The organism is Blastococcus sp. CT_GayMR19 (assembly GCF_004570385.1).
GTDB lineage: Bacteria > Actinomycetota > Actinomycetes > Mycobacteriales > Geodermatophilaceae > Blastococcus_B.
The window spans coordinates 1-57,671 of sequence record NZ_SPQL01000017.1 but is presented as its reverse complement, the minus strand read 5'-3'; the positions used below and the strand labels follow the sequence as shown (position 1 = coordinate 57,671).

Genomic DNA, 57,671 nt, shown 5'->3' with positions numbered 1-57,671 from the left:
TGTGCAACGACGTGGACGTCGCCGGCAACCTCTTCCTCGGCCGGGAGATCTACCGCCCGCTCAGCCGGCGCCTGGACCACAAGCGGATGCACGAAGAAGCCGCGAAGGACCTCGCCACCCTCCACATCCGCATCAGCGACACCCGTCAGCTGGTGGCCAACATGTCCGGCGGCCAGCGCCAGGCCATCGCCATCGCCCGCGCCGTCACCTTCGAGCCGAAGGTGCTGGTGCTCGACGAGCCGACCGCTGCCCTCGCGGCGCGCGAGGTCGAGATGACCCTTCAGCTGATCCGCGACGTCTCCGCCCGGGGGGTCAGCGTCGTGCTGATCACCCACCGCCTCCAGGACCTCTTCGAGGTGGCCGACCGGTTCGTCGTCCTGTACGAGGGCGTCAACCACAGCGAGCTGGTGCCCTCCGAGACCGACCTCGGCGGTCTCGTGACCGCGATGATGGGGAAGTGACAGCGTGAGCACCCAGACAGTCGCGCCCACCACCGGTGGCGCCGACCGGCGCGGCGCGCGCCAGGACTTCGTGCACCGCAACTTCGGGGTGCTGTCGATCTCCGCCGTGCTCGCCGTGCTGTTCGTCTTCTTCAGCCTGCAGACCGACGCCTTCCTGACGTCGGGCAACCTGGTCAACGTCGCCCGGCAGGTCGCCCCGACGATCGTCGTCGCCGTCGCGATGACCTTCGTGATCACCACCGGCAACATCGATCTCTCCGTCGGGTCCATCCTCGGGCTCACCGCGGCGTCGCTGGCCATCCTCGCCGAGAGCGGCAGCCCTCTGGTGGCGCTCGCGCTCGCGCTCGTGCTCGGACTCGGCATCGGGATGGTCAACGGCGCGCTGACGGCGTTCGGCAAGCTCCAGTCCTTCATCGTCACCCTTGCCGCGCTCACTGCGGTGCGAGGTCTCGCCCTGCTCATCACCGACGGCTACAGCACGCCGATCACATCCGACTTCCTGCTGCCGATCGGCAACGGCAGGCTCGCCGGTCTGTACACGCCCACGTGGATCGCGCTGGTGGTCGTGGCGGTGGGTTGGTACGTCTTCAACCACACGCGATTCGGGCGGTACGTCGTCGCGGTCGGCTCGAACGCGGAGTCCCTGCGTCGCGCCGGTGTCGACGTCCGACGCATCGTGCTCGCCGTGCTGGCGCTGACCGGGCTCGCGGCGGCTCTGGCGGGAGTGATGACCGCCACCCGCCTGGCCAGCGGCTCGTCCAACTCCGGCACGCTCTTCGAGCTCGAGGTCATCACCGCCGTCGTGCTCGGCGGCACCGCCCTGATGGGCGGCAAGGGATCGATCATCGGCTCGGCGATCGGCGCGATCACGCTCGGCGTGATCAGCAACGGGCTGGTCCTGCTGCGGGTGGACGTCTACTGGGTGCCGATCACCCAGGGTCTGATCCTCATCGTCGCGATCCTGCTCAACGCGAAGCTCTTCAGCCGCATCTCGGGGCAGCGGACGTGAGCCGGTGACCACCGTCCAGACCGTCCGCGGGCCCGTCGCCGCGGACGACCTCGGTATCACCCTGACCCACGAGCACCTGCTCAACGACGTCTCGTCCTGGTGGCAGCGCAGCGGGTCCCACGGCCTCGACCCGGACGAGTTCGCGGACGCCCCGGTCAGCGAGGCGCTGCTCTGGGACCTGCGCCAGGACCCCTTCGGCAACCGCGCGAACCTGGCGCTCGACGACATCGACGTGGCCTGTGCCGAGCTGGGCCGCTTCGCCGCGCTCGGCGGGCGCACCGTCGTCGAGGCCACGGGCTGGGGGATCGGCCGCGACCTCGCCGGGCTGAGGCGGATCTCGGAGCGCACCGGCGTGCACGTCGTGGCCGGCACGGGGTTCTACCTCGAGGCCTCCCACCCGGTCGACGTCGTGGCGCTCGGACCCGACGGGGTGACCGACCGCATCCTGGCCGACGTCCGCGACGGCGAGGACGGCGTGCGGCCCGGCATCATCGGCGAGATCGGGGTCAGCGCCGAGTTCAGCGCGGCCGAGCAGGTCAGCCTGCGGGGTGCTCTGGCGGCCCAGGTGGAATGCGGGCTGCCGATCCAGATCCACCTGCCCGGCTGGTTCCGCCTCGCGGGCACCGTCCTCGACCTCGCCGAGAGCGTCGGTGCCGACCTCTCCAAGTTGGTGCTGTGCCACATGGGCCCGTCGGGGGAGGACCGGGACTATCAGCGTGCGGCCATGGACCGGGGTGCCTGGGTCCAGTACGACATGCTCGGGATGGAGGTCTACTACGCCGACCAGGGCGTGCAGTGCCCCTCCGACGAGCAGAACGCCGCCCACCTCGCCCACCTGGTCGAGCGCGGCTACGGCGGCCGGCTGCTCCTTAGCCAGGACGTGTTCGTCAAGTCGCTCCTGCGTCGCCACGGCGGCCCGGGCTACGCGCACATCCTCCAATACTTCGCCCCTCGTCTGCGCCGGCACGGCGTGCACGAGGAGCAGGTCCTGTCGCTGATGACCGACAACCCGCGCCGCCTCTTCGGCGGCCAGGGACAACCGACCGAGGGGACACCGTGACCCGCATCCTGCTGGCCGGCGAGAGCTGGATCTCGACCGCTACCCATGTGAAGGGCTTCGACGAGTTCTCGAGCACCACCTTCCACACCGGCGCGGACGCGTTCATCGCAGCTGCCGCGAGCGAGGGCGTGGAGATCGAGCAGATGTACGCCCACGACGTGCCGGGCTCCTTCCCCCGCACCGTCGAGGCGCTGTCCGCGTACGACGCCGTCATCCTTTCCGACATCGGCGCCAACAGCTTCGTCCTCCCTCCGGAGGTGTTCCTCGAGGGACGCCGGGTGGACAACCCGCTGCTCGCCCTGGCCGAGTGGACCCGCGGCGGTGGCGGTCTGATGATGGCCGGCGGCTACCTCAGCTTCACCGGCTTCCAGGCCCGGGCCAACTTCGCCAGGACCGCCGTCGCCGACGTGCTGCCGGTGACGATGCTCGACGCGGACGACCGGGTGGAAGCGCCCCAGGGCGCTCCGATCGCCCTCGACGTGCCCGCCCACCCCGTGGCCGCGGGCTGGGCGGAGCTGATCGGCTCCGCGCCGACGCTGCTCGGCTACAACCTGGTCCGGCCTCGGGAGGACGCCACGGTCGTCGCCACCGTCGGAGGCGACGTGCTCATCGCCACCCGGGAGGTGGGACAGGGGCGATCCCTCGTGTGGACCTCCGACATCGGCCCCCACTGGTGCCCGGAGGACTTCCTGGCCTGGGACGGCTTCGCCCCGCTCGTCGGCGGCATGCTGCGCTGGCTGGTCGCACGATGAGCGACGTCGTCCCCACGCCCGTCGTGCTGGACTGCGACCCGGGGCACGACGACGCCGTCGCCATCCTGCTCGCGCTGGGATCGCCGGGCGTGCGCCTGCTCGGCATCACCACCTGCTTCGGCAACTGTGCGGTCGAGGACGCCACGCGCAACGCCCAGAGGGTGCTCGCGCTGGCCGGCCGCGAGGACGTCCCCGTGGCGGCCGGCGCCGCGGGGCCGATGCGCGGTCAGGTCGCACTGGGCAACTACGTCCACGGGGTCAGTGGACTCGACGGCCCTGAGCTCCCCGAGCCGACGGTCGCACCGGCTGACGAGACGGCCACCGAGATGCTGCGGCGCCTGCTGGTGAACTCGCCCGACCCGGTCACGGTCGTGGTCACCGGTCCGATGACGAACCTCGGAATCCTCCTGTCGGAGGAGCCGGGACTCGGCCGGTACATCCGCGAGATCGTCTTCATGGGTGGCTCCACCGAGCGGGGCAACCACACCCCGACTGCGGAGTTCAACACCTTCGCCGACCCCGAAGCGCTCGACGTCGTCCTCCGTGCCGGCGTGCCGGTGCGGATGGTCGGACTGAACCTGACCCACCAGGCCCTGGCCACCCCTGCGGTCGTCGAGCGCATGTCGGCGATGCCCCACGACGTGGGTCGCACCTGCGCGGCATGGATGGGGTTCTTCGGCGATTCCTACGAGCGCATCTGGGAGTTCGCGGCCCCACCGGTGCACGACCCGTGCACGATCGCGCCGCTGCTGGACCCCGACGTCATCCGCTGGCGCGACTGCTTCGTGGCCGTGGAGCTCGACGGGACCTGGACCCGCGGCACCACGGTCGTCGACCTGTTCGACCGGCTGCCCGACCACGCGCCCAACGCCTCGGTCGCCATGGAGCTCGACGCCGAGCGCTACTGGGACCTGGTCCTGGCCGCGCTCGACCGCCTGGGATCGGCATGACCGGTCTCGTCTGCGTCGTGGGGTCGCTCAACGACGACACCACCCTGACGGTCCCCGTCCTGCCCTCGCCGGGCGAGACCACCCTGACTCGCGGTGTGCGCCTCACCTCGCCCGGAGGAAAGGGAGCCAACCAGGCCGTGGCCGCCGCGGTCCTCGGCGCGGAGGTAGCCATGGTCGGGGCGGTCGGCGACGACGAACCGGGGGAGCGATCGCTCGCCGCGCTCCGCGACGTCGGCGTCGACCTGACCGCGGTCGCAGTGCGCGAGGACGTCGGGACCGGCATCGCCGTCATCACCGTCGACGACAACGGCGAGAACACCATCGTCGTCGACCCGGGTGCCAACGGTTCGCTCACCGCGCAGGAGGTGACCGACGCGGTGACCGCAGCAGGGCCCACGGTGCTGCTCCTGCAGCTCGAAGTGCCCCAGGACGCCGTAACCGCGGCGGTCGAGGCGGCCACAGGTGCCGTGGTGGTGCTGAACCCAGCACCGATGCCGGCAGACCCCGAGGGCGTCCGGAGGATGTTGCCGCTCGTCGACGTGCTCGTGCCCAACCGCAGCGAACTCGGGCGTCTGGCCGGACGTCCTGAGCCGACGGATGCGTCAGAGGTCGCGGAGTGCGTCGCAGCACTCGGTCACACCGGCAGCGTCGTGGTCACGCTGGGGGCTGACGGCGCGCTCTGCTTCGAGCAGGGGGCGGCGCCGGTCCTGGTGCCCGGGATACCCACGTCGACCCGCGACGCCAGCGGTGCCGGTGACGTGTTCTGCGGTTGCCTCGCGCAGGAACTGGCGCGCGGCACCGGACTGCTCGAGGCGGTGCGCTCCGCCAACACCCTGGCCGCCGCCAGCACCGTCCACCCGGGCGCGAGGATCCGCGCGGATCTCGTGCACCACCTCGGCTCCACGGGCCGAACGTCTCCGCTCGCCCCCTGAGGGTTGACGGACTCCTGCCGGCGGTCGAGCCGTCGGGAGGCCGTCCGCGGCCAGGAGGTGCAGTGCCGTGACGGTCCCAGCAGGTCATGGGGTGGCGTGCGGTGGAGCGGGTGACCGGGATCGAACCCGGCATGGCCAGCTTGGAAGGCTTGGTTTCCAAGCGTCTCCTTCTGCTGGTCACGGCCTTGTTCTCTCTCCAGTGTGCCTTCGGCGTGCCTCTGCCGACGGCGGGCTATGCCCGGCCGGAGCTGGACATGTACACCGGCCCTAGGCGGCTCTGAGGCGCAGATTCTCACGCGCGAGTGACGCACACGGTCGAGGGAACGAGGGCGGCTGGTGGGGGAGGACCCGCCGATCGTCGCGTCCAGTCGGCAACTGGAGAAGAACTGAAGGGACGGCCTCCGCCCGTCCCGCGCTGACGCGCGCCTCCAACACCCTTGTCCACGCGTCTGTGCTTCTTGATCCTGCGGGCTAGCTGTCGACGACGCGCCAACCTTCTTCACTCATCCCTGCGCATGAAGGAGGTGCTGCGGGCGACGCTGGATCATTCCGCGGAAGACGGCCGAGAAGCACTGGGAGCCGATGCTGCGTAAGACCGGAACGAGCTCCCGGACCGCTGCGGTGGTCCGCGCACTGGAACAGGGTGGATCGCCGAGGCGCTGGTCACCCGGGCGTGAGGACTGGGGAGTTCTCCCCATGGGGTCGGCGGTCGGCCGAGGGTTGACTGTCGTACGAGCCCGGCCGGTGCGGCCGGGGCCGCCGCCCCGAGGGAGAGCCTCTGTGCCTGTCGGGTCCTTGGAGGAGCACTCGACCGTGCGTTCGCCAATCGGTGCGGCGTGCCCGCGATCAACATCGTCAACGATCTGACAGTGAAACGGTCCTGGCCGCAGCGGTAGAGGAACGCTCGCCGGTCGTCATCCAGACGTCGTCCAAACGGTGAGGATGCACCGGCGAAACGAGCTCTTTCCGACCAGCCGTGACCGTACGGAGGAGACGGCATGACCCACACCCTGGACGCGCCCGCGCACAGCCACATGCAGCGGGTGGAGAGGTGGTTCGCCGAATTCGAGGAAGCGCTGCGCGAGCGCGACGTCGCCCGGGCTGCCGGCATGTTTTGCGCGACCAGCTTCTGGCGGGACCTGCTCTCGTTCAGCTGGAACATCATCACGGTCGAAGACCCTGTCGGCGTCGCCGAGCTGCTCACCGGCACCCTCGACCGCACGGACCCGACGTCCTTCGCCGTCGACGAACCGCCGGACGAGGCCGACGGCGTCACCACCGTGTGGTTCACCTTCCAGACCGCCGTCGGGCGGGGGCGCGGCATGGCGCGCTTGGTCGAGGAGGCCGGTCAGACCAAGGCCTGGACATTCTTGACCACTCTGCAGGAGCTCACGGGGTACGAGGAGTCGCGCGGTGCCCGCCGGCCGATCGGTGCCGAGCACGGCGTCAAGAAGAAGCGGCTGACCTGGCTGGAGCGGCGGCAGAGGGAGGAGGCCGAGCTCGGCACCTCCGTGCAGCCCTACGTGCTCGTCGTCGGCGGCGGCCAAGGGGGCATCGCGTTGGGTGCGCGGCTGCGCCAGCTGGGCGTGCCGAGCCTTGTCGTGGACAAGCATCCGCGGCCCGGTGACCAGTGGCGCGGCCGGTACAAGTCGCTCTGCCTGCACGACCCGGTGTGGTACGACCACCTGCCCTACCTGAAGTTTCCGGACACCTGGCCGGTGTTCTCTCCCAAGGACAAGATGGGTGACTGGCTCGAGTCCTACGTCGAGGCGATGGAGGTCCCGTACTGGTCCAGCACCGTGGCCACGAAAGCGTCGTACCGGGCGGACCAGGGCGAGTGGACGGTCGAGGTCGAGCGTGACGGCGATCCACTGACGCTGCGGCCCAAGCACCTGGTTATGGCCACCGGGATGTCAGGCAAGCCGAACATTCCGGTCATCCCCGGGCAGGAGGTGTTCCGCGGCGACCAGCAGCACTCCTCGGCCCACCCCGGCCCGGACGCCTACGCCGGCAAGCGGTGCGTTGTCATCGGCAGCAACAATTCGGCGTTCGACATCTCCGGCTCGCTGTGGGAGCACGACGCCGACGTCACGATGGTGCAGCGCTCCTCGACGCACATCGTGAAGAGCGAGACCTTCACGCAACTGGCGCTCGGTCCGCTCTACTCGGAGCAGGCGCTGGCCGCGGGCATCACCACGGAGAAGGCCGACCTGATCTTCGCCTCGGTGCCGTACCGGATCATGCACGAGTTCCAGAGACCGGTGTACGAGGAGATCAAGGAGCGCGACGCCGAGTTCTACGAGCGGCTGGAGAAGGCGGGCTTCCGGCACGACTGGGGCGACGACGGCTCCGGACTCGCCATGAAGTACATGCGCCGCGGATCCGGCTACTACATCGACGTGGGCGCCGCCGACCTGGTGGCGAACGGCGACGTCAAGCTCGCGCTGGGACAGGTCGTCCGGCTCACCGAGGACGCCGTCGTCCTCGACGACGGCACGGAGCTGCCTGCCGACCTGGTGGTCTACGCCACCGGGTACGGGTCGATGAACGGGTGGGTGGCCGACCTGATCAGCCAGGAGGTCGCGGACACGGTGGGGAAGGTCTGGGGCTTGGGCTCGGACACCACCAAGGACCCCGGTCCGTGGGAGGGCGAGCAGCGCAACATGTGGAAGCCCACTCAGCAGGAGGCGCTGTGGTTCCACGGGGGCAACCTGCACCAGTCCCGGCACTACTCCTCGTTCCTGGCGCTGCAACTCAAAGCTCGGTACGAGGGGATTCCGACCCCCGTCCACGGGCTCCAGCCGGTGCACCACCTCTGCTGACCGCTGGCGCGTCCGGGCCGTCGGGGTCCGGACGCCGGCCACGTTCGACGGTGCGGCCACGAGCCGCCACCGGCGAGACCGCACGGAAGGAGCGTTGCCCGATCGCCTTGTCGCCACTGCGGGGCTCGCGTCGGAGCTACTGATGTGTCTGTTGTTCGACGGCGCCACGCAGATCGCACAGTTCGTGGACCTGCGGCGAGCCGCGACGCGCCTGTCGAGCATTTTCACGACCCGCCGACGACGAGGCATCTCCGCGGAACCGCACGTCGCTGATCGACCGGCAGCCGTGCACCGCTGACCACCAGGAGACCGCATGTTCGACTCGATCGGCTGGGGTGAGATCGCCGTCCTCGCGCTGGCCGCGCTCTTCATCTTCGGACCGGACCGGCTGCCGACCCTGGCCCAGGAAGCGGCCTCAGGACTCCGCCGGATTCGTGCGACCGTCGTCGACCTGCGAGGACAGGTCGACGACGGTCTCGGTCAGGAGTTTGCGGGACTGCGCGATCTCAACCTGTCCCACTACCGCCCCAAGAACCTGATCCGGGACCACCTGCTCGGCAACGACGACGTCCTGCCCACGAACAGGAAGCGCTAGCCTTCGCCCTCGACGTCACGACCGTGTTCCGAGCCCGCCTCGTGGGAACGGCTGCGGCGGTTCACCGGGTCCGCGTCGCCCGCAGCATGACTGAGCGGTGCCGATGCAGGTCCAGTCGACACTCGTGAAGCTTCGTGCCGTTGGCCCGCTCAGTGCGTGGTCAACGCCGTCGCCTCGTCGAGGACGGCCTCGAGGCCGACGGGGTCGTGCGACGCCCGACCGAGGAAGAGCCCGTCGGCTGCTCCGCTGATTTCTGTGAGCAGCCCAGGTCCTGCACTGCCGCCATACATCACCCGGCTGCCGCGGAGGGCTTCGTCGGCCTGCAGCGCGGACTTCAGTGCGGCGCAGACGGTGCGGATGTATCCAGGGTCTGCGGCAGCCGCGGCCCCGATGGCCCAGTGCGGCTCGTAGGCCACCAGCGCCGAACTCAGACGACCGGCTCGCCGGCTCTGTCGGAAGGCGTTGTCGAGTTGCCGGACGCACTCCTCCGCTGCGTCGTCGGGCGCCCGGGGGCTGCTCTCTCCGACACAGATGATCGGGGTCAGACGGTTCCGGAAGGCAGCTGCGGTCTTGGCCGAGACGGTGTCATCGGTCTCGCCGAAGTACGTGCGCCGTTCGAGATGCCCGACCTCGACGAAGCTGCAGCCGAGTTCGGCGAGCTCTGCTCCGCTCACCTCGCCGGTGTACGGGCCGGCGTCCTCCCAGAACAGGTCCTGGGCACCGACCCCGACACCGAGCCTGGAGAGCGTGCGCACCGCGTGGACGAGCGTCGGAAAGGAGGGAAGCACGAACAGCTCCACCGATCCGCGGCGGAGACCGGGATGTCCCTCGGCCACCCGGGCGACCTCCCCGAGCCAGTCCAGCGTCTCCCAGTGACCGAGGTACATCTTCAGCCCGGCTCCGACGATCACAGGGGGGCGCCTCCTCCTGGCAACATCGGCACCCGTCTCCCGGTCGACCGGCTCACTTCCTCGTCCGGTCGAGCCAATCGATGATGAGCCGGTTGATCTCCTCGGGCCGCTGGACGAGCATGAAATGACCGACTCCATCGATGAGTTCGGCCTCCGAGCCCGGTCCGGCATAGCCCGGAACCCGCTGGATCTGCTCCTCGCTGACACCGTGGCAGCCATCCAGGGTCCCGTGCAGGTACAGGGTCGGTTGCGGTACGGAGCCGCCCCAGGCGGCTTCCTGCTCCGCGGCCCACTCCGGCGATCCGAACCGGGCCGGCTCGAACTGTCCCCAGTAGTAGCCCAGGGCCGCGTGCAGGTGCGCGGGGTCGGCGAGCGCTTCCCGGATGTAGACCATGTCCTCGCTGGCGTCGTACCCGGGGGACCAGTCCCCCCAGATGTCCTGGATGAACTGGAAGTTGTCCTGGCGGATGCGGTCCTCGATCACCGCGAGCATCTGGAAGTACCAGAAGTAGAAGCTGCGCTTGATCTGGGAATAGGTGGAGAGGTTCTCGCCGAACAGCTCGAACGGCGGGATGTTGAGGATCACGGCCCGCCCCCACAGGTGCGGTGCCCGACTGAGGGCGCCCCAGGCGCCGACCGCACCCCAGTCGTGGGCCACGAGCAGCGCGTCCTGGCCGCCGCCGAGAGCTTCGGTCAGGGCGATCTGGTCGGCCACCATCACGCTCGTGTGCACATGGTGGCGCAGCGGTGGGAGCTCGGTCGGCGCGAAGCCGCGTACGAAGGGAGCGACCGCCCGGAAGCCGGCGTCGGCGAGAGCCGGCAGCAGGTGCCGGTAGGTGAAGGGAGTGTCCGGGAAGCCGTGCATGCAGAGCGCCAGCGGTCCCTCTCCGGCCTCGAGGTACTCGAACTCGATGCCGTTGGCCCGGATCCTGCCTCGCTGGATGTCGCTCATCTCGTCCCCTCTCGGAGGGCCGGATCGGCCCTGACTCGGGTGCGCGACCACCTGACGCCCGTCGTCAGCGGCGCGCGGATCAGTGAACGCCCGGCCGTGACCTCCCGACATGGGGGACTTCCCCCGGTTGTCGCCGGTCCGCCGATGGGCAGAATCGCCGCTGTGTCGAGGGACGGTGTACCGCTGAGCACCGCCGGCGCAGGCAGCGTCGACATCCCCGACTTCGCGTACGGGCTGCGCTTCCTGGGCCACACCGACCAGGGCGGGCGCGGGGACGGCGTGCAGGTGATGGTGCACGACGGTCACGCCTACGTCGGTCACATGTTCTCCGGTGGGGTCACGATCCTGGACGTCCGGCATCCCCGGCACCCCCACGCCGTCGGCTTCCTCCCCGCTGCGCCCGGTACGTGGAACCTGCACCTGCAGGTCGCCGACGGCCTGCTGCTGGTGATCGACGCCGTGGACCTGTTCGCGGCACCGGCCTTCGCCGACGAGGCGTCCTACTACGGACGGCCCGTCGGCGAGGTCCTCGGGGAGAACCCACCGGCCGAGTACTCCGCCGGGATGCGCGTCTACGACCTCGCGGATCCGGCGGCCCCACGGCAGGTCGGCTCGCTGTCCGTCGACGGGTTCGGCCTGCACCGCATCTGGTACGTCGGCGGCCGGTGGGCCTATGCGTCCGCGCTGCTGCACGGGTTCTCCGACTACGTGCTGGTCACGATCGACATGGCCGACCCGGCGCGGCCCCGTCTGGCCGGCAGTTCGTGGTTGCCGGGCATGGACCTGGCCCGCGGCGAACGACCGACGTGGCCTCGGGAGCACCGGTACGGGCTGCACCACGCGATCGTGGCCGGCGACGTCGCCTACGGCTGCTGGCGGGACGGGGGGCTGACCGTTCACGACGTCTCGGACCCGACCCGGCCAGAGCTGCTGGTGCATCGCAACTGGTGCCCCCCGTTCGGCGGCGGGACGCACACCGCCCTGCCGTTGCCGGGGCGAGACCTCCTGGTCGTCGCCGACGAGGGGATCGCCGACGACTGCGCCGACCAGGTGAAGTACACCTGGGTCTTCGACGTGCGGGTACCGGCCAACCCGGTCAGCATCTCCACCTTTCCCACGCCCGCCGAGATCGACTACTGCGCCAAGGACGCGCACTTCGGACCGCACAACCTGCACGAGAACCGGCCGGGCAGCTTCGTCAGCGAGCGGCTCGTGTTCGCCACGTACCAGAACGCCGGCGTCCGCGTGTTCGACCTCGACGACCCCTTCCGCCCGCGGGAGGTCGCTGCCTTCGTCCCGCCGCCTCCTCGGCGGATGTTCGATACGCGTCCCGGCCGGCCCCGGGTCATCCAGAGCTGTGACGTGTTCGTCGACGCGGACGGCGTCCTGTACGTCACCGACTACAACGCGGGCCTCTACGTCCTCCAGTACGAGGGCTCGTGATGACCGCTGAAACGCCCGGCCATGCCGGTCGCCCCCGATCACCGGAGAGGACATCGCCATGCCCGCAGGACCGCTTGACGGACACATCGCCCTGGTCACCGGAGCCTCGACGGGGATCGGACGCCGACTCGCGCACGCCCTCGCCGCTCGTGGCGCCGCGGTCGCCGGCCTGGCCCGCGGCGCCGAGCGCCTGGACGCCGCGATGGCCGAGATCGGGGACGCCACCGGGAGCCCCGCGATCGCGGTGGCTGCGGACGTCGCCGATCCCGCGGCCGTCGACGCGGCCGTGGCCCGAGTCGTCGACGAGCTCGGTCCCGTGGACCTCCTCGTCAACAACGCCGGGCTCATCGACGCCGCCGAGGTCCCGGTCTGGGCAGCCGACCGCGACCAGTGGTGGGCCGTCGTCGAGAGCCACATCCGAGGCCCGCAGCTCCTCATCTCCGCCGTGGTGCCCGCGATGGTCGAGCGCGGCCGCGGCAGGGTCGTCGACCTGGCCAGCGGTATGGGCACCCGGGCGGTTCCGGAGTACTCCGCCTACTCCGTGGGCAAGGCGGGCCAGATCCGGCTGACCGAGGCGCTGGCCGCCTCCCTGGCCGGCACCGGCGTGTACGCGTTCAACATCGCCCCGGGGCTGGTGCAGACCGAGATGACCGGCGCCATGCCCAAGTGGCGGGACCACACCGAGTGGACCGCTCCCGAGCACGTCGTCGACCTGGTCTGCGCCGCGGCCGAGGGACGGCTCGACGGGTGGTCCGGCCGGTTCCTGCGGGCCGGCGTCGACTTCGCGGGCGCCCTTCCCGAGCTGCCCGTCGACAGCGCCGCGCGACAGCTGCGGCTGCGGTCCTGGGGACCGGACGACCCGGTCGCCTGAGCCCGCGAGGAACGTATGGGGGGTTCTCCCCATAGGCCGGTCGGGAGCGCGAAATTACGGTCCTCCGCAGCGAGTGACTGAGGTCACGGTCCCTTCCGGGGCCGGAATCCCCCCCTCGCAGCCACTGAGATCAGCGAGACGCGGAGGTCGGACGATGCCAATGCCGGGCATGTGCGGGATGGAGCACATCGGTTTCACGGTGCCGGACATCAATGAGGCGTGTGACTTCTTCGAGCGCATCCTCGGCGCCGAGACCCTGTATACGGCGGCAACCGACTTCAAGGCCGACGACGACTGGATGGCCGAGCACCTGCGGGTCCACCCGCGGTCGGTCATCAAGGAGTTCCGCTACCTGCGCCTGGGCAACGGCACCAACCTCGAGGTCTTCGAGTACGAGTCGCCCGACCAGAACCGCACGCCCCCCAAGAACAGCGACATCGGCGGCCACCACCTGGCCTTCTACGTCGAGGACATTGACGCCGCGATCTCCTTCCTGCGGGAGAACGGAGTCGAGGTCCTCGGTGAGCCGACCGCGTACACGGAGGGCCCGAACCTGGGCCTCACCTGGTGCTACTTCATGGCCCCCTGGGGTCAGCAGCTCGAGGTGGTCTCCGCGCCGAACGGCACCACCTACGACAACGAGGCGAAGCAGAGCGGGAAGACCCGGCTCTTCAACCCGCTGCACGCTGCCGAGACGTTGATCGGCGGCGGTTCGCCGCAGGCCGCGCCGGTTCCCTGACCCCTCCGGCCCTCGGGGACCGGACTCCTCCCCTTGATCCCCGGCGACCGTCCACGGTCGGCCGTTGTGTCGCTGCGCCACCCCTGTGCCCCCGTGGGTCCACGTCGAGAAGGAGACTCCATGTCCGAGCTGTACCTCCCCCCGTTCGCCTCCAGGGGCTTCTCCCGTCGCAGCTTCCTCGGCGGCGCCGCCGGGGCGGCGCTGTTGCTCGCGGGGTGCAGCAGTGAGACGGGCAGCGGCAACGCGAACCGCACCTTCGCCAACGACGCGGAGAAGTGGAAGCAGTACGACGGGAAGAAGCTGACCTTCATCACGGAGAACACCCCGCCGTCGAGCGGCATCAAGGCGATCGTCGACCGCGGTGACTTCAAGAAGCTCACCGGGATCGACGTCGAGATCCTGCAGAACGATCTTCCGGTCATGCTGCAGAAGGCGGAGCTGGACCTGCGGTCCGGTGGCACGGCCTACGACCTCGTCTACACGCAGGACAAGCCGGTCACGTCCGTCATCGCCGACTTCTTCGAGGACCTCCGTCCCTATCTCGAGGACGACTCGCTCCCGCAGATCGAGGGTGGCTACGGCGAGGAGGCGTGGTACCCCAACTACCTCGACGTGGCCAGCTTCGCCTACAGCGACCGGCTCATCGGCCTGCCCTACGACGCCGCTGACTCGGTGTTCTGCTACCGGCGCGACCTGTTCGAGCAGTACTCCGGGCAGTTCGAGGACGAGTTCGGCTACCCCATGGAGTACGGGCCCGACACGACCTGGAAGAACGTGCTGGAGTTCGCCACCTTCTTCAACCAGTTGCACGCGAAGGACGCGGGCGTCCCGTTCGGGGTCGGGCTGCACCTGGGCCAGTTCGCCTGGACCACCCAGCTGGACATCCAGCGGATCCTGTACTCGCACGGGCAGTGGCGGGAATTCGACATCGACGACGTCCAGGGCTCCAAGGAGCCCGGACCCACGCGATGGGGCGACGAGCAGTCGGTGCGCGGCCTGGAGCTCTACAAAGCCCTCTTCGACCAGTCCACGCCCGACGCGCTGTCGCTCGGCACCGTGGAGGTGGCCGACGCCTACAACGCCGGCAAGATCGCCATGGTCCCGCAGTTCCACGAGTTCGCCGCGTCCTTCGAGGACCCGGCCAACGCGGGAGGCGGCGGCAAGACCGCCTACGACATCTGCCCCAAGGGTGACAAGGAGTACCTGGTCGGGAAGGGCGACCTCGTCAACGGGACCAACTGCGGCATCGGCGGCATTTCCATCAACGCGGCGGCCTCCGAGGACCAGAAGCGAGCCGCCTACCTGTTCATCATCTGGGCGACGAGCCTGGACGTGCAGACGGAGAACCTCAAGGTCGCCGGTGGTGCTCCCACGCGCGCTGCCGTCGGCGAGGTGCCGGACATCGAGGCGGCGCAGGGCACGCCCTACGGCACCGGGGACACCGGTCGCGTCGGCCCCTCGGACTACCCGAACGCGCTGACCTTCCCCGCGGTCAACGTCGGCATGGCGGACCCCAACGCGGTGCTCGGTCCGAAGATCCCGAAGTTCAACCAGTACGTGACCATCGTGGCCAACGAGATCCAGAAGATGTGCGCCGGCGACAACAACCCGGAGAAGACCGCCAAGGCGATCCAGACCCAGGTCGACGAGCTGCACGGCGTCTAGGCCGCCCGACACCCCAGTCCGCCGGACGAGGAGAAGAGCTCAGCATGGCTGTGAACACCGCGGCCCGCGGCACGAGCGCGGGCGTGGATCCATCCGGCCCCAACAAGCCGACGCCACGCCGCTACCTGGCACCGCTACTGCTGCCCGCCGTGATCCTCCTGGCGCTGCTCAGCATCTACCCGTTCGTGTGGCTGATCTACATGTCGTTCAACGCGGTCGGCCTCGCGCCGGGCGCACCGAACGAGTTCGTCGGCTTCGACAACTGGTCGCGGATGTTCAGCGACTCCCAGTACTGGGAGAGCTGGGGCATCCTCGCCAAGTATTCAGTCGTATCGATGGTCCTGGAGGTGGGGCTCGGCACGCTGCTGGCGATCCTGCTCAACCGGTCCAAGCACGAGAAGCTGCTCATCACCATCCTGCTGATGCCGATGATGATGGCGCCGGTCGTGGCGGGGCTGCTCTGGCAGTACCTCTACAACGGCACCTTCGGCTGGTACTTCTGGATCCTGCGCAGCCTGGGCCTGCTCGACGAGGGGACCATCCTCGGCAGCTCGGACATCGCCTTGTGGGCCATCGTCGCCGTGGACGTGTGGGAGTGGACCCCGCTGGTCGCCCTCATCGTGCTGTCCGGCCTCAAGCTCGTGCCCCAGGACCAGATGGAAGCCAGTTGGATGGACGGAGCGGGCCCGGTCCGCAGTTTCTTCCAGGTCGCGCTGCCGGCCATCAAGGGCTCGCTGATGATCGCGATCCTGCTCCGGTTCATGGACAACATCCGGATCATCGACCACTTCATCGCGCTCACCGGTGGAGGGCCGGCGAACAGCACCAAGATCCTCCCGCTCTACCTCTACGAACAGTCGTTCAGCTTCTTCGAACTCGGCTACGGGGCGTCGATCGCGCTGACGCTGCTCCTCGTGACGATCTTGTTCGGCAAGCTCGTGGTCAACAGGTTCGAGGAGCGCGAGGAGAACCCGGCCAAGAAGGACGAGGAACTGGTCTGATGACGAACCCGCGCACGGCCACCGAGGCCGGCTCCACCGAGATCCAGGACGACCGGGCCGCCGTGAAGGACGACGACCTGGTGCCGGGCCCCGCCGTCGACGCCCGGGACCAGGTGGTCCGCGGTCGCGGCAGCCGCATCGTCGGCATCGCGATCTCGACGTTCCTGACGCTCTACGTCATCTGGACGCTGGCGCCCTTCTACATCATGATCACTTCGTCCTTCAAGGCCAAGGGGGATGCGTTCTCGCTGCCGGCCGAGGGGGACTGGGGGGGCGCGGCCGAGAAGCTGATCGCCTTCACCCCGACCACGCAGCACTACACCGACCTCTTCGCGCAGGGCGAGTTCGAGCGCTACTTCATGAACAGCCTGATCGCCGCCCTTTCCTCCGCGATCATCTCCGTCGTCTTCGGGACCACGGCGGCGTACGCCATCTCCCGGGGCCGCTTCCGGGGCAAGAAGGATCTCTACTTCTGGATCATCTCGACCCGCATGGCACCGGTCGTCGCAGTGACGGTGCCGCTCTACGCGATCTTCAAGAACTTCCAGCTCCTGAACACGCTGCCGGCGCTGATCCTGGCCTACACGGTCTTCAACCTGCCGTTCGCCATCTGGATCCTGAAGGGCTTCTTCGACGCGGTCTCCTACGAGATCGAGGAGGCCTACATGGTCGACGGCCACTCCCGCTGGCAGGCCCTCTGGAAGATCATCCCGCTGGTCGCGCCCGGCCTCGCCGCCGTCGTCGTCCTCTGCGTGCTGCTGGCCTGGAACGACTTCATCTTCGCGGCCGTCATGGGCGGCGAGGCGGCCAAGACGCTCCCGGTGGCCACCCAGGGCCTGAAGTCGGCCTCCGGCATCGAGTGGGGCCAGATCATGGCGGCCGGGATGGTCACGGTCGCTCCGATGCTCCTGCTCGGGATCGTCATCCGGAAGTACATGGTCCAAGGCCTGACCATGGGCGCGGTGAAGCAGTGAGTCCCGCCCGACCGCCCCGCACGCACCCCGGCGGCCCGCCGCCGTTCACCAGCAGTCATCCCCTCTCCACCCCTCACCAGCCGGTCAAGGAGTCGTCGTGGCAGCGCTGACGTTCAACAACGTCTGGAAGCGGTACGACCAGGTCGAAGCGGTCAAGAACCTGAACCTGGACATCCGGGACGGGGAATTCCTCTGCCTGCTCGGCCCGTCCGGGTGCGGGAAGTCCTCGTCCCTCCGGATGATCGCCGGCCTGGAGTTCATCTCGGAGGGCGAGATCTCCCTCGGTGGGCAGCGGATCAACGAGCTGGAGCCGCGCCACCGGGACATCGCCATGGTCTTCGAGTCCTACGCGCTGTACCCGCAGAAGACCGTCTACGACAACATGGCCAACCCGCTGCGCCTGCGGAAGATGTCGAAGGACGAGATCGACCGCCGGGTGAAGGAGACCGCGGCCATCCTGGAGATCGAGCGCCTGCTCGGCCGGCGGCCCTCGCAGCTCTCGGGCGGGCAGAAGCAGCGCGTCGCGATCGGGCGCTGCCTGGTCCGCGAGCCCAAGGCGTTCCTCTTCGACGAGCCGATCGCGCACCTCGACGCCAAGCTGCGGGCCCGCATGCGCGGGGAGCTCAAGCACATCCAGAAGACCCTGGGCACCACGACGGTCTACGTCACCCACGACCAGCTCGAGGGCATGTCGATGGCCGACCGCATCGCGATCATGCGGGATGGCGTCCTGCAGCAGGTCGCCACACCGCACGAGATCTTCAACCGGCCGGCCAACGTCTGGGTGGCCACGTTCATCGGTGACCCGCCCATGAACGTCCTCAACGCCGAGGTGCAGACGGCCGACGGCGGCCTGGTGGCCCGCGCGCCGGAGTACACCATCGCCATCCCGGACCGGCAGGCGGCGGCACTGTCCAACGCCCGTCTCACCGACGGCAAGGTCCAGATCGGCATCCGCCCGGAGGCGCTGCGGCTCTCGCAGACACCCGACGCGGCCCACCCCATTGCCGGCCGGATCTACGCCGTCCAGCCGCTGGGGGATGTGGAGATCGTCGACGTCCGCGTGGGCGACGAACGAATCCTGGTCAAGACCGAGCTCGGGACCATCCAGAACGAGGACATCGACGTCCCGGTCTTCATGGGCTACAAGCCCGAGAAGCTCTACTTCTTCGACGCCGTCACCGGTGAGGCGGTCTACGAATGAGCCCCCGCCGGGCCGGGAGCACGACGCGGCCCCGGTCCGGCGCGGCGCCCCCTGAGCGGGGGGCCGCACCCGCCACCTCCCGGCAGAAGTCGTCGACCGTCGACAGATCAGGACATCGCATGCCCAAGGTCATCCCGCTCGCTCCGGCCACCGACTGGGTGGAGCTCTCGTCGACCGACGAGGACTGGGACCAGGCGTCCCCGGAGCTGCTCACGACGATGCTCGTGCAGCTCTACCTCGTCCGCGCCTTCGAGGAGGAGGTGCTCGACCTCGCCGGCCAGGGGCTCATCCACGGCCCCGCCCACTCCAGCATCGGCCAGGAGGGGGGAGCGGTCGGCTCCTGCTTCTCGCTGCGCTCCGACGACCAGGTCACCGGCTCCCACCGCGGGCACCACCAGTTCCTGGCCAAGGCCTTCGGCCACGTGGCACCGGACGGGCTCGACCCCCGGGCCGAGTTCTCAGCCTCGGTTCGTGAGGTGCTCGAGCGCTCGATGGCCGAGATCTGCGGCCTGGCCTCCGGCTACTGCCGCGGTCGCGGCGGCTCCATGCACCTCCAGTGGGAAGAGGCCGGGGCGATGGGCACGAACGCCATCGTCGGCGGGGCCGTCCCGCAGGCGGCCGGCTTCGCCTGGTCGGACAAGCACGCGGGCACCGACGCCGTCTCGGTCACCTACTTCGGTGACGGCGCGATCAACATCGGCTCGGTACTCGAGACCTTCAACCTGGCCGGTGCCTGGAAGGTCCCGGTCTGCTTCGTCGTCGAGAACAACCACTACGCGGTCTCCACGACCCCCGAGGAGGCGACCGGCGAGCCGCGGCTCTCGGCGCGCGGCCTCGGGTTCGCGATCCCGAGCTGGCGGGTCGACGGCATGGACCCCCTCGCCGTCCACCTCGCGATGCAGGAGGCGGTCGCGCACATGCGGTCGGGCGGCGGGCCGACGCTGATCGAGCTCGACGTCTACCGCTACTTCCACCAGAACGGCCCGTTCCCGGGCAGCGCCTTCGGCTACCGGACGAAGGACGAGGAGAAGGACTGGCGCGAACGCGACCCGCTCATCCGCGTCGCCGCGCACCTGGTCCGCCGCGGGGTCCTCGTCGAGGACGACGTGGCCGCCCTCTGGTCGCGCTCGAAGAAGGTCATGCGGGACATCTCGTCGACGTTCCTGGAGCCCGACCCGGACGGGAAGCCGGGCTCGCAGCGGTACCGCAAGGAGCTCCTGCCCGATCCGGCCTTCGCCGACGTCGGCGTCCGCGGGGACCTCTCCGAGCTCGACTCCGTCCGCTACATGGAGCGCGACGAGTACACCGGCGAGCTGGCGACGAAGAAGTTCATCGACGTCATCGCCGACGTCATGCACCGGCGCATGGAGACCGACGACCGCATCGTGGTCATGGGGGAGGACGTCCACAAGCTCAAGGGCGGGCCGCGTGGTGCCACCCGCGGCCTGAAGGCGGCGTTCCCCGACCGCGTCCTCGGGACGCCCATCGCGGAGAACGCCTTCGTCGGGCTGGCCGGCGGCATCGCCCTCGACGGCCGGTACCGACCCGTCGCCGAGCTGATGTACGCCGACTTCATCTGGGTCTCGGCCGACCAGCTGTTCAACCAGGTCGCCAAGATGCGCCACATGTTCGGCGGCGACAGCCCGGTGCCCTACGTCCTGCGGATCAAGATCGGCACGGGGACCGGCTACGGGTCGCAGCACTCGATGGACCCCGCGGGGATCCTGGCCTCGGCACCGGGGTTCCGGATCATCGCGCCGTCCACCCCGTACGACTACGTCGGGCTCATCAACACCGCGCTGGCGTGCGACGACCCGGTGGCCGTGCTCGAGCACGACGCGGACCTCTACGCCTCGATGGGCGAGGTTCCGGCGGAGGACCTCGACTACTGCCTGCCGGTGGGTCGGTCGGCCCTCCGGAGGGAGGGCAGCGAGGTCACCGTCATCTCCTACCTGTCGATGGTGCCGCGCTGTCTCGACGCCGTCGCGCAGGCCGAGGTCGACGCCGACGTCATCGACCTGCGGTGGCTCGACCGCGGCAGCCTCGACTGGCCGGCGATCGAGGCCAGCATCCAGAAGACGAACAACGTGCTCCTCGTCGAGCAGGGCGCCATCGGCACGTCGTACGGCACCTGGCTGGCGGACGAGATCCAGCGCCGCTGCTTCGACTGGCTGGACCAGCCGGTCCAGCGGGTGCACGGCGGCGAGGCCTCGCCGAGCGTCAGCAAGGTCCTCGAGCGCGCCGCACTCGGCCAGACGGAGGACATCGTGGCCGCACTGCGGTCGATGACGGCATGACCGCGCCCGTGGGCGGCCGCAGGGTCGCCGACCGGTCGGTCGCACCGTCGGAAGGGAGCGTCTCGTGGCAAGCGTCCTGAGGATGCCCGGTGTCTCGGCCGATGCGACCGAGGCCGCGCTCGTCGAGTGGGCGGTCGAGCCCGGCGCGGCGGTCAGGCGCGGCGACGTGCTCGTCAGCATCGAGACCGACAAGGCCGTCGTGGAGCTGGAGGCCGAGGAGGACGCCGTCCTGTTCCGGACCCTGGCCGCGGCCGGCGAGATGGTCCCCATCGGTGGGCCGATCGCAGTCTTCGTGCAGCCCGGGGAGGAGGCGCAGGGCGAGGAGGCGATCCTCGGTGGGCTGGGGCTGGGTCCGCAGGCGTCGGGTCCGCTGGTCGGTGCCGACGAGGAGCGGTCGCAGGACGCGCTGGTGCCGGGCGCCCAGCAGGCCGAGATCGAGCACACCGCGGACGTCGTCGTCGCGGGGAACGGCGCGGCCCGCACCCGCGTGTTCGCCAGCCCGCTGGCCCGGCGGCTCGCCGTCGCGGCCGGCCTAGAGCTGGAGGACCTCGAGGGCACCGGGCCCGGCGGTCGGATCCGGCGCCGGGACATCGAGGCAGCGGTCAGCGCCCGCGGCACCGCGCCGGCCGCGGCTGCCCCCGAGCCGCAGGCGCCGGTGGCGCCGCAGCACTCGGCCGGCCCGGCGCAGCCGCCGGCCGCAGTCCCCGCCGGTGCCGGATACACCGACATCCCGCACTCCCGGTTCCGCCGTGCCGTGGCGGGGGCGCTCGCAGCCAGCAAGCAGCAGGTGCCGCACTTCTACCTCAAGGCGAGCTGCCGGGTGGACCGGCTGATGGAGCTGCGCCGCCAGGTCAATGCCGAGGGCGGCCTCCGCATCACGATCAACGACCTCGTCGTGAAGGCCGCGGCCCGGGCCATGGTCGAGGTCCCCGACATGAACGTGGTGTGGACCGCCGACGCGGTCCGGCGCTTCGACTCGGTGGACATCGCAGTGGCGGTCGACAGCGAGCGCGGTCTGATGACCCCGGTGGTCCGCGGGGCGCAGAGCCGCTCGCTGTCCGACCTCTCGGCGACGATCAAGGACCTCGCCGCGCGCGCGGGTGCCGGCACGCTCAAGCAGCAGGAGCTCGAGGGCGGCTCGCTGGCGATCTCCAACCTCGGCATGTTCGGCATCGAGGAGTTCGCGGCGATCATCAACCCGCCGCAGGCCGGGATCCTCGCCGTCGGGGCGGTCACCAGCCGCCCGGTCCAGCAGGACGACGGCTCCGTCGGGTTCGGCATGTTCCTCACCGTCGTCCTCTCGGCCGACCACCGCCCGGTCGACGGCGCCCTGGCCGCTCGGTGGCTGTCGGCGTTCCGCGAGCTCGTGGAGAACCCGATGCGGCTGCTCGTCTGACCCCTGCGCACACCCTTCTCGTCACGTCCCGGCAACCCTGGAAGGCAGTTCGATGACGTACCTCTGGAACGACCCCAGCGACTTTCCGAAGGAACTCGCCGACGGCTTCCTCGCGGCGAACAAGCGCTACCTGCGCAAGGTGTTCGGTGGCGCCGTCCGCGCCACCGAGAGCCGCCCGGGCAAGGTCTCCATGATCGTCGGCGGCGGGACGGGCCACCACCCCGCCTTCGGTGGCTGGGTGGGGCAGGGCATGGCCGACGGCGTCGTCTTCGGCAACATCTTCTCCTCGCCCTCGGCGGCCCAGGCCGCGAGCGTCGGCCGGGCCGCGCACCACGGCGGCGGCGTCCTCATCGCGTTCGGCAACTACGCCGGCGACGTACTCCACTTCGGTGAGGCGACCGAGATGCTCAAGTCCGAGGGCATCGACGCCCGGATCGCCGTGGTGACCGACGACATCGCCTCCGCGCCACCCGAGGAGATGCACAAGCGCCGCGGCATCTGCGGCTGGGTCACCGTCTTCAAGGTGACCGGCGCCGCCTGCGAGGAGGGCCTGACCCTCGACGAGGTCGTGGCGGTCTTCGACAACGTCAACCACCGCACCCGCACGCTCGGTGTGGCGTTCTCGGGGTGCACGCTGCCCGGCGCCGACGCCCCGCTGTTCACCGTGCCCCACGGCAAGATGGGGGTCGGGCTCGGCGTGCACGGCGAGCCCGGCATCTACGACGCCGATCTGGGCACGGCCGACGAGGTCGCCCAGGTGTTGGTCGACGGACTCCTCAAAGACAAGCCCGAGGACAGCGGGTCGCGGGTCATCGCCCTGCTCAACGGCCTGGGCTCCACCACCTACGAGGAGCTGTTCGTCACCTACGGGGCCGTGGAGCGGCTGCTCCGCGAGTCCGGCGTCGAGGTCGTCGACTGCGAGGTGGGCGAGCTGACCACGTCGCTGGACATGGGCGGCGTCTCGCTGTCGCTGACCTGGGTAGACGACGAGATCGAGCGGCTCTGGAACGCGCCCGCGGACACCCCGTCGATCCGTCGCGGCAACACGGAGGCGGCCCGCTTCATCGACGACTCGCAGCTGAGCACCGAGGCGCCCAAGGTCACGGTCAAGGAGCCGGGCAGCCCGGAGTCGCAGGCCGCGGCCGGGCACATCGTCGCCGGCCTGGAGGCGGTCCTCGCCACCCTCCGGCAGCGCCAGCAGGAACTGGGAGACCTCGACGCCTTCGCCGGCGACGGTGATCACGGTGTCGGCATGGTGCGTGGGGCCGAGAACGGCCTGGCCGCTGCGCGGGAGCTGGCCGCCCAGGGCGCCGGGGCCCAGACGACGCTGACTGGCGCGGGGGAGGAATGGTCCGCCCAGGCCGGTGGCACCTCGGGTGCCCTGTGGGGGGCGATCCTCACCGCGGTCGGACGCGTCCTCGGCGACGGTGCACCGGTCGACGCCGGCGCTCAGGCACGGGCGGCACGCGAGGCCCTGGAGACGCTGCAGCGGGTCGGCAAGGCCGAGCCTGGGGACAAGACCATGCTGGACGCGATCCTCCCGTTCGTGGAGACGCTGGAGTCCGAGGTCGCCCGTGGGGCCTCCGTCGGCGAGGCGTGGCGGGCAGCGGCGGAGGCGGCGGAGCAGGCGGCCCAGGCCACCGCACCGATGCGCCCGCGCATCGGCCGGGCCCGGCCGCTCGCCGAGCGCAGCATCGGGCACGCGGATGCCGGGGCGGTCTCCTTCTCCTACATCGTGCGCACCATCGCCGACCGGGCGGGGGCTTGACCTTCCGGTCCACGGGTGCGGCCGACGACGGCCCCGTCGTCCTCGGTCGCACCCGCGAACGGCGGGTCCGACCCTTGCGCGACGGAAGCGCGCGACCGCTGACCGACCGCTACGACAGCGCGCTGCTCGACCTCGACGGAGTGCTCTACATCGGGGGCGACGCGGTGCCGGGTGCACCGGAGGCGGTGGCGGCGGCCCGGGCGGCCGGGATGCGGGTCGCGTTCGTGACCAACAACGCCTCGCGCACTCCGGACACCGTCGCCGACCACCTGACCTCGCTGGGAGTCCCCGCGACCCCTGCGGACGTGGTCACGTCGGCCCAGGCCGCGGCCACGCTGGTCGCGGAGGTCGTCCCGCCCGGTGCGGCCGTCCTGGTCGTGGGCGGGGAAGGGCTGGACGTCGCGCTCGCCGAACGGGGGCTGCGACCAGTCCGCCGGGCCGCCGACAACCCACAGGCCGTCGTCCAGGGCTTCGCGCCCGACGTCGGCTGGCGGCTGCTGGCCGAGGGGGCGTACGCCGTCCGGGCCGGGTTGCCCTGGATAGCGAGCAACCTGGACGTGACCGTCCCGACTGCCGACGGTTTCGCGCCGGGCAACGGGGCGCTCGTGGAGGTCATCGCCGCGGCGACGGGTCGCCGACCGGTGTCCGCCGGCAAGCCGGAGATCCCCCTGCACCGGGAAGCGGTCCGGCGCACCGGCGCCCTACGGCCGCTCGTGGTGGGTGACCGGCTGGACACCGACGTCGAGGGCGCCAATCGGGCGGGGGTCGCCAGCCTGCTGGTGCTCACCGGTGTGACCACCGCTGTCGACCTGGTGCTGGCCGAACCGGCGCACCGCCCCACCTACGTCAGCGCCGATCTGTGGTCGGGCCTGGTGGGCGAGCACCCGCCGGTCCGCCGGCACCCGGACGGCGGCTGGACGTGCGGCGGCTGGGTCTGCACTGTCGTGCCGAGCGGGATCGCGCTGGTCGGCACGGGCGAGCCGCTGGACGGGCTGCGCGCGGCCTGCGTCGCGTGCTGGCAGCCCGATGACGTGGATCGCCCGGACGACGGCGTCGTCCGCGAGGTCGTCGCGGGGCTGGGGCTGTGACGGGCGCGCCACGCGCTCGAAGATTACGGCCCGGTTGCGGATCCGTTGCCGACAATCCTGCGGTTACCTACCGTGTGCGCCATGCCTGAGACCGCGGGCAGCTACCGGGCCGAGGATCTGTCGACGACCCTGTCGACCCACGCGCGCGACCTCTACGAGGACGCGCGCCTCGTCCCGCTGCTCCGCCGACTCATGACCGCCAGCTGCAGCCTGACCGGCTCGGTGGGCAGCAGCATCTCGATAATCGACCTCGCGGCGGGGCGCTACACCAAGGTCGCCGAGCGCGGGACCGCCTGCCGCCTGGGCCAGAGCTTCCCCCTCGACGAGGGGGTCACAGGGCGGGTCATGGCCAGTCGGCGGCCCATCGTGCTCGCAAGCTACCGCGATGTGGCGACCGGTCACCTCCCGCCGGGTAGCCGGGCCCGGGACGGCGCGGTGGCCGCGATCCCGATCTGGTGGCGGGGCGACGTCATCGGGGCGAACGTCGTCTTCGCCGGCTGCCCAAAGGCCTTCACGGCCGACCAGATCGACCAGCTCGAGGTGGTGACCCAGCTGGTCGCACCGGGCATCGTCACGGCGGCCGGGCGCGACCTGGGGATGACCGAGCTCTTCCGGCGGGGCGGCCCGGAGGACGACAGGCCCAGGCACACGATCGGCAGCGGGGACCCGCGGTCGGCCTCCGTCGCCGAGATCGCGCTCGGCCTTTCCTCCCTCGTGGCGCGGGCCTCCGCGCCGGAGAACGGGCCGGCGACCCCGGTCCAGGTGCGGGTCGTGCGGGGCGCGGGCTCCGTGCGCCTGCAGGTGCAGGACGTCGGCGACCCGGGCCGCGGCTGGCAGGAACTGGTCGACGGGGCCGACGGCGCGGTGCAGGTGGTCCTGGCCGACGGGCAGGACGCCGGTCCCGCAGGCGCCGCGCAGTCACCCTTCACGACGCGCGAGCAGCAGGTCGTCGCGCTGCTGAGGCGGGGGATGAGCGACCGGGCGATTGCCGAGGCGTTGCTCATCTCGCCGAAGACCGCCGAGAAGCACGTCGGCGCGGTGCTGCGCAAGACCGGCTCGACCTCGCGCACCGCTGCCGTGGTGCACTCGCTGGAGCAGGGCTGGCTCGCGGAGTCGTCGGCCCGGCGGGCCTGACGACTGGGGGGTTTTCCCCATGGGAGCGGCGGTCCCCGCCGGGTTGACTGTCGACGAGTCCGGCAGCTGGGCCGGGACGCCGCCGACCGAGGGAGACCGTCAGTGCCTGTCGTCTCGCTGAAGGAGACACTCGACCGCGCGTTCGCCGAGCGGTACGGCGTCCCCGCGATCAACATCGTCAACGACCTGAGCATCCAGGCGGTGCTGCAGGCCGCGGCCGAGCAGCGGTCGCCACTGATCATCCAGACGTCGGTCAAGACGGTGAAGATGTACGGCCGGGACCAGCTCCACGCCATCTTCTCGGCGTTCGCCCGCGACGCCGACGTCCCGGTGAGCCTGCACCTGGACCACTGCCCCGACCGCGCGGTGATCAGCTCGTGCCTCGAGGGGGGCTGGAACTCCGTCCTGTTCGACGCGCACGAGCTCGACGTGGCGGAGAACCTGCGGCAGACGACGGAGGTCGTCGCGGAGGCCCGCCGCTCCGGCGCCAGCGTCGAGGGCGAGATCGAGGGCATCCAGGGGGTCGAGGACGACCTCGGCTCCGACGAGGCCTCGGTGCAGCAGACCCTCGAGGTGGCCGTCGACTTCATCACCCGCACCGGCGTCGACTGCTTCGCGCCGGCGATCGGCAACGCGCACGGGCAGTACAGCTCGGCGCCGGTGCTGGACCACCAGCGAGTCACCGACCTCGTCGAGGCGACCGGGATCCCCATGGCTCTGCACGGGGGCACAGGGTTGTCCAAGGAACAGTTCCAGGACCTGATCGCACGGGGATGCGCGAAGGTGAACATCTCCACGGCGCTCAAAGAGGCGTACATGAAGTCGAGCCTCGAATTCCTTCGGGGCGCCGAGGAGAAGGGCAAGTGGGACCCGCCGTCCCTCTTCAAGCACCAGAGCGCGGCGGTGGTCGAGATGGCCCGCGAGCACATGAGGCTCTTCGGCAGCTCGGGTCGTGCCTGATGCCCACCCTGATCTTCGACTGCGACGGCGTGCTCGCCGACACCGAGCGGTACGGGCACCTGCCGGCCTTCAACGCCACCTTCCAGGAGTTCGGCCTCCCCGCGCGGTGGGACGAGGACGAGTACGGGCGGCGCCTGAAGATCGGCGGGGGCAAGGAAAGGATGGCGAGCCTCTTCCGGGATCCCGGATTCGTCGAGGCGGCCGGCGTCCCCGAGGACGAGAAGGAGCGAGCTGACCTCCTGCTCAGGTGGCACAAGACCAAGACAGCCCACTTCAAGCGGCTCGTGACCGAGGGACAACTGCCGCCGCGGCCGGGCATCTCCCGGGTGATCCCACAGGCCCTCGACGACGGGTGGACCGTGGCGGTCGCCTCCACGTCGGCGGAGGAGTCGGTGCGCGCCGTCCTCGTCAACGCCGTCGGCCACGAGGTCGCCGAGCGGGTGCCGGTCTTCGCCGGTGACGTCGTCCCGGCGAAGAAACCCGACCCCGCCATCTACACCCTGGCCCTGGAGGTCCTCGGCGCCGACCCGGCCGACACCCTGGTCGTGGAGGACTCCAGGAACGGACTGGTGTCGGCGGTGGGAGCCGGTCTCCCGTGTCTGGTCACCGTCAGCAGCTACACCCGGGAGGAGAACTTCGACGAGGCCGTTCTCGTGGTCTCCGAGCTGGGCGACCCGGGACGGCCGCCGATCGAGGTGCTCGCGAATCAGGGCGGCGTCGAGGTGGGGGACCACGTGACGCTCGAGGTGCTCCGCGCCTGCATCAAGGCCGGTGCCCAGGGTCGTGCGCGCACCGGCTGAGGCTCCGCGAGCGACGCCGTGACCGCCGAGCCCCGTCAGGAGGGGGGAGAGGGGAGCGAACCCGCCGTGGCGGCCGCGGATCTGGTCGTGCGGACGCTCGGACCGTGCCGGATCGACTCGCCGCTGGCGTCCCGGCTGGTCGCCCGGGAGACGACGCAGCACTCGGTGGTCGAGGACGACCGGATCCTGTTCGACGACACGCTGGCCACCGCGGGGGCACGGGGCGTTCCGGTGGACCAGCTGCCCAGCCTGGAGCCGGGCGGCCCCCGGACGAAGATCTACTTCGACCCGGCCAAGACGCGGGTCGGGATCGTGACCTGCGGCGGCCTCTGCCCGGGACTCAACGACGTCATCCGAGGGCTGGTCCTCGAGCTGTACCGGCACTACGGAGTTCGGCGCATCGTGGGGTTCCAGAAGGGCTTCCGTGGCTTCATCCCGCGCCACGGCCACGACGTGCTCGACCTCACGCCCGACCTGGTCCAGAACATCGACGACGAGGGCGGCACGATCCTCGGGACGTCCCGGGGCGAGGAGGACGCGGAGGAGATCGTCGACGCCCTCGAGCGTCTCAACATCAACATCCTCTTCGTCGTCGGCGGCGACGGGACCATGCGCGGGGCCATCGAGGTGGTCCGGGTGGTCGACGAGCGTGGGCTCAAGGTGGCGGTCGTCGGAATCCCCAAGACGATCGACAACGACATCCCCTACATCGACCAGAGCTTCGGGTTCCAGACCGCGATGGCGGAGGCGACCAAGTCCATCCAGGCCGCCAGCGTCGAGGCGCGATCCGCCCCCAACGGCATCGGGCTGGTCAAGCTCATGGGTCGACACTCCGGATTCATCGCCTGCTACGCGACTCTGGCGAAGGACGACGCGGACTACGTACTCATTCCCGAGGTGCCCTTCGCCCTGCACGGGCCAGGGGGACTCCTGGAGCACGTGCGCCGCCGCGTCGTCGACCGCGGCCACGCGGTGGTCGTCGTCGCCGAGGGGGCGGGCCAGGAGCACATCCACGGCGAGGCCCCGGGTACGGACGCGTCGGGCAATGTGCGCTTCGGCGACGTCGGCCGCATGCTCCGCCGGCTGATCGTCGAGCATCTCGATGCCCATGGCATGGAGAGCAACGTGCGGTACTTCGACCCTAGCTACGCGATCCGGAGCGTTCCTGCCAACCCGTTCGACAGCGCCTACTGCCTGCGTCTCGCCCATGCGGCGGTGCATGCGGCCATGGCCGGACGAACGGAGATCATCGTTGGCCGGCGTCGCCGTCGGTTCGTGCACATCCCGATGCCCCTGGCGATCAGCCGGCGCAACCACGTCGACCCGCTCGGCGACCTCTGGCTGTCGGTGCTGGAGGCCACGGGGCAGCCGGTGCGGTTCGAATGAGAAGGGCTGGGGAGCCGAGCGGCAGGGCGTCAGGCCCAGGACAGGCGACTGCGCTCGGCCCAGTACTCGGCCGGCGCCTGCGGCGCCACCAGGGTGTCGAGCCCGGGCTCGCCGGCGAGATCTCCGGCCGCTGCGTTGGAGGTCAGCTGCGGGACGGTGACCGCACCACTGAGGACGACGTCCGCCCAGGGCTGGGTGAGGGCGGCCGCGATGGCCAGAGCGTCCAGCCCGACCTCGTGGTCGCGGGCGGCCTGCTCCAGGCCGACGGTGGCGGGCCCGGGGAGGGCAAGCCGGCCGTTGGCCAGCGCCTCCTTGACCACGACCCGGACGCCGTGGGCGGCGGCCTCCTCCAGCGCCGGAGCCACCGAGCGCTCCAGCAGGTTCCAGGTCGACTGCACGCTCGTGAAGAGGGGGCGTCCCTGCACCGTGAGTTCGAGACCGCGCCGGACGGCATCCGCCTGAGCGGGTCCCGAGGTCGAGAAGCCGATCTCGCAGCCCTGGTCCCGGAGGTGGGCGAGCGCATCCAGCAGCGCGTGGTCCTCCCACAGCGGGCTGTCCGAGGTCAGCGAGTGGACCTGGTAGAGGCGCAGCCACCGACCCAGGAGCCGGTCCGTCTCCGCCCACTGCTGCACGAACAGGGCGAGGCTGTGGTCCTTGACCTCGTGCTGGTCCGCGTCCCGCCGCCACCCGGCCGTGTAGCGGTAGCCCCACTTGCTCGCGACGAAGGGGTGGGCGTCGGCTTCCTCCAGCCAGGACCGCAGGAACTGCTCCGCCAGCCCGTAGGACCGCGCCACGTCGACGTAGTCGATACCCAGCTCCCGAGCGGCGTCGAGCACTTCGTGCGCGCGCGCCTCGAGCACGGCCTCGGAGCGATGCGCCGGCAGGTCGGCGTCCCGCCCCAGCGTGATGTACGCCGGCCGGCCGACGGCGGCCAGGCCGAGACCCAGCCGGGCGTTGGCCCGGGTCCGTACTGGCCTGGATGTCGCCATCGTGCGATGTCCTCGATGTCCTCGATGTCCTCGAAGCCGGCGACGTCTGACGCCGGTAGGCAACCCACACCGACGCGAGGGGGCAGCACTGTCCTCCGCGCCCATCCCCGAAGGAGAACTCCCGTGACCGGTGGCCCGATGGAAATCGGCCTGATCATCTTCGCGATCCTTGTGCTGTTCGGCTACAAGAAGCTGCCCGACGCATCCCGCTCCCTCGGCCGTTCACTCCGCATCTTCAAGGGCGAGATGAGGGGTCTGAAGGAGGACGACCGTCCCACGGGGGCGACCCAGACCCATGAGGGGGACGTTCTCCCCCCGCGCGGAGAGATCGGCCCTCCGCACGCCGGCGCAGGGACTGCGGAGTCCCAGACCGATGCTCGAACGACAGGGCTGCGCCCTGCCCTTGCGGAGGGGCCGGTCGGCCGCAGTCGCCCGACGGAGACCCCTGAGCCTGCGGGGTCGGGTGGGTGAGCGGGGATCGTTCCCGGCGGGAAGCGCCGGAGGCGCTGTCCTTTCCGACCGGTGAGCACCCCCTGGCCGATCGGTCGCCGGCCGACCGCTGTGGCCCCCGAGTCGTCGGGACGGGCGTCTCGACATCTGTCGCCCGCCCGATCGTCCCCGTCGATCGACCGGTCGTGGAGTCCCTGGCGTCCGGTCCCACCCCGTCGACCCGTTGCAACCCGACTTGCAGCCCACCCCTCGCTAGGAGACCGACCAATGACGTTGACCGATCACGGGATCCCCACGCCCACCCACGCCCGGAGCATCGACGATCTCGCCGTGACGACTATCCGGACGCTCAGCATGGATGCGGTGCAGGCCGCCAACTCCGGGCATCCGGGCACTCCCATGGGCATGGCACCGGTGGCCTACACCCTGTGGCAGCAGTTCCTGCGGTTCGACCCGGCCGATCCCATCTGGCCCAACCGGGACCGATTCGTCCTTTCCGCGGGACACGCCTCGACGTTGCTGTACGCGCTGTTGCACCTCAGCCGGGTCACCGCGGTCAACCCCGCCTACGAGGTCGTCGGTGAGCCGGCGGTCCCGCTGGACGATCTCAGGCGCTTCCGCCAGCTGGACTCCAAGTGCCCGGGGCACCCCGAGTACCGCTGGACCTCCGGTGTCGAAGCCACCACCGGTCCACTCGGCACGGGGGTCGCGACCTCGGTCGGCATGGCCATCGCTGCGCGCTGGCAGGGCTCCTACTTCAACCGTCCCAGCTACGAACTGTTCGGCTACGACGTCTACAGCCTCTGCGGTGACGGCGACCTGATGGAAGGCGTCGCCGCCGAGGCGGCCTCCCTTGCCGGTCACCTGCGCCTGTCCAACCTGTGCTGGATTTACGACAACAACCACATCACCATCGAGGGCGACACGGCGCTCACGTTCACCGAGGACGTCGCCACCCGGTTCATAGGACTTGGGTGGAACGTCACCCGTGTCGGCGACGCCAACGACCTCGCCATGCTGGCACGCGCATTTGAGACGTTCCGCGCAGAGCAGCGACGGCCGACGCTCATCATTGTGGACAGCCACATCGGTTATGGCTCCAGCAAGCAGGGCACCGCGGCGGTTCACGGGGAGCCGCTGGGCGAGGACGAGGTTCGCGCGACGAAGCGGTTCTACGGGTCACCGGAGGATGCTCACTTCCATGTTCCGGCGGAGGTCTACGACCACTTCGCCGCCGGACTCGGCGCTCGCGGCCGTCGCGCCCGGGACGAGTGGATGGCGACGTTCGAGCGTTACCGCGCCGAGTACCCGGACCTCGCCGAGCAGCTGTACCAGATGCAGCACCGGCGTCTGCCGGACGGCTGGGACGCCGACCTGACGGAGTTCGCGCCCGACGCCACGGGTCTGGCGACCCGGGACTCCTCGGGCAAGGTGCTCAATGCCATCGCGCCGCGCGTGCCGTGGCTGGTGGGTGGCTCGGCGGACCTGGCGCCTTCGACGAAGACCCGGCTCGGCTTCGACGGAGCCGGAGACTTCGGCCCGGACCAGCCTCATGGTCGGAATCTGCACTACGGGGTGCGGGAGTTCGCTGCCGCGGCCATCGCGAACGGGCTCTCCCTGTCGAAGCTGCGGCCGCTCTGGTCGACGTTCCTGATCTTCTCCGACTTCGCGCGGGGCGCGATCCGGCTCTCCGCGCTCATGGAGATCCCGGTCGTCCACGTCTTCACCCACGACTCGATCGGCGTCGGCGAGGACGGGCCGACCCACCAGCCCGTCGAGCAGGTGGCGTCCCTGCGGGCCATCCCGGGACTCCCCGTGATCCGGCCGTGCGACGCCAACGAGGTAGTGGAGGCATGGCGGCTGATCATGGGCCTGCGACACGAGCCCGCCGCACTGGTGCTGACCCGGCAGCCGCTGCCCACCCTGGACCGGTCCGTCTACGCACCGGCGAGTGGCCTCGCACGTGGTGGTTACGTGCTCGCCGACGCCGACGCCGACGGCGGCGGGAAAGCGCAGCTCATCCTTATAGCGACCGGGAGCGAGGTGCACCTGACGCTGCGAGCCTACGACCAGCTCACCGCCGACGGCGTCCGTGTCCGGGTGGTGAGCCTGCCCTGCTGGGAGCTCTTCGACCGACAGCCCCAGGAGTACCGCGACAGCGTGTTGCCACCGGACATCGAGGCGCGCGTGGCCGTCGAACAGGCATCGACGATGGGGTGGGACCGCTATGTCGGCACCCGGGGCACCGTCATCGGCATGCGCACGTTCGGTACCTCCGCTCCGCTGAAGGAACTCCTGACCAAGTTCGGCTTCACGCCGGAGGCGGTGACCCGGGCGGCTCGGGAGTGCATGGACCGGCAGCGGGAGCAGATCAGCTAGCTGCGTCAGTGCAATCAGCCGACGTGCCGGTGATGGTGCCCTTCCACGTGCGGTGGGAGGCATCGCCCTCCGAGCCGGACGGCGTCGATCGGGACGTCGGTGACCGATCGACAGCTGAGCGTCGGCGACGCAGAGCTCCCCGCCTCGATCGACTGGGCCGGCCACCGGTCCGGCACCCCCCAACTCCGACAGGAGCATCTGTGTCCGCATCTCACGTCACCCGAGGTGAAGCGCATGAACATCGACGACGTGCGCGGCCGACACGCCGCGCCGGCGACCCTCGTCCGCGGGAAGTTCCCCGGCCTGACCGCCATGCCGGTCTCCCCGGCCGACGGCGCCTACTGAGCCGCGCGTACCGGGCAGGACGATGGTGAGAGACCCGGGTCGGAGTCCCCGGCTGCGGTGGCGCCGGACCCGACGCGACCCGCAGGCGAGCATGACGCTTGTCGGCCACCTGACGGAGCTGCGCAACCGGCTGCTCAAGGCCCTGCTGGCTCTGCTGGTCGCGACCGCGTTCGCCTTCTGGTGGTACGAGCACGGGCTCGGTGAGTTCATCCGTGCCCCCTACTGCGGTCTGGCCCCAGAGCTCCGCTACGGGGGGAACGACGGCGGCTGCGGGCTGCTTATCACCGACGTTTTCGGCGGGGTGTTCATCCGCCTCAAGGTCAGCTTCTTGGCCGGTGCGGTGCTGTCGTCGCCGTTCTGGCTCTACCAGCTCTGGCTGTTCATCACGCCAGGGCTGAAGCGACAGGAGAAGCGCTACGGCGTGGCCTTCGTCGCCGTCTCGACGCTGCTGTTCGTCCTGGGCGCGGTGCTGGCCTACGTCTCGCTGGCTGCCGGGCTGGAGCTGCTGCTCTCCCTCGCCGGCGACGGGGTGGTCATCGCGCTGACCGCACAGGACTACATCGGGTTCGTGCTGTCCCTGCTCGTGGCATTCGGGGTGAGTTTCGAGGTGCCGCTGGTCGCGGTGGCGCTCAATCTCGTCGGAGTCCTGAGCTACGAGGTGCTCAGCCGGAGCCGGCGCTGGATCTTCTTCCTCACCATCGTCTTCGCCGCGTTCGTCACCCCGACGCAGGACCCGTTCACGATGCTGCTGATGGCTGGGCCGATGATCGTGCTGTTCGAGCTGGCGATCCAGATCGCGCGGATCGTCGACCGGCGGCGGGTTCGGCGAGAGGCGCTCCGGTCCTTCCACGACGTCGCCGACGACGATGCCTCCCCGCTGGACGTGAGGCCGTCCCGCCTGGAGGAGGCGCTCGACTCCGCGGCCACGACTGAGCGCCATGTGACCGGCCCTCGCCAAGGGTCGCGCGAATAGGCGGGTCGACTCGCCAGTGCGCTCAGGCGGTCCGGGTATAGCTGACTGCTCGAGAATCTCGTAGCCCGTGATGACGCCTATGCGCTGGGCGGGCTCGACGGCGAGCTGCGCTATGGGGAGCGGCTGCCGTAGCAACCCCGCCAGGGACGTCCTCCCTGCGCGGGCTTTGGGTTCGGTGCGGCCCGCATACCGCCGAAAGGAAACGGTGCCGCGGGACACCTGCGAACGTGTCCCGCGACACCGCGGTGGAGCGGGTGACGGGAATCGAACCCGCACAGTCAGCTTGGAAGGCTTGGAGCGCTATGCGCAATCTTGGCTGGTCAGCGCCAAGTCAGGCGGATGCCGTGCCTTCCGCGTGCCTCAGCGCCACGAAGGGCGGCCGGAAGAGCGGCACCTCGCTGTGGCTCGGCCCGCTGCCAGTCGAGGGCTCCGCTTCGCGGATGCAACTGCGGCCGCGCCGGGGCGGGCGGACGCGGCCGGAGTACCGCAAGCCGTGACCCTGCTGCGCCGCAACGTGCTTGCCCGATGAGCAAGCTGCTCTACACCGGGCGCTGGGGCCGCCATGGTCACGGCGCCATGGCCGCCCCGCGCTGGCCGGAGAAATGAGCCCCGGTTGTTCTGCGCGTCCGGGACGGCACACCGGGCCGGTCCGTCGAGACGGTCATGCGCCCAGTCTTGGCCCGGCGCAGACCTGCGAGTTCACCCACCGAGAATCAAGACTCGGCCGCCGCCGACGGACGCCGTCCGGACAACGCCTACTCGCGATTCGCCGTTCGATCGGTCGTTCGGCGTGGGGATGGGTCCTGTGATCTGCCTGCACCGCTCGGCGGGGCTTTCCGGATGGACAGTGACCAGATCCATCCGGAGGAGCAACGTCCGGAGCGCGGTCGAGTCCGATCTGTCAGTTCGCCTGCAGGGCGATGCCATCGTTCTGTCTCGCAGATCACGCCGCCTGCGTGCCCGGGTCCCCCCCGTCCGGCGGAGGTGCCGCGCTCGCCGCGCGCTTGCTCCTGGGCCCTCACCTTGGCCACCCCATGGGTCTGGGAGCTCCGCCGAGTCCCCGTCGTTTCACCGTGCTCGGTCTCGAGCTCCACGGAGCACACCGACCGCCGCATGACCTGCGTGCAGATCCGGCCGATGCGTGCGGTGTCAGCGACGGTCGAAAGTTGGCCCTCTAGCGACGGGTGGGTTCTACGGCGTGCCGACGGCGCCTGAAAACTGACCCCCTCCCGAGATCCCGGTTCCTACTGTGGTGGTCCTCGTCATCGGGATCAGCCTGACCCCGCCACCGCTCGAAGAACTGGTCACGGACGAGCCCGGGGGCGCCGCCGAGCCAAGGGGTGGCGACGGGCGCCGCTGGGGGGAGCGGGAACCCAGGCGCGTCGTCTTGTACGAGGACTCCCACGGGACGATGTGGTCGTTGATCGCGCTGACCACGTAGGTCGGTGACTTGATGGCGCTCAGGTCGATGGTCGTGCCGGCGATCTCGAGCGTTCCGGCGGCGAGCTTGTTGTCGACGTAGAAATTGCGCAGGTAGAAGGCGTGCATCGCCGCAGGCATCCGCGTGCTGTCGGCGTTCCACGCCAGGATGTCGAAGGCCGGTGGCTCCTGGCCCATCAACCAGTTCGACACCACGTAGTTGAAGATCAGGTTGTTCGCCCGCAGCATGTCGAAGGTCCCCGCCATCGAGGAGCCCTCGAGCACGCCCTCCCGCTGCATCGTCCGCTCGAGCTTCTCCACCGTGCGCCGGTCGGTGAAGATGCCGAGCTGCCCCGGGTCGCTGTAGTGGAGCATCGTGTTCAGCAGGGTGAGCGTGCCGATCCGGTCGTCGCCGGCCTGCCGCAGGTAGGCGTCTGTGATCGCGGTGAGGGCTCCCCCCAGGCACAACCCGACGATGTCGATGGTGGAGGCACCTGTGATCTCCTGGATCACATCCAGCGGGGCCACCGGGCCCTGGACGAGGTAGTCGCCCATGGTGACGTGGGACATCTCCTTCGTCGCGTTCCGGTAGCTCATCGCGAAGACGGTCCGGCCGTGTTGCACCGCCCACTCGATGAAGCTGCGGCCCGGTGCGAGATCCATGACGTAGTACTTGTTGACCCACGGCGGGCTGCACAGCAACGGGTTCGCGTGGACGTCGGGGGTCTGCGGCTCGTACTGGAGCAGTTCCATCAGGTCGTTGCGATAGACGACCCTGGCGGGGGTCGCCGCCAGATTGCGGCCGACCTCGAAGGAGCGCGTGTCGACCTGCCGCGGACGGCACTGGTTGTGCCGCACGTCGTCGACGAAGTTCCGCGCGCCCTTCGCCAAGCTCACCCCGGACGTGTCGAACGCGCGCTTCAAGGCAGCCGGATTGGTGGCCAGGAAGTTGGTCGGGGCGACGGCATCGAGCAACAGTTCCGTGGCCACAGCCGCCTTTCCGGCTGTCCCGGCGTCCACGTCCGCGGAGCCGACGACGTCCCGGACGAAGCGGCAACCGGCCAGGTAGCTGAGCCGGACGGCGTGGAACAGCGGGTTCGCCTCCCACGCCGGGTCGGCGAACCGCAGGTCCTTGGGGTCGAGCGGTACCGGACCCTCGACGTCCCCGCCCACCCAGTGCGCGGTCGTGGCGAGCGGGACACGTGTGAGCGCGTCCGCGAACCGCACCGCGGCCCGAGCGGTCGCCCCGCGGTGGAGCGGAGCACATGGGTCAGCGCCGCGCCGAACCCGGCGGCGTCGTGGTCACCGAACAGGTCCGCCTCTGGTCCCAACTCGGTCGCGGCGCGCTCGGCGAGCGCTCGCGTCGCCTCGGACCTCGGACCCCAGTCCCACTGGTCGGACGATCCGGTGCGGGGATCGGCCGCGGTCAGGGGTAGTACCGGAAGACGAGGTCGGCCACGCAGCAGGGCTTCGGCTGACCTTCGACCTCATAGGTGAGCCGGTAGACCGCCTCCGCTCCCGGTCCGCCAGGAGTCTCCAGAGCCGTGACCTCGGCAACCTCCACGTGCACGCGGATGCGGCTGCCGACGCGCAGTGGCGACGGGAAGCGCACCTTGTTGAGGCCGTAGTTGAGGACGACGCCGAAGCCCTCCACCGTGCAGACCTCCCAGAGCAGTCCGGTGGCCAGGCCCAACGTGAGGAAGCCGTGCTGCACAGTCGTGCCGAACGGACCGGTCCGGGCCCGCTCCCCGTCGACGTGGATCCACTGCTGGTCACCGGTCAACGTCGCGAACGTCTGGATGTCCTCCTGGAGGACCGTTCGCCAGCCGCTGACGCCGATCTCGGTGCCCACCTGCTCCTGGAGGCCGCCCGGCCCGACAACACGACCGGCGGAACGCCGGCGATCTCGGCCATGATGGTGGTGCTCATCGTCGCTCCTCAGTCGTTGCTACCGCGGTCGGATCTCCGTACCTGTCAGTCGGGCGGGATGCCCCTCATGCCGGATGGAGTGCAAGGACCCCGCGATCGGCGAGCCGCTGTCGCAGGTCGGTCTGGATCACGCCGACCGGCCGGTCGGCGTCGACCTCGATCAGGACGCCACGATCCCGGTAGTAGGCAAACCACCGGTGCGGTGTCCTCGGCGAAGACGGCGAGCCGGCTGGATCACGTCCGGCCGGTCGTCGGCTCGGCCTTCGCGGACCGCGCGGTCCAGGAGGCGCTCGACCAGCACGGCATCCGGCGCCCTCAGATAGACCACCGCGTCGGTGACGAGACCCCGCTCGACGCCGATCTCTGCCAGCCGACGAGCCTGGGCGAGCGTTCTGGGGAATCCGTCGAGCAGGTAGCCCCCCGTCTCGCGTTCGGCACCGACCACCACGCGCATGAGCAGCGCGAACACCAGGTCGTCCGGGACGAGGTCGCCGCGTACCGTGTATTCGGCCAGTCGCCGGCCGCGGGCCGTCGCCGCCCCGATCTCGGCTCGTATCACGTCGCCGGACGAGACGTGGGCGGCACCCCGTCTCCTGGGTCAGCCAACTGCAGTGCGTGCCCTTCCCGGCCCCGGGCGGGGCCAGCATGATCAGGTTCATCGTGACCAGCTCCCGTCCGGAATCCGTCTCAGGATCTGAAGAGGGGAGGGTTGGGCAGAACCGGCCGGCCGAACGTCGACGCGGCCACCCCGGCCAGGCACAGGTACCAGGCGATGGCCGAGGCGACGATGCCCAGGATTCCGCCCAAGGTGACCAGGCGAGGAATGGCGCCCAGGTTGCCGATACCCAGCAGGAACAGCGTGACCGTCACGACCGCGAAGAGCCCGGCCAGCACTGCCGTCGTCCGGAGCGAAGCGGCGAGCATGAGCGTCGTGAAGATCGCCCAGGCGATGAGGAACCAGCCGGCTGCCGTGCCATGCTCCTCGGGCGGCACGGTCGCTGCGAAGAAGGTCACGTAGGCCCAGAACGACAGCCAGAAGGCACCGTAGGACGTGAAGACCGTCGCACCGAAGACGTTTCCCTTCCGGAACTCCCACATGCCGGCCAGCATCTGCGCGATGCCGCCATAGGCCAGTGCGACGCCGAACACGATCGGCTCGGCTGACGCCGGCATGAAGCCCGCGTTCGCCATGCTCAGCAGGAACGTGGTCAGTGCGAAGGCAGCGAGCCCGAGGGGGGCCGGGTCGGCGATCAGCCGAACCTGTTCGGAGGCGAGTTCCCGGGAGATCGCGACTCTGCCCGCCGTGGGGTCGTTGGTGTCCGGGAGGATGACCAGGTCGGGCATCGCGTCAGTGAGGGGATCGTGCTGCAAGAGGGTCATGTCGAGACTTCCCTGTCGATCGAGTTGACAGCCTCGCGGCTGCGGATCTTCCGCCTCGCGGTGTCAGCAGAAGGCACTCACACCGGTGATGTCGCGGCCGACGATCAGGGTCTGGATGTGCTCGGTGCCCTCGTAGGTGTAGATCGCCTCGATGTCGGTCATGTGCCGCATGACGTGGTAATCGAGCAGAATTCCGTTGCCGCCCAGGAGGTCACGCGCTTCGGCGATCACGTGCCGGGCCTTGAGGGTGTTGTTCATCTTGGCCAGGGCGGCGATCGTGTCGGTGAGCTTTCCCTGCTCCTCGAGGCGGCTGACGCGTAGGCAGTACAACTGCATCGCTGTCACCTCGGCGAGCATCTTGACCAGCTGATCCTGGACGAGCTGGAAGTGGACCAGCGGCTTCCCGAACTGGCTGCGCTGCTTGGCGTAGCTCAGCGCCGCCTCGTACGCGGCCACCGCGTGGCCGAGTGCTCCCCACGCGACGGCGATCCGGGTCGAGGCGAGGACCTTGACCGCGTCCTTGAAGGTGCGGGCACCGGGGAGCACGTTGCCGAGGGGCACCCGGACGCCGGTGAGCGTGATGTCGGCCTGCAGAACGGCACGGACCGACGCCTTGCCCTCGATGACCAGCGCGTCGTACCCGGCGGCACCCTTCTCCACGAGGAATGCCTTGACCTGGCCGTCGGAGGTGTCCCGCGCCCAGACGACGATGACGTCGGCGATAGACCCGTTACCGATCCAGCGCTTCGCCCCGTCGAGCACGTACTCGTCGCCGTCCCGGACCGCGACGGTCTCGAGTGCAACGGCGTCCGACCCGTGAGTCGGCTCGGTCAGCGCGAACGCCCCGAGCAGGTCCAGGGTCGCCATTCCCGGCAGCCAGCGGTTCTTCTGCTCCTCGGAGCCGAGCAACCAGATCGACCGCATCGCCAAGCCGGCCTGCACGGCATGGAACGTCCCGAGACTGCCGTCCCCACGGTTGAGCTCCATGTGGATGAGGCCGGCCGCGACCGGACTCATCGGCGGGCAGCCGTACCCCTCGATCCCGTCCCCGACGAAACCGAGCTCACCCATGTTCTTGATGAGCTCCCACGGGAACTCCGCGCGTTCCCAGTAGCCGTTGATGACGGGCAGCACCTCGACGTCCACGAACGCCCGAGCCATGTCCAGGTACTTCCGTTCGTCCTCGGTCAGTTCGTCGCGGAGACCGAAGTAATCGGTGCCCAACGACCTGCCGATCTGGGTGGTCTCGAGGACTGCCTCGTCGTAGGTCCCATCAGCGATCATGTCTGCACTCATCCCTGGATCCGGCTGCTGTGGCCGGCCCATTCCTTTTCACGGAGTTCGAACTTCTGCGGCTTGCCGGTCGCCGTGCGCGGGAGCGCGTCGACGAACTCGACGGCCTTCGGCACCTTGAACCGGGCGATGTGGGCCTGGAGGAAGGCCAGGAGCTCCGCCTCGCTGACATCGGCGCCCGGTCTGCGGATGACGAACGCCTTCGGCCGCTCGCCCCACTTCTCGTCCGGGACCCCGATGACCGCGACCTCGAGCACCGCCGGATGCGCCTCGACGGCGTGCTCGATCTCGATGGTCGAGATGTTCTCTCCGCCGGAGATGATGATGTCCTTGGCGCGGTCGCGGAGCTCGATGTAGCCGTCGGAGTGCTGCACGCCGAGGTCTCCGGAATGCAGCCAACCGCCGCGGAACGCCTTCTCGGTGGCTTCCTCGTCGCGGAAGTAGCCCACCATCACGTTGTTGCCGCGCATGACGATCTCGCCCATCGTCCGACCGTCGCGCGGGACGTCGTTCATCTGCTCGTCCACCACCCGGATGGGATCGGCCTGGATCATCGAGACGCCCTGTCGGGCCTGGCGTCGCGCCTGGTCAGCCGGCGGCAGCGTGGACCAACCCGCCTGCCATTCGTTGAGCGTGTAAGGGCCGTACACCTCGGTCATCCCGTAGACGTGCACGATCCGGGCACCCAGTTCGCGCATGCGCGTGATCACCGTGGGGCCGGGAGGGGCCCCGGCCACGGTTGCCACCAGTTCGCAGCCCAGCTGGTGCGCTTCGGGGGCGTTGGCGATCAGCGTCAGTACCGTCGGGGCGCCGTCGAGGTGCGTCACCCGCTCCTCGTCGAAAAGCTTCCAGATCACGTCGGCGCGGACCGCCCGCAGACACACGTGCGTCGCGCCGATCGCCGTCACCGCCCAGGGCGTGCACCAGCCGTTGCAGTGGAACATCGGCAGCGTCCACAGGTAGACGCTCTCGGGATCGAACCGCTGGTGGATGATCTCGCCCAGTGCGTTCAGGTACGCGCCGCGATGCGCGTACATCACGCCCTTCGGCGTCCCTGTCGTCCCGGAGGTGTAGTTGATCGAGATCAGACTGGATTCGTCCTCCACCGCCCACGGCAGCGGCTCGCCCGAGCCACGCTCGAGGAGCTGCTCGTAGGAGATGTCGGCGAGCGCCGCGGCACCGGCGATGGCCGGCCCGGCCGGATCGCTGACGGCGACGACCTCCTGGACGGTCTGCAGGGTCGTCAGGATCGGGATGAGTGCCGGCAGATATTCCGTATCCACCACCAGCAGCTTCGCGCCAGAGTGATCGCAGATGTAGCGGACCTCTTCGGCGGAGAGCCGGTGGTTGACGGCGACGAGAACCGCGCCGGCCAGCGGGACACCGAAATTGGCCACCAGCATCTCGGGGATGTTCGGGCACAGGTAGGCCACCCGATCACCGCGCTGGACGCCCGAGGCCCGCAACGCGAGCGCGAGACGACTCGCCTCGGCACCGAACTCCCGGTAGCTCAGCCTCCGGTCGCCGTAGGCGATCGCGGTCTTGTCGGCGAACACGTCGGCCGAGCGCTCGAGGAACGCAAGAGGCGTCATCGGAGTGAAGGAACTGGTAGCCATGGTGGCGGCCTTCTGTTGATCGTTCCCGGAATGGTCGTCGACTGATCCGAACGACATCGCAGGGGGTTGCGACCGCCCTCGGATGAGGGCCGGGGTGGAGCCACGAAAGTGGTTAGCGCACGCAGGTTCGAGACGGGTCGTGAATCGGTCGCGAACGGAGTTCCTAGGCGTGACCGGACAGGAGTCGGAAGGGGCCTCTGGAGCAGGCCCGATCAACTCAGGGGATGACCGGACTCTGAGCGCGTCGCTCGGATTTCGACCGAACGCCACGCCCCGCCTAAGTCCCGCCGGAAGCGGTCTCCGCCGTGCGCCAGGCCGGTGTCCGGCTCGTCACCCAGGACGGGACCAGCGGGCGGACATCAGCGATCACCCGGAGTTGCCAGGCGTCTCGGGGAGGAGCGGTTGATGCACTCATGCGGTGCTCCCGTCCCAGGCGGAATCCGTCGGGTATGGGGCGTTCGTCGAGGACGACGCGGGCTTGGCCGCCCATGCACGAGATGAACTCGACGCCGTCAACGCTATCCGCATGGGCGATTCACGACGCCGGCCGAGTGTCCTGAGCCGCCACTGACTTTCGACTCTGTGCTCGCGGTGAATTCCTGGACTCGGCGCAAGAGGCCCCCGACCACGGGACGCGCGCGCGACCTCGGGCCCAACAGCGCTGGTCGGGGCCATGGAGGCGGCGAGTTTGGGCCGGACCGCCCCGCTGCTCTTGACCACCATTTCTGACGACCATTGTTCCCCGTTCGGGGGAGTTCGACGGAGTCCGCAGCAGTTTCGTATGGCGCCTGAGCTGCAAGGATGCACTCCGATGGACGCCCACGAAGCTCTTCATACGACTGGGGGAAAAGAGGTCGGTGAATGGGAACCCTGGCGAGGAGGTCGTCGGCGTGGTGGCGGTTGTGGTTGCAATCGACCTTGTTCGCCGTGACCGCACACGCCGCCACTGTTCAAGGCGCTGCTCAGAGGGCTTACGGAACGGGGGTGAACAGAGGTTGTCCTGCCCGGCCGGAAGGCTCACCGGGCCGGTCCTACGGGACGGTGGCCGACGGCATGTGCCATGTCGTGCGACGTTCCGGTGGGTTCTTCCACCGAGGCAGCGTCAGTCCGCGTAGTCGACCGCGACTGCGAGGGCTGCGCAGATCTGCCGCATGCGGGTGTCGGCCAACCGTCCGAGTCGCTCGACGAGGACCGTGACGGAGACGCTCTCGACCGAGTCCATGTTGACCACGCAGCGGCGGGGTACCGGATCCTCGCCGGGCTCGAGGACGACTTCGCTGACCAGGCCCCGGATCGTGGTGGTGCACGGTGCGACGAGGGCGCGCCGGTGTCGGGGGATGACTGCGTCGCGGGAGAGGACGACGACCGGGCGGCGCCCGATCTCGGCCATCTCGCACCACCAGACCTCACCGCGCGCGGCCAGCGGAGTCACGACCGTCCGGCGGCTTCGCGGAACGAGGCCAAGTCTCCCCATTCGTCCGGTTCGTCGAGCGGGTGTTCGTCGTAGGCGGTGTAGCTCGCCTCGATTTCGGCTGAACGGTGGCGCGCCATCAGCGCGCGCAGCGCCTCATCGATCATGGCGGCGTCGGTGTCGCCGGATCGCACCCGTCGAGCGGCCTGGAGGAGCTCGGCGTCGACGGTAGTGCTGAGCCGTGTTCTACTCATGCCACAATCATGCCACGACAGTCGTCTCTGGTACCCGTCGACGTCCGCACCCAGCGCCACGCGGGATGCTCAAGGCGAGCTCGCCCTGGTTCCACCGGCCCAGGACCAATTCGCCCACCACGACCGCACCACCCCCGATTCCGTCGGCGCATGGGAATCGAGCCTCCGCACACGGCTCGATGGGACGCGTCTTTCGGTCGTAGTCGTCCGACTTGGTGGTGGCTCGATAGCTGGCGTCGGTCTGGGAGACGCGAATGGCGCCTCAGGTGCCGAGCGCGGTGCGTCCCTGGACCCGCTGCCGGCAAGACGCGTGTGTCCTTCCCGATCTTGAGGGTTGGCATTGGCGCGCGAGCCAAGGCCGCCGCCGTCCTGCCTGTGTCAACCGGGAGCATCCGTCGCGGTCGAGTCGGAACCGGTGCCGAGATTCAGCCCTGGCCGTTCCGGGGCGGCGGCCTCGGGGGTGAGGAGATCCGGCGGCCGCGCACTACGGCCATGTGCAGGGCGATGTAGCAGTGCGCCGTAGCCGGTGCCCATGGCAGGACCCCGAGTTCGTTCAGGGCCGTGACATGGCTGGGGTCTCTGATCAGCCGGGACGGTCCGATGACGGTGACGTTCCACCCGGTCCGCTCGGTCAGGTCGTAGTCGTCGACCTCGAAGGCCAAGACGGCACCCCGGCTGCCGGCGGCCATCTTGCTGCCCAGACCGGTGGGGATGAGTACGTCGTTCCCGCTGACTGCGAAGGACGCCGGCTGAATCGCGGGCATCGCTCCCTCGGTGAAGGCGACCCGTCCGACGGAGGCCGTCGCGAGCAGTCGCCTGCACTCATCTTCGTCGAGTACGACGAGCAGGCGCTGGCTCTGAGCCGTGGTCATCGACCCCGCCCAGCGACGTCGCAGCGGTCCATGCCGGCAGGTCCTCTCCCTATGTCGATGTCTGCGGCGAGCGAATCGGCCGGATGGAGCAGCGTCCAGGCCCGCCCGTTCATCTCGGCGACGGATCGTGTTCAGCCTAGGGACGGGATGGGTCGTTCCCCAGGGTCGCCGGACGCCGCGCACAGGGACCTCCTTCCCTGCGGAGGCCGGGCACGGAGCCGGGCGGGGACTGCCCCGTGGCCCAGCGACCTACCGGTCTGAGCAAGACCGCCTTTCATGCTGGCCACCGCAGTGCCCGCACGCTGGTGCGATGCCATCCGGGCGTGGGTCAGGGCTGCCCGGGTCGGGACGTCGGTCCCCCCGTGAGCGACCAAGGTCCGTGGTCATCCGGGTGCGTGCGGTGCGACGTTGGTGAGGCCTCGCCGGAGGCCGTCGCTCCTGCGGCGGTTGGCGCGCGGCGGAAGAGGGCTGGCATGACCGAGCAACGCACTCCCTACCCCGTTCGGGTGGACGCCGTCCTGGACCCCGGGCTGTCCCGTGGGCTCTGGCTCGTCAAGTGGCTGCTGCTGATCCCGCACTTCATCGTCCTGGTCTTCCTGTGGCTGGCCTTCGTCGTCGTCAGCGTCATCGCCTTCGTCGCGATCCTCGTCTCCGGGCGCTATCCGCGCGCACTGTTCGACTTCAACGTCGGCGTGCTGCGCTGGAGCTGGCGCGTCCACTACTACGGCTACGGGGCGCTGGGCACCGACCGGTATCCGCCGTTCACCCTTGCTGACGTGCCCGACTATCCGGCGCATCTCGACGTGCCCTACCCGGAGCGGCTCTCCCGCGGCCTGGTGCTCGTCAAGTGGTGGCTGCTCGCGCTGCCGCACTACCTGGTGATCGGGGTCTTCGCCGGCGGTGGCTTGTGGCTCACTGCCCGGTCCGACGCTGACGGCGCCGGGAACGACGGCTGGGCCGCTGGCGGCCTGATCGGCCTCCTCGTGCTCATCGCCGGGATCGTCCTGTTGGTCCGCGGCCGATACCCTCGGTCGCTGTACGACTTCGTTCTCGGCATGGACCGCTGGGTCCTCCGTGTCGCGGCCTACGCCGGTCTGATGACCGACAGCTATCCGCCCTTCCGGTTGGACATGGGCGGCGCCGACCCCGGGTCCGTCCCGTTGAGCCCCCTGCCCGGCTCGCCTGGCGGCTCGGCAGCAGCCGTGTCGTCCGAGGCCAACTCCCCCGATGCGCGGCGCAGTGCACCCGCGGGACACCGGTGGACCGCCGGCCGGGTCGTCGCACTCGTGCTGGGTGCGCTCGTACTCATGACCTCCACCGGTCTGCTCGCCGCTGGCGGCGGGCTTCTCTGGGCGGACCAGACCCAACGGGAGGAGGGGTGGCTCACCAGCGACGACGAGTCGGTGTCGACCGCTCGCTACGCCTTGGTCGCTGATGACGTGAGCCTGGATGCCGCAGGCGCCGACTGGATCGTCGACAACCTGATCGGCGAGGCCCGGCTGGAGATGACGTCCGCCGGCCCTGACGTCGAGTTGTTCGCAGGGGTCGCACCCTCCAGCGCGGTCAGCGACTACCTGGCGGGGGTGGGGCAGCGCCGGCTGGGCACCGTCGGTCCCGGGAACGGCTCCGCGGGCTGGAGCATGGGCTCGGGCGGCGGGATGGACCCCGGAATGATGACCGACGTGGCTGGCGGCCCACCCGCCCTGCCGCCGACCGAGCAGGACTTCTGGGTCGCCCAGGCCATCGGAAGCGGGACCCAGACGCTGCAGTGGACGCCGACTACCGGCGACTGGACGGTCGTGGTCATGCGGGCCGACGGCTCGGCCGGGGTGGACGCCTCTCTGGCGGTCGGTGCCACCGTGCCGGGTCTGGCGCGGGCGGCCTGGGGGCTGCTCGGCGGCGGTGCCCTGATGCTGGCTGTTGGTGGCCTTATCGTCGCACTGACGCTTCGCCGGGCCCACGCGGCCGGCACGCCGCCGACGACGACGTGGACGCCCCCGACGCCTGCCGACGACGGTCCGATGCTCATCGGCAGCCCCGGCGGTACCCGATGAACGCCGACCGGAGTCCGGTGGTCATCGGGGTCGACGGCTCACCGGGCGCCCGGGCGGCCCTGGAGTGGGCGTGGGCCGCAGCCGCGCGACGGGGCGCACCGCTGCGGGCGATGTCGGCGTTTCCCGTCGACGACTACTGGGCCGACGCTGTGCTGCTGGACGCGAGCCGAGTGGACGCGCTCCGCTCGGCTACAGCGGCGCGGCTGACGGCGCTGGTTGCGGAGGTTCGCGCCGCAGCCGGCGACCCCGAGGTGCAGGTGCACGTGACGGTGGTGGCGGGTGCGCCGGCCGAGCACCTCGTCCAGTTGAGCGAGGGTGCCGGCCTGCTGGTGGTCGGCAGTCGTGGACGCGGCGGGGTTCGGAGCACGCTGCTCGGCTCGGTCGCCCTGCACTGCGCGACCTCCGCGGCTTGTCCCGTCGTCGTGGTCCACCCCAGCTTGGACACGCCGTCGCCGCTCCCCGGCGCGCGGGCCTCCTCGCCCCGGGTGGTCGTCGGACTCGACGACTCCACTGCCGCCCAGGCCGCGCTCATGCGCGCGGTCGACCTCGCCGACGAACTGGACGCGGAGGTCGACGCGGTGATCGCGGTACAGCCGCCGGTCTCCTGGAGCGAGTTCGACGTGGTCGTCCCGCTCGCTGACGTCCGGGAGCGGGCGCTGGCCCGAGCCCAGGCCCAGGTGGCCCGGGTGCCCGCCGGGAGTCGGGTGTCCGTGCTGGCCGTGGAGGGTCCGGCGGGTGCCGTGCTTGCCGAGCGGAGCGCGGGTGCGGCACTCCTCGTCGTCGGCAGCCGCAGTCGAAGCGCGCTGCCCGGCATGCTGCTGGGATCCGTGGCGCTGCACTGCGTGGTGCACGCCCAGTGCCCGGTGATGGTCGTCCACCCGGAGAGTGCCGGACGGCGCAAAGCAGGGACACCCCTCGTTGCCGCCTCCGGCTGAGGCGCCCCTATCACCGTGGTCGGGGCGTGTCCTCGCGCGCAGGGGCGAGCAGCTTCCGGGCCGACCGATCCATCACCCGCTCTTCGTCGGCGGTCACCACCACGGTGCGTACCGGAGCGCCGGGCCGGCTGATGTCCCCGGGCACCGGCGCGGTCGGGTCGAGCGCGACGCCGAGGTGACGCAACCGGTCGGTGACCGCGTCGCGGACGGCGGCGGAGTGCTCGCCGATCCCGCCGGTGAAGACGAGCGTGTCCAGTCCGCCTAACACCGCGGTATAGCCGGCCACGGTCGTGGCGACCGCGGTGGTGAACACCTCCAGGGCCAGCCGGCAGTCCGGATCGCCGGCGGCGGCCCGATCGGTCAGGTCGGCCACGTCGGTCAGCCCGCCGCTCATTCCGGCCAACCCCGAGGACCGGTCGACCAGGCTGCGGAGCTCCGCGGTGGTCCAGCCGCGGTCGAACAGGAACAGGAGAACTTCCGGGTCGAGGTCGCCGCTGCGGCTGACCGAGGGCAGCCCGCCGGTGGGGGAGAAGCTCATCGACGTCTGCACCGAGCGACCGCCGGCCACGGCGGTGACGCTGCAGCCGCCACCGAGGTGGGCCACGGCGGCCCGCCCGAGCCCGGGCACGGTGTCGACGACGTGCTGCACCGACAGGCCGTGGAAGCCGTACCGGCGCACCCCCATCGCCGTGACGGCGTCTGGCACCGGCAGCCGATGGGCGGCGGGTCCCAGTGTGGCGTGGAACGCGGTGTCGAAGCACGCCACGTGTGGGACGTCCGGCCACCTGGATCGGGCCGCCTCGATCGAGTCCAGGTCACCGGGCAGGTGGAGCGGGGCGAAGTCCACGAGGTTCTGCAGGTCGGCGACCAGTTCGTCGTCGATCTGCTCGGGCGCGTGGTGCACGGGTCCGCCGTGCACCACGCGGTGCGCCACTGCGGAGACGGCCAGCCCGGCCGAGGCCATCCGCTGGGCGATCTCGGTGACCCCGCTGTCGGGGTCCGTCGTCGGCCGGGGCACCTGATGAGCCCACAGCCGATCGCCTGATCCGTCGTGGGCTGCCGCCTTGAGCGAGCGTGACCCCGGGTTGATCGACAGAACGACGGCACCCCTCATCCCGGCAGCGCTGATCCGGACCAGGACCAGTTGCGGACCTCGGGCAGGTCCTCGAAGTGCTCCCGGATGTAGACCTCGTGCCGGTCGAGCATCTCCCGGCAGTAGGCGGCCAGCTCCTCGCCCCGCTCCGGGGTGCGCCGGGCGTGCCGGAGCGCGTCGAGCACCAGGTGGTACCGGCTCATCCGGTTCAGCACCACCATGTCGAACGGGGTGGTCGTGGTGCCTTGCTCGTCGAAGCCGCGCACGTGGAAGCGGTCGGTGTCCGGGCGCCCGTGCAGGAGTTGGTGCACCGCGCGCGGGTAGCCGTGGAAGGCGAAGACGACGTCGGCGTCGTCGGTGAACAGCTCGCGGAAGTACTCGGTGCTGAACCCGTGCGGGTGGATGTCCGGTGGCATCAGCGCCATCAGGTCCACCACGTTGACCATCCGGACTCGCAGCCAGGGCACCCATCGGCGCAGCAGCTCGGCTGCTGCCAGCACCTCCAGGGTGGGCACGTCACCGGCGGCGGCAAGCACCACGTCGGGCGGGTCGTCGCCGGCGGACTCGGTGCCGGCCCAGTGCCACACCGAGGCGCCGGCCGCGCAGTGGGCCTCGGCCTGCTCGAGGGTCAGGTACTGCAGGTGCTGTTGCTTGTCGGCGACCAGCAGGTTGACGTGGTCGACGCTGCGCAGGCAGTGCGCGGCGACGGACAGCAGGCAGTTGGCGTCCGGCGGCAGCCAGACCCGGACGACGGCGGGCGACAGCGGGATGACGGTGTCGATCAACCCTGGGCCCTGGTGGCTGAAGCCGTTGTGGTCGTTGCGCCAGCAGGTGCTGGTCAGCAGGATCGTCAGCGAGGAGACCGGCGTCCGCCAGGGCACGTCCGCGGCGTGCTGCAGCCACTTGACGTGCTGGATCACCATGGATGCGCTGACCATGGCGAAGGCCTCGTAGGTGGCGAACAGCCCGTGCCGTCCGGACAGCAGGTAGCCCTCCAGCCAGCCTTCGCACAGGTGCTCGGACAGCACCTCCATCACCCGGCCGTGGGGGGAGAGGTGGTCGTCGGTGGGCAGCACCTCGGCCTGCAGGCACCGATCGGTGACTTCGAAGACCGACTGCAGCCGGTTGCTGGCAGTCTCGTCGGGACAGAACAGCCGGAAGGTGCCGCCGCCCTCGGGCGTCGTCGTCCGCCGGTAGACCTCGGCGAGCAGCTCGCCGAGGGGGTGCGTCGTCTCGGCTGACGTGGTCCCGGGTGCCGGGACGTCGACGGAGTAGTCGGCGAGGGCGGGCAGGTCCAGTGGCCGGCGGAGCCTCCCGCCGTTGGCGTAGGGCGTGGAGCCCATTCGCAGGTCGCCGGCCGGGGCGAGTGCGGCCAGCTCGGGCGCCAGCCGGCCCTCGGTGGGGAACTGGAGCTCGGGGGAGTAGGAGCGCAGCCACTGCTCCAGCTGGGCCAGGTGGGCGTCGTCGGTCTGCACCCCGGAAAGCGGCACCTGGTGCGACCGGAAGGTGCCCTCCACCTGGATCCCGTCGACGACAGCGGGTCCGGTCCAGCCCTTCGGGGTGCGCAGCACGATCGCCGGCCACCCGGGGCGTACGTCCACGGCACCGGCGCGGGCAGCCGTCTGGATTTCCGCGATCCGCTCGTGCGCGCCTCGTAGCGCGGCTTCCAGGTCGGTGAACACCAGCCGCGGGTCGTCCCCGGAGACGACGACCGGAGCCCAGCCCTGGCTTGCCAGGTAGCCGCACACCTCGGCGTCGGACGACCGGCCCCACACCGTGGCGCTGCTGATCTTGTAGCCGTTGAGGTGCAGCACCGGGAGGACGGCGCCGTCCCGGCGGGCGTCGAGGTAGGCGGGGATCTTCCACGAGCCGGACAGTGGCCCGGTCTCGGCCTCGCCGTCACCGACCACGCAGGCGACCAGCAGATCGGGGTGGTCGAAAGCCGCGCCGGCGGCGTGCACCAGGGCGTACCCCAGCTCCCCGCCCTCGTGGATGCTGCCCGGCGTCGGCACGCTGACGTGGCTGGGGATGCCGCCGGGGGTGGAGAACTGCCGGAAGAGGGCGCGGATGCCGGCCGCGTCGGGCCGGATCGCTGAGAACAGCTCGCTGTAGCTGCCCTCCAGCCAGGTGTTGGCGACCAACGCGGGCCCGCCGTGGCCGGGGCCGGCGACGTAGAGGCACGGTGTACCGGTCCGCCGGATCAGCCGGTTGAGCTGGACGTAGAGCGCGGACAGGCCGGGGCTGGTGCCCCAGTGGCCGAGCAGCCTGGGCTTGACGTCGGCGTGGGTCAGCGGCCGGTCGAGCAGGGCGTCGTCCTTGAGGTAGATCTGCCCGACCGTCAGATAGTTGGCCGCGGCCCACCAGCGCAGGTCCAGCTCCAGTTCCTCCACGGGATACGGGTCGGCGGTCGGCGTCTGTGCGGTGGCGACCAGGGTCATGCCCCGACTGTGTCCCCCGACGGCGCTCGCTGACGGGGGCGAAGGTCCTCTCTGACGGGGCGGTCGACCTTTTCGGCCGGTCGACCGGGCCCCGGTGACGCGACAGCCCAGGAGCAGGGACCTCCGGCAACGGAACCGGGACCGACGGCCCTGCTGCTGCGTCCCGCCCGGCAGGAGTGTCGGCCGAGCGGAGTTCCGCACTCATCCGGCCGCTGTCGCACGCCTTCGTCGACCCGGTTCGCCTCTCCCGACTTGATCCGAGGACCTCGTGACCATCTCATCACCGCGACCGGCCGACGCCGACCATCGAATCGACCTGCACAACTCGAGCATCGAGGAGTCGGCCGCTGCCGCCGGCCACTGTGGCATGACGCACCTGAACACCGGCCGGGTCTGCCAGGAGCCGCACCACCACGTCGACGGCTGCGCTTTCGTCGCGCCATCGCATGGCGGGTTCGTCGCGGCGCCCGACCTCCACTGAGATGCAGGGTCAGCAGGCTCCGGCGGGCGAGCCAGCATGGCGCTGACCAACTCAGGGCTGCCGGTTGCAACCCCCCTCGATGAACGTCCGGCGTGGGCGCTGTCGTCGGCGGAGGTGGCCGGTGAGCAAGGAGTCGACCCGGCGAGAGGCCTCGACCCCGGCACGGCGGCCGTCCGGCTGGAACGGGACGGGCCGAACGAGGTGCCGATGCACGCGCCCGCCCCGCTCTGGCGCTCGGTGGTGGCTCAGTTGCGCGACACGTTGGTCCTGGTTCTGCTCGCTGCCGCCGTGCTCACCGCACTCACCGGAGACACCGTGGACACGGCGGTCATCCTGCTGGTGGTCACGATCAACACCGTGGTCGGCGTCGTTCAAGAACGCCGGGCGCTCAGCGAGGTCCGAGCCCTCGACGCGCTGGTCGCACCGACCGCGCGCGTGACCAGGGACGGAGCCGACAGCTGGATCCCCACCCGCGAACTGGTGCGCGGTGATGTGCTGCAACTCGCCGCTGGGGACGTCGTCGGGGCGGATGCCCGACTGATGACCTCGGTCCAGCTCGAGGTCGACGAGGCGCTGCTGACCGGCGAGTCGCAGCCCAGCTCACGGGACGCGACGGTGATCTCAGCCGGGCCGGCCACGATGGCCGACCGGACGGGCATGGTGCACGCCGGGAGCACGGTGCTCGCCGGGTCCGGCACCTCCGTCGTCGTCGCGACCGGAACGCACACCGCCATCGGGCAGGTGGCCCTGCTGGTCACCGGACACCGGTCTCCACTGACGCCGTTGCAGCGCCGGCTCACTGTTCTCGGCCGACAGATCTCCCTCGGTGTCGCTGTGGCCTGCCTGCTCTTCATCGCCTCGGGACTGCTCCGCGGCCAGCCGTGGGAGACGACCCTGGTGGCCGCCGTGGCCCTGGCCGTGGCCGCCGTGCCAGAGTCGCTGCCCGCCGTGGTGACGCTGGCGCTGTCAGCCGGAGCAAGTCGGATGGGCCGCCACGGCGCGGTCGTCCGTTCATTGCCGGCGATGGAGACGCTGGGCTCGGTGACCCTGCTGGCCACCGACAAGACCGGGACGCTGACCGAGGGTGCGATGCGCGCCGACCGGGTCTGGACGCCGACTGACGGGGATCTCCCGCTCGGTGACGGTCCGTTCCCGGCGGCCACCCGCGCGGTGCTCTCGGCCGCGGCGCTGTGCAATGACGCCGACGCCTCCGGCGCAGGCCCGGACGGAGCCGAGGGCACCGCCGACACCGAGACCGCCCTGGTCCGGGCCGCCCTGGCCGGCGGGGTGGACGTCGCGCGGTTGCGTCGCGACTCGCCGCGGGTGTCCGTGGAGCCCTTCGACGCCGTCACTCGGCGGATGTCCTCGGTGCACCGGTGTCCGGACGGGAGCGCCACCGTGCTGGCCAAGGGCGCGCCCGAAGTGCTGCTCCCAGGTCTGGTCGGCTCGGCCGCCGCACAGCAGGTCTCTGATGCCTGGGCGGCAGTCGGCGGGCGCGTGCTTGCGGTCACCGCGGACGGGACTCTGCTGGGCCTGGTCACCTTCGCCGACCCGGTGCGCCCGGAGGCCACCGCAGCGGTCACGGCACTCCACCGGGCCGGGATCGACGTCGTGCTGGTCAGTGGGGATCACGTAGGCACCGCCATCGCGGTGGCTGGCCAGGTGGGCATCGTCGACACCGACCACCCCGCTGCGGACCGTGTCTTCGGGCGCGTCGAGCCCGCGGGCAAGCTGGACCTGGTCAGTCGCTGGCAGGACGCCGGCCACGTGGTCGCCATGACCGGGGACGGTGTGAACGACGCCCCGGCGTTGCGCGCTGCCGACATCGGCGTGGCGATGGGGCAGCGGGGGACCGAGGTGGCGAAGGAGGCCGCCGACCTCGTCCTCGTCCGCGACAGCCTCGACACGGTGACGGCGGCTGTCGCCGAGGGACGGCGGGTCTTCGACAACGTCCGGCGCTTCGTCGGCTACGGCCTGGCCGGCGGCCTCAGCGAGGTGCTGGTCATGCTGACCGGCCCGTTCCTGGGGCTCGCGCTGCCGCTGCTACCGGCGCAGATCCTCTGGATCAACCTGCTCACCCACGGCCCCGTCGGGGTCGCGATGGGCGGTGAGCCGGCGGCGCCAGACGTGCTGCGCCGACCGCCCAGGAACCCGGCCACGGGGGTGCTCGACCGGGCGCTGGTCGTCCAGCTCGTGCGCAACGGGCTCGTCCTCGCCGCGGTCTGCCTCGCGGTGGCGGTGTCGTCCGCCGCGGTTGACGGGCCCTGGCAGACCCAGCTGTTCATCACCCTCGCCATGGGGCAACTGGCGCTGGCCCTCGCGCTCCGCCCGGCTGGCGCGTGGACCACGGGGCGGAGTGCGGGGGTGCCCTGGCTGCCCATCGCCGTGGCGGCGAACGTGGTGTTGCTCGCGGCCACGGTGCTGCTACCCGGGTTGTCGGACCTGCTGAGCACGGAGCGGATCAGCCTGGCCGAGACCGCGGTCGCGGTGGGGCCGGCGTTTTTCCCCGCGGGTCTGATCCTGCTGATCCGGGCAGTCAGCCCCCGGCGTGACGCGGAGTGACCATCGTCCCGGAATGCGGCCGTTTCGGCACTGTCCGCCAAGCGGCAGACGACACGAACTCGATCTCGACGCACGACGCTCTCGCCAGGGGGCTGAGACGACGGCCGACCGTCGGGGCCGTCCAACCTCGGATGCCGAGCGGGCCCGGCACCGTTGGCCGGTTTCGCCGCGGCAACAGGCATGGTCGGGCAGCCTCGGCTGGTCGGCGGCCGGGTCCGGTGCGGATGAGCTAGCCCGAGACCACGTCGGCCCGCTGTCGCCGAGGGGTGGCGCCGGTGGGGCCGGCGTGGCCGATCCGCAGCACGCTCTGCGGCCAGGTGTCCCAGGTGAGCCCGGCTCGCAGCCTCGTCCGGGTTGTCGGAATCTCCAGGCACTGGGTGAACGGGCTGGCCGCCCAGCCCGCCTGAGTGATCGTCAGCAAGACGTGCTGCAGCGCCTCGCCCGACCGCAGCCAGGCCTCGACGCCGTCGCTTCGGGTACCGAGCACCAGCATGGTGCGCTCCGTACCCATTCCGCTCGACGGGGGGAGTGCCCCGTCTCCGCGAGTGTCGAAGTCGCGCATCGGGACGTCGTCGGTAGCGGAGCCGTCCACGTGCGGGACTGCGGCGGCGACGATGCCGTCGCCGGCCGCTGGCGCCCGGCTGGTCCACCGGGCCAGCTCAGCGAGGTACGCCGGGTCGGCCCGCTGCTGCGCGTCGGCCTCCTGGGTGAGGCGGGCGACCAGCCGGTGCTGCTCGCCGGTCAGCACCGGGACCAGAACGGAACCTTCGGCGACGGCGGCCGCGGTGAAGGACCGCAGCTCGGCAGCCGTCGGGACGGTCGCGTCGAAGGTGCGCCGGTTGGTCCGTCGTCGGGGGACCAGGCGGTCAAGCACGGCCAGGCCAGGATCCGGTGGGCCGTCGATCAGGTGCAGGACGGCCAACAGGTCAGGGTCGTCCGGGGACGGACATCGCTGGACGTCGACGGCCCAGCCGTGCGCGGCGAGTGTCACCCGGGCGTTGAACAGCGCGGCACCGACGCTCTGCACGAGTTCGCGGCCCAAGGGGTCGATGCTCGTCAGGTGCCGGGTCCGGTCGGCAAGCACGTCCAGACCGTCGGCGTGGACGGTGAACCGCCAGGGCTGGCTGTTGTGTAGCGACGGGGCAAGCATGGCGCGGTCCACGGCGGCGCTCAGTGCGTCCGCGGCGCTGTCCTGCAGCGGCCGGGCCACGGCGACGGCGGTCGACGGGCTGGACTCTTGGGACATCGGTGCTCCTCTGGCGTGGGGAGCCCAGCTTGCGGCCGGGCGACGGTGCGGCTGGCGGGTCGAGGGTCATCCGGACCGCCGACCTAGGTCCCGCCGGCTCGTCTCGGGACCAATGGCGGAGTGCAGTAGGTCATCGGACCCGCCCGGCCGGGAGCGGTCGACGGGATGCTGGATGCGGCGACCGGCCGGGTGGTCGGTGCCTGCTGAGGAGATCCCATGGACGCACAGCCGCGGGCGAGTGCCGACCCGATCCACTCCGGTGCGGCACCGCTGGTCCTGGTGGGGGTGGATGGCTCGGCCGGGTCCCTGACCGCGCTCCGCTGGGCGATGCACTGGGCGCTCGTCCGGGGCGCCGAGGTCGCCGTGGTCGCCGCCTACCCCACGAGCCGGTACTGGAGTGACGCAGAGATCATCGACTTGGGCGCATTGGACGCCGTGCACGACGACACCTGGGCCCGCGCCCGGGCAGCCGTCGACGCAGTCCGGGACAGCGATCCCGCGGTCGGCGACGTCCCGGTGAGCCTGCACATCGAGCCCGGGCCGGCAGCCGCCCAGCTGGTCCGACACTCTGCGGACGCCGATCTGCTGGTCGTCGGGTCCCGAGGCCGCAGCGCACTCCGGAGCGCACTGCTGGGCTCGGTCGCCCTGCACAGTGTCAGCGCGGCGGAGTGTCCGGTCGTCGTCGTCCCGCTGCCCGGCCGATGGGCCGAACCCCGAGCCGGCTCCCAGGTGGTCGTGGGCATCGACGGTTCCGAGCGCTCGGCCACGGCGCTGACCGCGGCGCTGACCCAGGCCGGGCCCGGTGGCTCGGTGACCGTGGTGCGCGCCGTGGACGTGACCGATCTGTGGAGTGACCAGTACCCCGTTGTCTCTGGCCCCTCCCAGCAACAGCTGCGGGATGACGCACGCCGGCGGATGGAGGTGACGCTCGGCGAACTCCTCCTGGCCACGACCGACGAACCACCGACCGTTCAGCGCCTCGCCCTGCGCGGGCAAGCCGGCCCGGTACTGGTCGAACAGGCGGCCGGCGCCGACCTCCTCGTCGTCGCCAGCCGGGGCCACGGAGAGTTCCGTGGCCTGGTGTTCGGCTCCGTCGCGCTGCACTGCGTGGTGCACGCCCCCTGCCCGGTGCTCGTGGTCCGCCCCGCTGCCCGGCAGTCGGCGTCCCGGTCGACGCTGGTCGCCTCGGCGGCGTCGAGGTGAGACGGGTCCACACGCGGAGGAGGGCGCCGGCACTGCTGGCTCGCAATCCGACCTGGGCGGTACTCACCCCGGACCCATCATGGGGGAGCCCCGCGCCCGCTCAGTCACAGGCGTACTGCGGGCCCGGGCACGGGCAACGGTGGCCGGTCGAGCCCGGCAGCGGGCCACCCACCGTCGTGGCACTGCAGACGCCCGGCGGGGTCTGCTCCTACCGGTTGCTGGTACACCCACGCACGCACGGCCCGGCGCGCGACCATCATGGCCGGTATCCCTATCTGCCCGTCGCGCTGGGTACCGATGAGGCGTCCTCCGGTGGACGGCTTTGGTGACGCCCGCCGATCTCGCGCCCACGGTCGGCGCGGCTCCGCGAAACAGGTCGCGGCCGGCAGCCGTCCGCGCCTGGGTGGGGCGCCATCCCTTCCTGGCCTTCGTCGGTCTGGCGTATGCGTTCTCCTGGTCGTGCTGGCTGCTGGCCGGGGTGGGCGGCGGCAGGATTCCGTTCCTCATAGGAGGGCTCGGCCCGATCATCGCCGCCGGCATCGTGACGCGGGTGACGGGGGGCTCCCTGCGCGCCTGGTTATGGCCCGCCGTGAAGTGGCGGGTGAGCCCCTGGTGGTGGGCCTACGCCCTGGGCCTCCCGGCGGTGCTGTACGGCGTGGTGAGCCTGGCGCTGCAGATGTCCGGGTCGCCGGTGGACTGGTCGCTGGTGCTGGACCGTCTCCCCGCGTACGCCGGCACCTTCGTGTTCGTGCTGTTGCTCGGTGGTGCGCTGGAGGAGCCGGGGTGGCGGGGCTTCGGACTGCCGCTGCTGCAGCGGCGGTATTCCCCGGTGCTGGCCACCCTTTTGCTCGGTCTGGCCTGGGGGATCTGGCACGTTCCGCTCTACGGTCCGGCGGGCTTCGTCATCCCGATGGTGCTGGCGTTCTTCTACACGGTGCTGTGGAACCGGACGCACAGCCTGGCCCTGTGCATCCTGCTGCACGCCAGCTTCACCCCGGCTCAGGACCAGCTGATCCTGATGGCCCGGAGCAGGGCCTACACGGCGGTCGTCGGGAGCCTGTCAACTTCTCTGTGTAAGACCCGCAGTTGATCTTCATTGGAGGTAGGGCTCGATGCGGTCTGGGAAGGCGATGAGCAGCGCGGCCATCGCCGGTTTCCAGCCCTGAGTGACGGCGCCCT

Annotated in this window: 47 protein-coding genes (1 of these 47 running past the window's edge); 32 read left to right on the top strand and 15 right to left on the bottom strand. The window is 70.5% G+C overall.

The genetic code is table 11. From position 1 onward, the window contains the following. The 8 genes from E4P39_RS19045 to E4P39_RS19010 all read left to right on the top strand — a co-directional run. Positions 1–461, top strand: the 3' portion of a protein-coding gene (locus E4P39_RS19045) for an ATP-binding cassette domain-containing protein (protein WP_245159954.1). It extends 292 nt beyond the left edge of the window; the window shows 461 of its 753 coding nt (coding positions 293–753); its start codon lies beyond the left edge, outside the window; the stop codon is at positions 459–461. A gap of 4 nt (positions 462–465) precedes the next feature. Next, positions 466–1,470, top strand: coding sequence for an ABC transporter permease (locus tag E4P39_RS19040; protein ID WP_135138164.1), 1,005 nt, complete (start codon positions 466–468; stop codon positions 1,468–1,470). 4 nt (positions 1,471–1,474) lie between these two features. After that, positions 1,475–2,530, top strand: a complete 1,056-nt coding sequence (locus tag E4P39_RS19035; protein WP_135138163.1) for a phosphotriesterase — start codon at positions 1,475–1,477, stop codon at positions 2,528–2,530. Beyond that, a complete protein-coding gene (locus E4P39_RS19030) occupies positions 2,527–3,282 on the top strand; it encodes a glutamine amidotransferase (RefSeq protein ID WP_135138162.1) in 756 nt (251 codons plus the stop codon). Before E4P39_RS19035 ends, E4P39_RS19030 begins: the two co-directional genes overlap by 4 nt. Then, complete coding sequence (locus E4P39_RS19025) at positions 3,279–4,232, top strand: nucleoside hydrolase (RefSeq protein WP_135138161.1); 954 nt, start codon at positions 3,279–3,281, stop codon at positions 4,230–4,232. The genes E4P39_RS19030 and E4P39_RS19025 overlap by 4 nt, the downstream gene beginning before the upstream one ends. Next, positions 4,229–5,164, top strand: coding sequence for a ribokinase (locus E4P39_RS19020; RefSeq protein ID WP_135138160.1), 936 nt, complete (start codon positions 4,229–4,231; stop codon positions 5,162–5,164). Before E4P39_RS19025 ends, E4P39_RS19020 begins: the two co-directional genes overlap by 4 nt. Positions 5,165–6,162: 998 nt before the next feature. Beyond that, complete coding sequence (locus tag E4P39_RS19015; RefSeq protein ID WP_135138159.1) at positions 6,163–7,986, top strand: NAD(P)/FAD-dependent oxidoreductase; 1,824 nt, start codon at positions 6,163–6,165, stop codon at positions 7,984–7,986. Between the two features lie 313 nt (positions 7,987–8,299). Further along, the gene (locus E4P39_RS19010; protein WP_135138158.1) at positions 8,300–8,581 is read left to right on the top strand and encodes a twin-arginine translocase TatA/TatE family subunit; all 282 of its coding nucleotides are present in this window, start codon (positions 8,300–8,302) and stop codon (positions 8,579–8,581) included. 149 nt (positions 8,582–8,730) lie between these two features. Here the strand turns inward: E4P39_RS19010 and E4P39_RS19005 are convergent, their stop codons facing one another. Both E4P39_RS19005 and E4P39_RS19000 read right to left on the bottom strand, forming a co-directional pair. Beyond that, positions 8,731–9,492: a triose-phosphate isomerase family protein gene (locus E4P39_RS19005; protein ID WP_209306622.1), complete on the bottom strand. Its 762-nt coding sequence runs from the start codon at positions 9,490–9,492 to the stop codon at positions 8,731–8,733. Between the two features lie 52 nt (positions 9,493–9,544). Beyond that, entirely contained in the window at positions 9,545–10,444 is a 900-nt protein-coding gene (locus E4P39_RS19000) for an alpha/beta hydrolase (protein WP_135138156.1), read from the bottom strand. Positions 10,445–10,606: 162 nt separating this feature from the next. Between E4P39_RS19000 and E4P39_RS18995 the strand changes: the two genes are divergently transcribed. The 15 genes from E4P39_RS18995 (at position 10,607) to E4P39_RS18925 (ending at position 29,170) form a co-directional block, all read left to right on the top strand. Next, positions 10,607–11,887 carry a hypothetical protein gene (locus tag E4P39_RS18995; protein ID WP_209306621.1) on the top strand — a complete coding sequence of 427 codons (1,281 nt, stop codon included), beginning with the start codon at positions 10,607–10,609 and terminating at the stop codon, positions 11,885–11,887. A gap of 58 nt (positions 11,888–11,945) precedes the next feature. Then, a complete protein-coding gene (locus E4P39_RS18990) occupies positions 11,946–12,758 on the top strand; it encodes an SDR family NAD(P)-dependent oxidoreductase (RefSeq protein WP_135138154.1) in 813 nt (270 codons plus the stop codon). 169 nt (positions 12,759–12,927) lie between these two features. Next, positions 12,928–13,497: a VOC family protein gene (locus E4P39_RS18985; protein ID WP_209306620.1), complete on the top strand. Its 570-nt coding sequence runs from the start codon at positions 12,928–12,930 to the stop codon at positions 13,495–13,497. 120 nt (positions 13,498–13,617) lie between these two features. Then, positions 13,618–15,162: an extracellular solute-binding protein gene (locus E4P39_RS18980; RefSeq protein ID WP_135138153.1), complete on the top strand. Its 1,545-nt coding sequence runs from the start codon at positions 13,618–13,620 to the stop codon at positions 15,160–15,162. A 44-nt stretch (positions 15,163–15,206) separates the two neighbouring features. Further along, complete coding sequence (locus E4P39_RS18975) at positions 15,207–16,163, top strand: sugar ABC transporter permease (RefSeq protein ID WP_135138152.1); 957 nt, start codon at positions 15,207–15,209, stop codon at positions 16,161–16,163. Beyond that, positions 16,163–17,137, top strand: coding sequence for a carbohydrate ABC transporter permease (locus E4P39_RS18970; protein ID WP_135138151.1), 975 nt, complete (start codon positions 16,163–16,165; stop codon positions 17,135–17,137). Before E4P39_RS18975 ends, E4P39_RS18970 begins: the two co-directional genes overlap by 1 nt. Positions 17,138–17,234: 97 nt before the next feature. After that, on the top strand, positions 17,235–18,341 hold the full coding sequence (locus E4P39_RS18965) for an ABC transporter ATP-binding protein (RefSeq protein WP_135138150.1): 1,107 nt from the start codon (positions 17,235–17,237) through the stop codon (positions 18,339–18,341). Between the two features lie 119 nt (positions 18,342–18,460). Beyond that, positions 18,461–20,638, top strand: a complete 2,178-nt coding sequence (locus E4P39_RS18960) for an alpha-ketoacid dehydrogenase subunit alpha/beta (RefSeq protein WP_135138149.1) — start codon at positions 18,461–18,463, stop codon at positions 20,636–20,638. A 64-nt stretch (positions 20,639–20,702) separates the two neighbouring features. Beyond that, positions 20,703–22,034: a 2-oxo acid dehydrogenase subunit E2 gene (locus tag E4P39_RS18955; RefSeq protein WP_135138148.1), complete on the top strand. Its 1,332-nt coding sequence runs from the start codon at positions 20,703–20,705 to the stop codon at positions 22,032–22,034. 52 nt (positions 22,035–22,086) lie between these two features. Further along, the gene (locus E4P39_RS18950; RefSeq protein WP_135138147.1) at positions 22,087–23,802 is read left to right on the top strand and encodes a dihydroxyacetone kinase family protein; all 1,716 of its coding nucleotides are present in this window, start codon (positions 22,087–22,089) and stop codon (positions 23,800–23,802) included. Between the two features lie 74 nt (positions 23,803–23,876). Then, a complete protein-coding gene (locus tag E4P39_RS18945) occupies positions 23,877–24,890 on the top strand; it encodes an HAD-IIA family hydrolase (RefSeq protein ID WP_209306619.1) in 1,014 nt (337 codons plus the stop codon). Between the two features lie 81 nt (positions 24,891–24,971). Further along, entirely contained in the window at positions 24,972–26,024 is a 1,053-nt protein-coding gene (locus E4P39_RS18940; RefSeq protein WP_135138146.1) for a LuxR C-terminal-related transcriptional regulator, read from the top strand. A 102-nt stretch (positions 26,025–26,126) separates the two neighbouring features. Continuing rightward, positions 26,127–26,984, top strand: coding sequence for a class II fructose-bisphosphate aldolase (locus tag E4P39_RS18935; RefSeq protein ID WP_135138145.1), 858 nt, complete (start codon positions 26,127–26,129; stop codon positions 26,982–26,984). Further along, positions 26,984–27,784, top strand: a complete 801-nt coding sequence (locus E4P39_RS18930) for an HAD-IA family hydrolase (protein ID WP_135138144.1) — start codon at positions 26,984–26,986, stop codon at positions 27,782–27,784. Before E4P39_RS18935 ends, E4P39_RS18930 begins: the two co-directional genes overlap by 1 nt. An 18-nt stretch (positions 27,785–27,802) precedes the next feature. Then, a complete protein-coding gene (locus E4P39_RS18925) occupies positions 27,803–29,170 on the top strand; it encodes an ATP-dependent 6-phosphofructokinase (RefSeq protein WP_245159953.1) in 1,368 nt (455 codons plus the stop codon). Between the two features lie 29 nt (positions 29,171–29,199). Here E4P39_RS18925 and E4P39_RS18920 read toward each other — a convergent pair whose 3' ends face one another. After that, positions 29,200–30,159: an aldo/keto reductase gene (locus E4P39_RS18920; RefSeq protein WP_135138142.1), complete on the bottom strand. Its 960-nt coding sequence runs from the start codon at positions 30,157–30,159 to the stop codon at positions 29,200–29,202. Between E4P39_RS18920 and E4P39_RS23325 the strand changes: the two genes are divergently transcribed. From E4P39_RS23325 to tatC, 3 genes are all read left to right on the top strand, one after another. Then, the gene (locus E4P39_RS23325) at positions 30,043–30,630 is read left to right on the top strand and encodes a twin-arginine translocase TatA/TatE family subunit (RefSeq protein ID WP_348633825.1); all 588 of its coding nucleotides are present in this window, start codon (positions 30,043–30,045) and stop codon (positions 30,628–30,630) included. The genes E4P39_RS18920 and E4P39_RS23325 overlap by 117 nt on opposite strands. Positions 30,631–30,876: 246 nt before the next feature. Continuing rightward, positions 30,877–32,988 (top strand): transketolase, encoded by a 2,112-nt coding sequence (gene tkt / locus E4P39_RS18910; RefSeq protein WP_135138141.1) that lies wholly within the window; start codon positions 30,877–30,879, stop codon positions 32,986–32,988. A gap of 436 nt (positions 32,989–33,424) precedes the next feature. Next, complete coding sequence (gene tatC / locus E4P39_RS18905) at positions 33,425–34,306, top strand: twin-arginine translocase subunit TatC (protein WP_135138140.1); 882 nt, start codon at positions 33,425–33,427, stop codon at positions 34,304–34,306. Between the two features lie 1,191 nt (positions 34,307–35,497). Here the strand turns inward: tatC and E4P39_RS18900 are convergent. The 9 genes from E4P39_RS18900 to E4P39_RS18860 form a co-directional block, all read right to left on the bottom strand. Then, on the bottom strand, positions 35,498–36,952 hold the full coding sequence (locus E4P39_RS18900) for an alpha/beta fold hydrolase (protein WP_135138139.1): 1,455 nt from the start codon (positions 36,950–36,952) through the stop codon (positions 35,498–35,500). Positions 36,953–37,151: 199 nt separating this feature from the next. Next, positions 37,152–37,577, bottom strand: a complete 426-nt coding sequence (locus E4P39_RS18895) for a MaoC family dehydratase (protein ID WP_167761974.1) — start codon at positions 37,575–37,577, stop codon at positions 37,152–37,154. A gap of 237 nt (positions 37,578–37,814) precedes the next feature. Further along, positions 37,815–38,213: a nucleoside monophosphate kinase gene (locus tag E4P39_RS18890; protein ID WP_209306618.1), complete on the bottom strand. Its 399-nt coding sequence runs from the start codon at positions 38,211–38,213 to the stop codon at positions 37,815–37,817. A 128-nt stretch (positions 38,214–38,341) separates the two neighbouring features. After that, on the bottom strand, positions 38,342–39,034 hold the full coding sequence (locus tag E4P39_RS18885) for an acetate uptake transporter family protein (protein WP_135138137.1): 693 nt from the start codon (positions 39,032–39,034) through the stop codon (positions 38,342–38,344). A gap of 63 nt (positions 39,035–39,097) precedes the next feature. After that, a complete protein-coding gene (locus E4P39_RS18880; RefSeq protein WP_135138136.1) occupies positions 39,098–40,318 on the bottom strand; it encodes an acyl-CoA dehydrogenase family protein in 1,221 nt (406 codons plus the stop codon). 8 nt (positions 40,319–40,326) lie between these two features. Further along, positions 40,327–42,213 carry an acyl--CoA ligase family protein gene (locus tag E4P39_RS18875; protein ID WP_245159952.1) on the bottom strand — a complete coding sequence of 629 codons (1,887 nt, stop codon included), beginning with the start codon at positions 42,211–42,213 and terminating at the stop codon, positions 40,327–40,329. 832 nt (positions 42,214–43,045) lie between these two features. Continuing rightward, positions 43,046–43,375: a type II toxin-antitoxin system PemK/MazF family toxin gene (locus E4P39_RS18870; protein ID WP_135138135.1), complete on the bottom strand. Its 330-nt coding sequence runs from the start codon at positions 43,373–43,375 to the stop codon at positions 43,046–43,048. Then, complete coding sequence (locus tag E4P39_RS18865) at positions 43,372–43,608, bottom strand: type II toxin-antitoxin system VapB family antitoxin (RefSeq protein WP_135138134.1); 237 nt, start codon at positions 43,606–43,608, stop codon at positions 43,372–43,374. The genes E4P39_RS18870 and E4P39_RS18865 overlap by 4 nt, the downstream gene beginning before the upstream one ends. Before the next feature lie 425 nt (positions 43,609–44,033). After that, positions 44,034–44,480, bottom strand: coding sequence for a pyridoxamine 5'-phosphate oxidase family protein (locus tag E4P39_RS18860; RefSeq protein ID WP_135138133.1), 447 nt, complete (start codon positions 44,478–44,480; stop codon positions 44,034–44,036). 473 nt (positions 44,481–44,953) lie between these two features. On the opposite strand from E4P39_RS18860, the gene E4P39_RS18855 reads away from it, so the two are divergent. Both E4P39_RS18855 and E4P39_RS18850 read left to right on the top strand, forming a co-directional pair. Then, the gene (locus tag E4P39_RS18855; RefSeq protein ID WP_135138132.1) at positions 44,954–46,534 is read left to right on the top strand and encodes a DUF4389 domain-containing protein; all 1,581 of its coding nucleotides are present in this window, start codon (positions 44,954–44,956) and stop codon (positions 46,532–46,534) included. Further along, the gene (locus E4P39_RS18850) at positions 46,531–47,469 is read left to right on the top strand and encodes a universal stress protein (protein ID WP_135138131.1); all 939 of its coding nucleotides are present in this window, start codon (positions 46,531–46,533) and stop codon (positions 47,467–47,469) included. The genes E4P39_RS18855 and E4P39_RS18850 overlap by 4 nt, the downstream gene beginning before the upstream one ends. A gap of 10 nt (positions 47,470–47,479) precedes the next feature. Here E4P39_RS18850 and E4P39_RS18845 read toward each other — a convergent pair whose 3' ends face one another. Together E4P39_RS18845 and E4P39_RS18840 are read right to left on the bottom strand one after the other, a co-directional pair. Continuing rightward, positions 47,480–48,487, bottom strand: coding sequence for a hypothetical protein (locus E4P39_RS18845; RefSeq protein WP_167761973.1), 1,008 nt, complete (start codon positions 48,485–48,487; stop codon positions 47,480–47,482). A gap of 92 nt (positions 48,488–48,579) precedes the next feature. After that, entirely contained in the window at positions 48,580–51,000 is a 2,421-nt protein-coding gene (locus E4P39_RS18840) for a phosphoketolase family protein (protein WP_135138129.1), read from the bottom strand. Positions 51,001–51,268: 268 nt separating this feature from the next. Between E4P39_RS18840 and E4P39_RS18835 the strand changes: the two genes are divergently transcribed. After that, positions 51,269–51,481, top strand: coding sequence for a hypothetical protein (locus E4P39_RS18835; RefSeq protein WP_135138128.1), 213 nt, complete (start codon positions 51,269–51,271; stop codon positions 51,479–51,481). A 36-nt stretch (positions 51,482–51,517) separates the two neighbouring features. After that, entirely contained in the window at positions 51,518–54,043 is a 2,526-nt protein-coding gene (locus E4P39_RS18830) for a cation-transporting P-type ATPase (RefSeq protein ID WP_135138127.1), read from the top strand. A 229-nt stretch (positions 54,044–54,272) separates the two neighbouring features. On the opposite strand, the gene E4P39_RS18825 is transcribed toward E4P39_RS18830, so the two are convergent. Further along, entirely contained in the window at positions 54,273–55,289 is a 1,017-nt protein-coding gene (locus E4P39_RS18825) for an NAD(P)H nitroreductase (protein ID WP_135138126.1), read from the bottom strand. A 216-nt stretch (positions 55,290–55,505) separates the two neighbouring features. On the opposite strand from E4P39_RS18825, the gene E4P39_RS18820 reads away from it, so the two are divergent. Together E4P39_RS18820 and E4P39_RS18815 are read left to right on the top strand one after the other, a co-directional pair. After that, a complete protein-coding gene (locus E4P39_RS18820) occupies positions 55,506–56,492 on the top strand; it encodes a universal stress protein (RefSeq protein WP_135138125.1) in 987 nt (328 codons plus the stop codon). Between the two features lie 325 nt (positions 56,493–56,817). After that, positions 56,818–57,582, top strand: coding sequence for a type II CAAX endopeptidase family protein (locus E4P39_RS18815; RefSeq protein WP_135138124.1), 765 nt, complete (start codon positions 56,818–56,820; stop codon positions 57,580–57,582). The last annotated feature ends 89 nt before the right edge of the window (positions 57,583–57,671 follow it).

What these genes read in the sequence shown, in the direction of transcription:
- E4P39_RS19025 (WP_135138161.1), top strand. Translation starts at nt 3,279, where the DNA reads ATGAGCGACGTCGTCCCCACGCCCGTCGTGCTGGACTGCGACCCGGGG.
- E4P39_RS19020 (WP_135138160.1), top strand. Translation starts at nt 4,229, where the DNA reads ATGACCGGTCTCGTCTGCGTCGTGGGGTCGCTCAACGACGACACCACC.
- E4P39_RS19015 (WP_135138159.1), top strand. Translation starts at nt 6,163, where the DNA reads ATGACCCACACCCTGGACGCGCCCGCGCACAGCCACATGCAGCGGGTG.
- E4P39_RS19010 (WP_135138158.1), top strand. Translation starts at nt 8,300, where the DNA reads ATGTTCGACTCGATCGGCTGGGGTGAGATCGCCGTCCTCGCGCTGGCC.
- E4P39_RS19000 (WP_135138156.1), bottom strand. Translation starts at nt 10,444, where the DNA reads ATGAGCGACATCCAGCGAGGCAGGATCCGGGCCAACGGCATCGAGTTC.
- E4P39_RS18990 (WP_135138154.1), top strand. Translation starts at nt 11,946, where the DNA reads ATGCCCGCAGGACCGCTTGACGGACACATCGCCCTGGTCACCGGAGCC.
- E4P39_RS18985 (WP_209306620.1), top strand. Translation starts at nt 12,928, where the DNA reads ATGTGCGGGATGGAGCACATCGGTTTCACGGTGCCGGACATCAATGAG.
- E4P39_RS18980 (WP_135138153.1), top strand. Translation starts at nt 13,618, where the DNA reads ATGTCCGAGCTGTACCTCCCCCCGTTCGCCTCCAGGGGCTTCTCCCGT.
- E4P39_RS18975 (WP_135138152.1), top strand. Translation starts at nt 15,207, where the DNA reads ATGGCTGTGAACACCGCGGCCCGCGGCACGAGCGCGGGCGTGGATCCA.
- E4P39_RS18970 (WP_135138151.1), top strand. Translation starts at nt 16,163, where the DNA reads ATGACGAACCCGCGCACGGCCACCGAGGCCGGCTCCACCGAGATCCAG.
- E4P39_RS18960 (WP_135138149.1), top strand. Translation starts at nt 18,461, where the DNA reads ATGCCCAAGGTCATCCCGCTCGCTCCGGCCACCGACTGGGTGGAGCTC.
- E4P39_RS18950 (WP_135138147.1), top strand. Translation starts at nt 22,087, where the DNA reads ATGACGTACCTCTGGAACGACCCCAGCGACTTTCCGAAGGAACTCGCC.
- E4P39_RS18940 (WP_135138146.1), top strand. Translation starts at nt 24,972, where the DNA reads ATGCCTGAGACCGCGGGCAGCTACCGGGCCGAGGATCTGTCGACGACC.
- E4P39_RS18930 (WP_135138144.1), top strand. Translation starts at nt 26,984, where the DNA reads ATGCCCACCCTGATCTTCGACTGCGACGGCGTGCTCGCCGACACCGAG.
- E4P39_RS23325 (WP_348633825.1), top strand. Translation starts at nt 30,043, where the DNA reads ATGCGCCGGCAGGTCGGCGTCCCGCCCCAGCGTGATGTACGCCGGCCG.
- E4P39_RS18920 (WP_135138142.1), bottom strand. Translation starts at nt 30,159, where the DNA reads ATGGCGACATCCAGGCCAGTACGGACCCGGGCCAACGCCCGGCTGGGT.
- tkt (WP_135138141.1), top strand. Translation starts at nt 30,877, where the DNA reads ATGACGTTGACCGATCACGGGATCCCCACGCCCACCCACGCCCGGAGC.
- tatC (WP_135138140.1), top strand. Translation starts at nt 33,425, where the DNA reads ATGACGCTTGTCGGCCACCTGACGGAGCTGCGCAACCGGCTGCTCAAG.
- E4P39_RS18885 (WP_135138137.1), bottom strand. Translation starts at nt 39,034, where the DNA reads ATGACCCTCTTGCAGCACGATCCCCTCACTGACGCGATGCCCGACCTG.
- E4P39_RS18880 (WP_135138136.1), bottom strand. Translation starts at nt 40,318, where the DNA reads ATGATCGCTGATGGGACCTACGACGAGGCAGTCCTCGAGACCACCCAG.
- E4P39_RS18865 (WP_135138134.1), bottom strand. Translation starts at nt 43,608, where the DNA reads ATGAGTAGAACACGGCTCAGCACTACCGTCGACGCCGAGCTCCTCCAG.
- E4P39_RS18860 (WP_135138133.1), bottom strand. Translation starts at nt 44,480, where the DNA reads ATGACCACGGCTCAGAGCCAGCGCCTGCTCGTCGTACTCGACGAAGAT.
- E4P39_RS18855 (WP_135138132.1), top strand. Translation starts at nt 44,954, where the DNA reads ATGACCGAGCAACGCACTCCCTACCCCGTTCGGGTGGACGCCGTCCTG.
- E4P39_RS18850 (WP_135138131.1), top strand. Translation starts at nt 46,531, where the DNA reads ATGAACGCCGACCGGAGTCCGGTGGTCATCGGGGTCGACGGCTCACCG.
- E4P39_RS18840 (WP_135138129.1), bottom strand. Translation starts at nt 51,000, where the DNA reads ATGACCCTGGTCGCCACCGCACAGACGCCGACCGCCGACCCGTATCCC.
- E4P39_RS18830 (WP_135138127.1), top strand. Translation starts at nt 51,518, where the DNA reads ATGGCGCTGACCAACTCAGGGCTGCCGGTTGCAACCCCCCTCGATGAA.
- E4P39_RS18825 (WP_135138126.1), bottom strand. Translation starts at nt 55,289, where the DNA reads ATGTCCCAAGAGTCCAGCCCGTCGACCGCCGTCGCCGTGGCCCGGCCG.
- E4P39_RS18820 (WP_135138125.1), top strand. Translation starts at nt 55,506, where the DNA reads ATGGACGCACAGCCGCGGGCGAGTGCCGACCCGATCCACTCCGGTGCG.